Source organism: Nonomuraea diastatica (assembly GCF_004349015.1).
GTDB classification, from domain to species: Bacteria; Actinomycetota; Actinomycetes; order Streptosporangiales; family Streptosporangiaceae; genus Nonomuraea; species Nonomuraea diastatica.
On the sequence record NZ_SMKP01000087.1, the window covers coordinates 1 to 40,697 of the forward strand.

The window sequence follows — 40,697 nt, forward strand, 5'->3', positions numbered from 1 at the left end:
CTCCCACACCCCCGCCGCCACCGCTGCCCTGACCGGCTGGCCGCACCGCCGCGCCGAAGCCGCCCTGGAACGCCTGCAGGACGCCCGCCTTCTCGAACCCGCCGGGCCCGACCGCTACCAGTTCCACGACCTGGTCGGCCTCTATGCCCGCGAACGAGCACACAAGGACCTGTCCGAGGAGGAACGCACCGCCGCCGTACGCCGCGTGCTCCACCACTACCTGACCACCCTCTGGATGGCGGGCACCGTCTTCGACCGCGATGCCATACTGCGATGCCCCGTCGAGTTGCCCGACATCTCCTTCGGGGATCTGGCGGAGGCGGGACGATGGATGCAGGACGAGCGGGACAATCTGCTCGCCGCCGCGCAGCAGGGGCTGGCCGGCCCCGACCCGGCGACTGCCGTCGGCCTGGCCATCGGACTCCACTGGCCCTTCTGCTACCAGGGCTGGCACACGCAACTGGCCGATGTCTACGCGCACGCCATCGAGGTGGCTGATCATATCGGAGCTTGGGAGGACAAGGCCCAGCTCCGCAGCTTTCTCGGCTGGGTCTACCGAGACGAGGGCCGCTACGACGCCGCGATCGCGCAATTGGAGACAGCTCTCGTCGACTGGGACCGTGCTGGCCTGCCTCGGCGGAAGGCCGGGGCGCTCAACAACCTCGGCGTCATCAACACGATCGTGGGCCGTCTCGACGAAGCCCTAGGCCATTTGGAGTCCGCGCTGGAGCTCAACGATGACGCCGAACGCCCCGGGGCCACGGCCACGATCCGCAACAACCGGGTGCACGTCTACTACCGTCAGGGGCGCTTCGACGAGGCGATCGCGGAAGCACGCCAGTTGGTGGAGCCGCGGCCGGAGGGGGGCCCGCTCGCCGATGCGGGCATCGCACATGGTTCTTTGGGTGACGCCTACCGTTATGCCGGTCGGCTGACTGAGGCGGCGGAAAGCTACACGACGGCCGTACGACTGCTCGGCGAGTCGGGATACCGCCTGAAGGAAGCAGTGGCACGCTGGTGGTTCGGCGTCACGCTGCACGGCCTCGAACGGCACGGCGAAGCCCGGAAACAGTGGGAGGAGTCCGTCCGCCTCCTGCGCGACGCCCGCCTGCTCACGCCCCGGGAGGCGACCGAAATCCTCGACCAGGCGGTGCCGGAAACTCCCCAGCCGATCAAGAACATGCTCTGACCCTCACCTCGTGTGGAAGGTCCATGCGCGGTCGGCGATCGACACTGGTCCGGTGACGGGAGGTTGAGGCAGTGGCCCTGATCTCCGTCCAGAAGGCTCTCAAGCGCTCTCAACCTCTGTCAGCGCGTCCGCTCGCTCCTCCATGCTGGTGACTATGACGTCAGCCCCGGCATCGCTCAGACGACCAAGCTTCCCCGGCTGGTTGGCGTAGCCGACGAAAGCAAGGCTGAAGTACCTGGCTGATCACTTGGCTCTCAGCATTGGGCGGCTGCATCAGCACAGGTGGGGGTGCAGCCGCTCTGCGGAGAAAACAACCGTTCCACGACCGACTGCAGAAACCATGGTCGCGATCCCTGTTGGCACGCCGACTGTCCGGACGGCAGGGTGCCGAACGGGCGAGCCGCAAGGCGTGCCACTCAACCGCGGAGCTTCGCGTTGAGCCGGGCCGCTTGTCGGGTGAGGTGGTCGCGTTCGGGGAGGTTGGGCGCTATTCGGCCGGCCTCGGCGTAGAGCCGTGCCGCGGTCACCAGGTCACCGTCACGCTCGTGCAGGTACGCCCCGGCGGCGGTGTGGCGGGGGAGCGAGGGGTCAAGCTCCGCCAGGGCGGCCAGACCGGCCCGGGGGCCGTCGGCCTCGCCGACCGCGACGGCCCGGTTGAGTCGGGCCACCGGGCTGCCGGTGAGACGTACCAGCTCGTCGTACCACTCGACGATCTGCACCCAGTCGGTCTCCTCGGCCGTGCGGGCGTCGGCGTGCAGCGCGGCGATGGCGGCCTGGGCCTGGAACTCGCCCAGCCGGTCGCGGGCGAGAGCGGCCTGCAGCACGTCGACGCCCTCGGCGATCAGGCGGGTGTTCCACAGGCTGCGGTCCTGCTCGGACAGAGGTACGAGCCCGCCGTCGGGGGTGGTCCGTGCCGGGCGCCGCGCGTGGTGGAGCAGCATGAGCGCGAGCAGGCCCGCCACCTCCTCGTGCTTGGTCCTGGCCGCGAGCCGGCGGGTGAGCCGGATCGCCTCGGCGACGAGGTCGACGTCGCCGGAGTAGCCCTCGTTGAAGACGAGGTAGAGCACGCGCAGCACCGTGGCGACGTTCCCGGGCTGGTCGAACCGGACGGAAGAGACGGTCCGCTTGGCCCGGCTGATGCGCTGGGCCATGGTCGCCTCCGGCACGAGGTAGGCCTGCGCGATCTGGCGCGTGGTCAGGCCGCCGACCGCGCGCAGGGTCAGCGCGACGGCCGAGGCCGGCGTCAGGGACGGGTGCGCGCACAGGAAGTACAGCTGGAGCGTGTCGTCCACCATCCCGCCCTGGCCGGGCATGGGCTCGGCCTCGACGAGCACCTCCCGGTGCCGCCGGGAGGTGTCGGCGCGGGCGGCGTCGAGGAACTTGCGCCAGGCCACCGTGACCAGCCAGCCCTTGGGGTCGCGCGGTGGATCGTCCTGCCACACGCGTACGGCCTCGATCAGGGCGTCCTGTACGGCGTCCTCGGCCGCCGCGAAATCGGCTCCGCGGCGGACGAGGATGCTGATCACCGTGGGCACCAGCTCCCGCAGCAGCGACTCGTTCACTCGGTCACCGTGGGCGCTTCGGCCAGGAAGGGGCGCACCTCGAGCCACTCGTGGATCGGCTTCCCACCCGCACCCGGAGCCGCGGACAGTTCGGCGGCCAGCTCCAGCGCCCGCTCGTAACTCTCGACGTCGATCACCATCCAGCCGGCGATCAGGTCCTTCGTCTCCGCGAACGGGCCGTCGGTGACCGGCGGACGCCCCTCGCCGTCGTAGCGGACGAATGTGCCCTCCGGGGAGAGCGCCTGACCGTCGACGAACTCGCCGGTGCTCTCGAGCCGATCGGCGAAGTCCTGCATGTACTGAACGTGGGCCGTGAGCTCCTCCGGCGTCCACTGGTCCATCGGCACGTCGTTGACCGCTGCCGGCGCGCCACGGTAGTGCTTGAGGAGCAGGTACTTGGCCATCGTGTTCTCCTTTGTGCGTACGGCCCATTGTGGCCGGTGTTCACTGCGGGGACGGAGCCGCTCGAGGGTTCTCGACATCCCATCGCGACTTTTTTCTGTGAATTTCAGCAGCTGCGACGTACGCCCCGCTCAGGCACGCCGCGCTCGTCGCGCTGCCGGATCAGCTCCTCGACCGCGCTCGGCAGCGTCGTCGTTCTTCGTCGTGCACATGACGATCTCCGAGCCGTTCCAGGTGAACCCGATCGGGACGTTGCGGGTGTGCCGACACTGGCGAGGTAGGCCAGGCGGGTCAGGTCGCGGGCGAGGTCCCGGCTGGTCGGCCGGCTCAGAACCTCGGTGATCTCGTGCGGTTGCATGGCCGTCCCCCTCTTTGCGCGTACGTGGGCGCCTTCGCCGGACGGCGCGTCAGCGGCTCAGCCGTTCGGCGTGGTCGCGGAACCAGTCGAGCATGAAGCGGCCCGAGGCGATGCCGTAGCTGAGTGCGGCGCGCTGATGGGTGGCGATGTCGCGGTGTTCTTCGGGGATGCTCACGGTGTCGAGGCGTTCGTCGAGGTCAGTGAGGGTGGCGAGTTCGGTCTCGATGCGCGCCATGATGCGGTGCAGGACCGGTACGCGTTCCGAGTGCTCAAGCAGGCCAAGGAAGTAGAGCCTGGCCAGCGCCGCGGTCTCCAGATCGGGCCCGGCGGGTTTCGCCGTCATCCATGTGCGGAACTCCTCGCGGCCGGCGTCGGTGACGCGGTAAAGCTTCCGTCCCCGGCCGCCCTCGATGCTGGCGACCTCGATGAGCCCCCGGGCGAGCAGGCCGTCGAGGGCTCGTTTGATGCTGCCTGAGCTGGCGCTGTAGAAGAGCGCGACTCCGCTTTCGAATGCCTTGATGAGGTCGTAGAAACTCTTCGGGGCGATCAGGAGCAGACCGAGGATCACGTGGGCCATTGGCCGAGTCTAGCCAGTTGTCTCTCATAGACATATCCTTAAGATATGTCTATGAGAGAGAAAGAGCTCGCCATGGTTCCCGCCCGACATCGACGCCCGCCTGACGCGCCTGCTGGAGAATCTCGCCGCCCGGCGCAGCCTTCATCACGTCAACCTCGCCATCGCCAGCGGGGAACAGCGCTGGTCGGGCGCCGTCGGCTTACCAAGCCCCGACACCCCGTTCTTCATCGCCAGCATCACCAAACGGTTCATCATCACGCTGGTCCTGCAGGCCCACGAGCGCAGCGAACTCGCGCTGGACGCGCCGATCACCGCCTACCTGCCGGCGGAGATCGCCGACCGCCTCCACGTACGCAAAGGAATCGACCGGACGGCCGAGATCACCGTGCGCCACCTCGCCTCCCACACCTCCGGTCTCCCCGACTTCTTCGAGCATCGCGGCGAAGGCCCCAGCCTCTTCGATCACCTGGCCGCCGGCGAGGACGTCTCCTGGACCTTCGAAGACGCCATGCGGACAGCCCGGCGGCAAGGCCCCCACTTCGAGCCCCAGGACCTCACCGCCCGCCGCCAGAAGGCCCGCTACTCCGACACCGGCTTCCAGGTGCTCATCCGCATCCTGGAGACGGTGACCGGCCGCCCGTTCGCCGGCCTGCTGGCCGACCGCATCACCGGCCCGCTCGGCCTGACGAGCACCCGGCTCCCGGAACACTCCGTGCCCCTCTACGCCAGACGCCGCCGCGTCGACCTGCCCGGACTGATCAAATCCTCCAACGACCTGATCAGCACCACCGGCGACCTCCTCACCTTCCAGCAGGCCATGCTCAAGGGAAAACTCTTCAAGGACCCGCGCACGGTGGGCCTCCTCACCGAGCGCCGCAACCGCCTGCACAACGTCCTCGTCCTCCGGTACGGCCTGGGCACCATGGTCTTCACCCTCGGCCGCCTGGCGGCACCGAGCCGCCACCCCGTAACCCTCGTAGGCCACTCAGGGGTCACTGGCACGTGGCTCTTCCACTGTCCCGAGCTCGACGTCCACCTGACCGGCACCGTCGACCAGACCGAGGGAAGGGCCATCCCCTTCCGGATCATGGCCCGCTGCCTGAACATCTGGCGAGCGTAGGCAAAGAGTTCCGGAAGATCGCTTACGCTATGCCGACTCCGGCAAGCGAGGGGAGCATCTCCTGATGGCGCTGGAGATCAGTTTCCTCGGCCCGTTGCAGGTCCTGGCCGCTGACGCACCGGTCCGGCTCGTCGGGCATCGACGCATCGGTGTGCTGGCCAGACTCGCCATGAACGCGGGGCAGCCCGTCCACGCCGAGCGGATCCTCACCGACATATGGGGAGACAGCTCCGCGGCGACCGCGGCCAAACAGCTCCATATCGTGATCTCCAAACTACGCCGAGCTCTCGGACCCCACACCGCCGAAGAGATCATCCAGACCGTGCCCGGCGGCTACCGGCTCGTGCTCGTGCCAGACCACATCGACGCCCACCTGCCCCGGAGGAAGGCGGGCGCCAGCCGGAACCAGCGGCCGCCGAGCCTGCGCGGGGTGGTCGTCCCGAGGCTGTCGGGGGCCCGGCGCCGCGAAGTTCCATGTCTCGACGTTCGCCTCGACCGCCGAGACCGGCAGCGACGGCTGACAGCCCGGCACCCGGGGCACGGCGATGACCGCGTCGCGTCGCTAAGGCCCCACCTGGAGGTCGCGCCGGACCGCATTCCGGAGTGGAATGCGGTCCGGTTACGTGCCTAGCGCTTCGATCCCGGCAAGCTCTCCCGCCGGGCGGTGGCCGCCGAAGCCGTCTCGGCCCAGTCTGGCGTGCGGTGGCCACCTGATTCGCCGCAGTCGTCCGCGACGCCCGGGGTTTCCGCCCAACCGGCGTGAGTCACAGGGCCAGATCGCGGCGGCGGACCCCGTACAGGCCCACCACCGTGAAGCCGGCCGCCACCAGGGTGAGCCCGATCAGCGTGCCCGGCCCGGGGTCGGCGAACGCGGACCAATGGACGTGGGCGAGCGGCGAGATCCTGAAGAACGAGTCGCTCACCAGTCCGACCTCCCAACCGAATTCCAGGGTGATGGCGAGCGCGAAGACGGTCCATCCCACGACCGCTCCGGCCCGCCGGAACAGCCCGAAGGCCGCCACGGCGATCCCGGCCATCACCCAGATGGCGGGCAGGATGACCGTGGTGATACCCAAGCTCGCGGCGAAGTCCCCGTTACCGAGGCCCAACGTGAGACCGGCGATCACCAGCGCGACGACGGGTACGGCCACTGCGAACACGAGATTGCCGAGCACCCAGCGCGTCCGGCTGACCGGGCCGGACAGGAAGAGTTCCGTGGCCGCCTGGCCGCGCAGGCGGAGCACTGTCATGATCGCGTACAGGCAGACGGGGTAAAGCGACAGCTTGTACACGAGCATCGTGATGAATACCTCGACGGGATCATCCGTTCTCGACAATCCGGCCCAGAAGTCCAGCGCTCCGCTCTGGCCGAACGATTGCACGGCGCCCTGCCCGCCCAGACCGAACGCCGCACCGACGAGGGCGGTACCGACGATCCACGCCAGCGCCATGACCCGGTTCGTCCGCCACGCCAGCCCGAGTGGTCCGCGCAGGCCGTTCGGCGCATGGGCGGGACCGAGCCGCGGCTGCACGAAGCCGGCACCGATGTCCCGGCGGGCCGACAGCGCGTACGCCACCCCGACCAAGGCCGCGACGAACGCTGTCACCAGCAGGAACACCCACCATTGCTCGCCGCCGAAGGCGCGAGCCCGCAGCAGCCAGCCGTTCGGCACGAGCCAGCCCAGCCATTCCATGCCCGGGCCGCCCATGTCGCTGACGCCTCGGACCATGTACGCCGCGAACCACACGGTGAAGGCCACGGCTCCGGCCACGCGGGCGTTCTGGGTCAGCTGCACGACCACTGCGGCCACCGCGGCCCCGACCCAGCCACCCGACGCGCCCATCAGCCCCCAGGCGAGGGATCCGGCCAGGGGAAGCCCGGTGCTCACGCAGACCACGGTGATCAGCACGGCCAGGACGGCATTGGCGGCCAGCACGACGGTGAGGGCGGCGGTCAGCGGAGCGTGCCGCCCCACGGCGGCCGAGCCGACAAGCTCCCGCCGCCCGCTCTCCTCGTCCGAGCGGGTGTGCTTGACCACGAGGATGACGCTGGCCAGGGCGGCGAAGACCGCGGTGGCGGCGCCCCGCTGCTGAGCGGCGACCGCGCCCAGGCTGTCGCCGTACGCCGGTCCCTGCATCAGCAGGATCACGGGGTTCAGCGAGATCTCATTGGCGTATTGCAGGCGTGCTTCCTGAGTCGGGAGCAGCTGCCGGATGGTGGCCACCGTGGCCGCGACGAAGAGGGTGACCGACAGGACCCACAGCGGCTGCCAGATGCGGTCGCGGCGCAGGATCAGCCGGATCAGTGCTGCCGTATTCATCGGTAGTGCCTCATGAACAGCTCTTCGAGGGTGGGGGGCTGGGCGGTGATGTCGCGGACGCCGTACTCCGCCAGGCGGGCCAGCACGTCGCCGATGTGGTCGGTGTCGGTCTGGAAACGCACGCGACCACCGTCGATGCTGAGGTCGTGGACATGGGGCAGGCCGTCAGCCGGAATCCTGGCGAGTTCGGCCGTGACCGAGGTGCGCGTGAGATGGCGCAGCTGCGCGAGCGTGCCGGCCTCCACGATCCGGCCGTCCCGGATGATGCTCACCCGGTCGCAGAGCGCCTCGACCTCGGCGAGGATGTGGCTGGAGAGCAGGACCGTACGGCCCGCGCGCCGTTCCTCGGCGATGACCTCGCGGAAGACCGCCTCCATCAGCGGGTCGAGACCGGAGGTCGGCTCGTCCAGCAGCAGCAGCTCCACCTCGGAGGCGAGCGCGGCGATCAGCGCGATCTTCTGCCGGTTGCCCTTGGAATAGGTACGGGACTTCCTGCGTGGATCCAGGGCGAAACGTTCGATCAGCTCGTCGCGCCGCTTGGTGTCGGTGCGTCCGCGCAGCCGGCCGAGCAGGTCGATCACCTCGCCGCCGGACAGGCTCGGCCAGAGGGTGACGTCGCCGGGGACGTACGCGAGCCGCCGGTGCAGCTCGACGGCCTCGGCCCAGGGATCGCCGCCCAGCAGCCGGACCTCTCCGCCGTCCTTGCGCAGCAGGCCGAGGAGGATGCGCAGGGTCGTGGTCTTGCCGGCGCCGTTGGGGCCGAGGAAGCCGTGCACCTCTCCTTCCCGTACGGTCATGTCTAAGCCGTCGAGCGCACGGACCCGGCCGAAGTTCTTGACGAGTCCGTGGATGCTGATCACGTCAGTCATGGGTGTCCTCCTTCATGTGGTAGTCGGCGACGGCCTGGCGAACCTGGCTTCCCGGTCCCGAGACAATCCATTCGCCCATGTGCGCGTACACATCGACCATGGCCATGCTGAACCGGGCGAGATTCGTCCTGTGCAGCGTGTCGATGCCGAACCGCCGGGACAGATGCTCGTGGAGCACGATCGTGCCGAGGTGCATCGCCGCCATCACGGCGGCGCGTTCGCGCACCTTCGCCTCTTCCGGGGGGAACTCATCCGGCCAGTTGCCCGTGAGGAACCGCTCGGCGGACTCGGCGCCTTCGTCGAACATCGCCGCCGCTACGGGCGAGCCCTCAACCAGCGCCCGCGCGAGATAGCGGACGCTGAGCTCGCTTGCCTCATACATTCCCCGGATGAATTCGGGGGTGACTTCCGACCCGCCCTGGACGTCGTCCGCAGCACCCAGCATGGTGTCACGGACATGCGCGTCGCAGGCTTCCCTCAGGCCCTCCTTGGAGCCGAAATGATGCTGCACCAGGCCGACCGAGACGCCGGCGGCGTCGGCGACGGCCTTCATCGTCGCGCCCTTGAAACCGCGCTCGGCGAACTCCGCCAAGGCCGCATCCCGGATCCGCGCGCGGGCGGTCAGATCCTCGGGCGGCCGATCGTAGATTGAACGCATAACCCGGACACTATATGAACATATGGTATCCGGCAAACTTATATTGCCCACGTCGTGATCTCCGCGGCCCCGTCAACAGGCCCCTTTCTCCTTGGCGGGCGCACCCGGGGTCGCCTCACGCGAGCGGTGTGTCGAGGAGTCCACAAGACTTCTGCCGCGGTAAACGGCAGATCTACCGCGGCAGACGCCACCGGCCTGCGATGCGGGGGGTTGACGAGCATGCGAACGAAACGTCGCGTGAGCAAGCCGGGCTCAGGTGGCTTCGCGAATCCGTTCGAGGTCGCTCGTGGATCGCGAAGTCCGGGGTGTCAGCATTGCGCGAGTGCTGCGTAGGGCTGCCGCTTGGTGCAGGTCGAGCCTGGCGCCACGCAGCGGGTCACGCCAGGTCTGGAAGGCGGCCACCTCATACACCACGCCCGCGACCCGGCGCCGGCCGGAAGCTCGGCCTGGCGAACACACCGTCCGCTTCCAGGCCGCTGTCACCAACGAAGCGTCGATCTCCTTCCGGTCCGTCCACGGCGAGGCATCCCATATGGCGGGGGACGTCGCGACGAGTTGACGGTCAAGAGCATGGTTGTCGCTCCGGACGTTACGCCGCCGGGAACAATGTGACCTGTCGCACATACGTGCGCCGATTCGGTAGCGGATCGCCAGGTCGAGCACGCACAGGAGGTCATCGTCCGGACGGGAGGGCGCCCGATCAGCGGGAACGGAGACCGTCGAGTGCGACCTCGATGTACCGCCGCCAATCGCCCGCGGCGTTGCGGATGACCGCCGCCAGGCCGCAGATAGTAGGTCGTTGCCGGCCAAGCATGCTGACGACGATTGTCGCCGGAGTTCGCACGTACCCGCGGGCGCGTACGGCCGACGACACAGCCGCCCGCGCCGAGGAAATCCTCACCAGCCTCGGCCAGGCGTCAGCCCAACCACCCGAAGTTGGGCTGCGGGCTGCGCGAGCTACGCGATCCGGCCACCGTCAATGAGGAGGAATGAACGCCGTGAGCGAGCCACGCGGGCCTGGGCGCACTACCGGTCACGGTCCAGGCCGGACGGCGCAGTCATGAGCAGCTCAGCGCTGTACCACGTAGTCGGTGCCGGTCGTGTGCGATACGTGGGCTATGGCGTCGAACGCTGCGAACACCGGCATGTCGAGGAAGTAGTCGGCCATGCGGGACTGCTGGAAGGCTTCCGCGTCTTCGACGTGGGGGCGGGCCGCGCGCAAGTTCGCGACGGTCCAGAGCGCGCCGGTGGGGAACGCCGCTTCGATGCTGTGGTCGGTGGGCGACGGGAGCGGTGCGTCGTACCAGGTGCCCTCTGGGCGCTCCGGAGTCGGTTCGCCCACGGTGGTGGTACGGCCGTGGCTCGAGGTCACGCCAATGGCCCGGTAGTCGTCTCCTAGAGCGGCGGCGAGGTGGGCTCCGGCCGGCAGCAGCAGGCGATCGCCGCCCTCGGCCGCGGGAGTCTTCTGGATGTGCCAGTTGTGCGCGGCCAGCACGACGCGGGTGCCTGCCGCGTCCTCGTCAAGGAGCCGCAGGACAGACTCGGCCATGTAGACATCGCGAAACGTCGATGCGTCCTCGAAGCCCTCCCCGGCGGTGGCGCGATGAAGCTGATCCAGGTACCAGGCCCCACGAAGGTGCCACAGTGCTGTGCCGTGCTCGGCCTCGTGGCCCCGGCTCCGCTGCACGCAGGTCAGTCGCTGCATCCGGGCCGTCAACTGGCTCAGCGCACTGGTCAGCGTGTCCCGCTCGCCGGGGCCGACCTCCTGGTAGCGGCCAAATGCCTGCATGGTGACCGGGTCGTGGAAGCTCCGTGCCACCTCGGCGGCTGCCTCCAGGGCGGGGAGCGCGTCGGGACAAGCCCACTTCAGGTAGCCGGCAAGCGCTTCGAGCGCGGGCAGGGGCGATCCGAAGGCGCCGGGCAGGTCGGTTCCGACACATCTGAGCAACGGTCCTTCGGGCTGCTCGTTCCGTTGCCGTATCCAGGTCAGCACCTCGTGCATCTGCTGGCATTGCCCCAGGGACATGGCAATGCCGGTCTGGGCGACCTGTTCCACTGTCCCGGGGCCGCCCCGCACCCACTCCTCCAGGAGTTGCCCTTGAGTGAAGGGGGCCTCCAGGGCGTACACCTGGAAACCGCAACGTTCGACAAGGAAGCGCAGGATGCGATGGCGCACCTGGTAGAACTCCCGAATGTGGTGGGAGCTTTCTCCCAACGCCACCACCCGGGCGTCGCCCACAACGTCCCGGAGCGGTTCGAGATCATCCAAGGGAGCCGCAAAGTCCAGGCTGTCGAGAGCAGTCCCGTGATCACGTATCCAGCTCGCCATATTCCGCCGGCCGGTCAATCTCTTGCCTCCATGCCGTCGTGGCCGGGACATGCGCGTGCGCACCTCCACGTCCTGTGGTCGAAAGATCCTTTCACGGCATGTAACGGTGATCATCGTCCACTGGGAGGGGGTTTCGGCTACGCCGTACGGAGCAGTCGCGTCTTGGGCTACCGCGCTGGTCCTACGGTCGGCCACCTGGCATACCTCTTGCCGGCAATCGTTGGCTCCCCGACGACCTGGCAGACGTAGCGCTCGGAGCGTGCAGGGCGACGGGGCCTGTTCGCCAATGCTGACTTTTGATCTTGCCAACGGCCTGTCCCGCATGCCCGGCTCCTGCCCCGGCTTCACCCCCACTTCGCGTGGGGACCGATGGCCACGCTTGACGGTGACAGCCTGGCGTACTTGGGTGTCCGGGAAGGCGAGGACGAGCAGAGCCGGTTGTGAGAACTCGGCGTCATCGGCCACGGCCCACGCGGCGCCTCCCTCGCCGACCAGGTCGTCACCGGGATCGCCGACTGGCATCAGGGCTTGGGCCACAACGGGCCCGAGCCGAGCTTCCGCATGGCCGTAGGCGATGCCCGCGACCAGCTGACGGCCGCCGACCCGCGCTTCATCATCGACAAGCCCAACACCCGGCCGCACCAGGTCAGCCACGAGAAAGTTGCCGATCGAGCGTTTCAGCGGCCAGGAACGGCTCGCTCAAACTCAACCAGGGCCAGCGGGGGACCTTCGTCGAATTCGTGGTCGTGGGTCCTGCCGGTCTCGGCGAAGCCATTCTTGGCGTAGAAGCGGCGCGCTTGGGCGGAGTCCTGGAGCGTCCACAGATGCACGTCGTCGTACCCGGCGTCTCGCACTCGTTCCAAGACGGCCGTCAACAGGACCATCGCGATGCCGCTGCCCCAGACGTCCGGGTGGGCGAAGAGGGTATGGATCTCCGCGAGGCCGGGGCGGGAAGTGGAGGCCCCGAATCGGGCGAAGGCCCCCGGCTGCTCGTTCAAGCGCGCCAGCAGGATCGTGTCCACGCCCTCGGCCAGAACGCCGTTCCACTTGGTGCGCCGCTCCTCGATCCCCGCCGCGGCGACCTTCGGCGTGCAGAACGGCCCGTGCGAGACGCCCCAGGACAGAGCGTGGATCTCGCCGAGAATGTTCCCGTCACCGGGTTCCGCAGGGTGGACCGTGATCTCATCAGGCATGGCGTCGACAAGCCTGTTCGAGTAGGGTTCGGCTTCATGAGCGCAGGGTCCGCCGCTACTCGCGCCGAGACGTGCTGCACGAGGCCGCCGACTCTCTCACGATCCAGGAAGGCCGTTACGGCGGATGCTGGCCTACGGGACGGTCGTCTGCACGACGCTCGTCACACGGCCGCCACGGTGTTGCTCATCCTCGGCGTACCCGAGCGCATGGTCATTACCATCATGGGTGGTCCGGCTCGGGGATGGCGGCGCGGTATCAGCACGTAACAGACGGCATCCGGCAAACCGTGGCCAAGCAAGTCGGCGGTCTCATCTGGGAGGCAGGAAGAGGCCCTGGACAGGTCAACTGAGACCCGACATAGCGAAGGGGGCCGACTTGGATGGGGTCGGCCCCCTTCGCGTTTACTGCCTCAACCAGGCGCGGAGGATGGGGGATTTGAACCCCCGAAAGGTTGCCCTTTACACGCTTTCCAAGCGTGCGCCCTCGGCCACTAGGCGAATCCTCCGCGGACGAGCTTACCTGACTCCGAGGAGTACGGAGACCACGTTTTTCTCCGAGTCTGCGGGGGATGGAGCGAGCACTGCGGCATGCGGCTAGACTGTCAACGGACCCCTCGCGCGGCGTCATCCTGTGAACCTCCCCAGGGCCGGAAGGCAGCAAGGATAAGCGGGCTCTGGCGGGTGTGCGGGGGGTCTCTTCGTTGGGAGCCCCCTCGCAGGCGGGATGGTCGCATGAGCCTTGCGCTTTACCGCAAGTACCGACCCGGGACCTTCGCCGAGGTCAAGGGTCAGGAACACGTCACAGATCCGCTGCGGCAGGCCCTGCGTACGGGCCGGATCAACCACGCCTACCTGTTCAGCGGCCCTCGTGGATGCGGTAAGACCTCCAGCGCCCGCATCCTGGCGCGCTCTCTCAACTGCGAGCAGGGTCCGACGCCCGATCCCTGCGGCGCCTGCGAGTCGTGTGTCGCGCTCGCCCCCACGGGCCCGGGCCACCTCGACGTCATCGAGATCGACGCCGCTTCGCACGGTGGTGTCGACGACGCGCGCGACCTGCGTGAACGGGCGTTCTTCGCCCCCGTTTCCGCGCGCTACAAGATCTACATCATCGACGAGGCGCACATGGTGACCCGCGAGGGGTTCAATGCGCTGCTCAAGCTCGTCGAGGAGCCTCCGCCGCACCTGAAGTTCATCTTCGCGACGACCGAGCCGGAAAAGGTCATCGGGACGATCAAGTCGCGCACGCACCACTATCCGTTCCGGCTGATGCCGCCCGCGACGTTGCGCGCGCTGCTGGAGGAGATTCTCACCTCGGAGAACGTGCCCTTCGAGCCGACCGCGCTGCCGCTGGTCGTCAGGGCGGGAGCCGGGTCCGCGCGTGACTCGCTCTCGATCCTCGACCAGCTCCTCGCCGGAGCCGACGACGACGGCATCACCTACGCCAAGGCCGTCTCCCTGCTCGGCTACACCGACGGCGACCTGCTCGACGAGGTCGTCAACGCGTTCGCGGCCCGTGACGGCGGTCAGGTGTTCCACACGGTCAACCGGGTCATCGAGGGCGGCCACGATCCGCGCCGCTTCGCCTCTGACCTGCTCGAACGTTTCCGCGACCTGGTGATTCTGGCCAACGTTCCCGAGGCGGCGTCGAGCGGGTTGCTCGACCGGCCGGCCGACGAGCTGGAGCGTCTCGTCCAGCAGGCCGCCTCGATGGGGCCGGCCGAGCTCACGCGCGCCGCCGAGGTGTTCAACGCCGGTCTCACCGAGATGCGTGGCGCCACCTCGCCGCGCCTGCTGCTGGAGCTGATGTGCGCGCGGGTCCTGCTGCCTGGCGCGGCGCAGGGCGAGGAGGCGCTGCTCGCCCGGCTCGAACGCCTCGAACGCGGTGGCGCGGTCGCCCAGATGGCCGCCCGAGCCGCCTCGGGTCCGCCGGCGGGTTCCGGCGCGTCCGCGGGTTCCGGTGGTTCCGGTACGTCTGCGGGTTCCGGCATGCCGGCGGGTTCCGGTGGTTCCGGTACGTCCGCGGGTCCTGTCACGCCGGTGGGTCCCGGTGCCCTCGGTGTCCCCGAGGTCCCGGGGGACGGTCGGGTCGCTGCTTCGCCGGGCGGTACAGAGGTGGCTCAGCCATCCGCCCCCTCACCGAACGCCGGGGACGACTGGCCCACACCCGCTCGTCCCGGTACGGGTGGAGGGCAGCAGGCCGGTCCTCAGGCGGAGAGCGCCCCTCCGGCAGGCGGTGGCGTCGCCCAGCCGTCAGCCGGTGTCGGGGACGGCTCCCAGGGCGCTCCGGCCTCTGGCGGCTCCCAGGGGGCTCCCGTCGCAGGGGGACCGGGCGCGATCCAGGCGCAGTGGCCCACCGTACTGGCCGCTCTCAAGCAGCGCAGCATCGTCGTCTGGGCCAACGTGAGCACCAACGCCCAGGTGGTCGGCGTGGAGGGCAACCTGGTGACGCTCGGCTTCACCCAGGTCGGTGCGATGAAAAACTTCACGGGCGGCGGCAAGGACGCCGTCGTGGCTGCCGCGCTCGGCGACGTGCTCGGTGGCACGTGGCGGGTCGAGGCGGTCGTCGGCGGGTCTCCTGCCCCGTCCGCCCCGCGCGGTCCCGTACGCCCGCAGCAGCCCTCTCATGGCGGTGGCCAGGGGCCGACCGCTCCGCAGGGAGCGCCGGCCGCACCTGCCGCGTCCCACGGCACGCCGGGCTCCCAGGGCCGTACGGCATCACACGGCACCTCCCACGGCTCGTCCAACGGCGCCTCCCACGACGACCAGGGAGCCTCGGCGCAGGATCCCGGCCAACCTCCGGCCGCCCCCTCGTCCGCCCTTCCCGGCCCCCCGACCACCGACGAGTCGTGGCCGGACGCCCCTGACGACCTCGGCCCAGGCGCACCTCCGTCCCCCGACCCCACCCGTACGGTCGCAGCCGCCGAGCAGGCGGGATCACCCGGTGGTGGAGCGGCAGGCACCGGTCTGGCCGCCGCTCGGTCGGCGGCCAAGGCAGCCGCGCAGGCCGGTCCTCGCGTCCCTTCTCCCCGCGGCGGCGCCGCTTCACGTGGCGGTGCCGCGGCGTGGCCGGACGCGATCCCCGGCCGCTCCAAGGGCCCGGACGCCGACGAGGTCGACCCGCTCAACGACGCGGACGCCGATGTGGACGTGGTCTCGGGCATGGCGCTGCTGAAGCGCGAGCTCGGCGCCCAGGTGATCGGTGAGATCGACCACACCTGACCGCGACCTGACGCCTCTGACCGCGCCAACCGCGACTAAATGCCTGTCCGCTTTTGTCCGCGCCGCTCCAACACGCCCATGCCTGCCCGCTCCTGTCCGCGACGGGCAAACCCGCCCGTGCCTGTCCGTGCCGGTTCAAGCCCGCCCATGCCTGGCAGCGCTGATGGCGTTCGGCGGCTTGCGGTTGCGGGTGGAGGCAGGGCAGGCGCTGGGGAGCGGGTGAACGCACGGCACAAGGTGGGTGCCAAGTTCGGTCGCAGGCCGTCGGGGGAACCGCGGGTGCGGGCTGTTCGGAAGGGCCGGGGGTACGGGCCGTACAAGCGCCGGAACGCAGGATCAGAGGAGGAGACGGGTGCGGGCGGCGGCGGAGCGGGAGTCGGTGGGCGGCAGGGCGGCGAGGCGTTCGAGCACTTCGTAGTCTTCGCGCCCGTTGCAGGTCTGCGCGTACGCCCAAAGATCGCTGGATGTGCCGCGCCGCAGCAGGCAGGCCCGCACCTGGGCCTCCAGCTCGTCGCGTTCCCTGCGGATCTCCGGCGACTCGGACCGCAGCAGCAGGGGGCCGCTGTAGGCGCTGGCCAGCGAGGCCGGGTCGCCCGCGGCGAGGTGGCGGCGCAGCTCCAGGAAGTCGGCCTCGATCGGGCAGGTCAGCCGGTACGGCTTGGCCGCGATCGCGTTCCCGAACTGGGCGCGCAGCCGGTGGATCTCCGCCCTGATCGTCACGGGATTGCCGTCGTCGCCGTAGAGCAGGAACGACAGTTGCCCGGCCGTCAGCCCGTGGGGGTGGAGGGCCAGGAGGGCGAGGAGTTCGGCGTGCCGGAGCGACAGGGTTTGTTCGCGGTCGCCGAAGGTGGCCGTGGGTGTGCCTTCGCCGAGGAACGTCATGGTCAGGGTCGGCGGCGTGGTGGCCGGCGAGGGGCGCAGGAGGAAGCCGCTCGAGAAGGGTTCGATCAGGGCGACGGAGCCGTCCCTGAGGAGCATGCGCTGGGCCTGGTTGCCGAGGGGGACACGCTCGCCCAGGCAGCCCGACGGGTCGCCGGAGATGACGCGGCCGGTGGACGACAGCAGGATGCCTGGCCGCCCGCGCAGTGCTTCATAGCGGCGCCGGAGGCGTTCGTCGCGTTCGTGCATGCGCAGGGCGAGCTGGGATTCGGCGAGCTTGGCGGTGGCGGCGACCAGGGCGACGGTGGCGGGGTGGAGGCTGCGGGCGGTGCCGCTGACGTCGACGCAGCCGAGGACCTGGCCGGAATCGGGGTCGCTGATCGGGGCGGCGCTGCATGACCAGACGTGGAGCACGCGCATGAGGTGCTCCTCGGAGTAGACGTGCATGGGCCGTCGGATCGCGAGGGCGGTGCCGATGCCGTTGGTGCCGACGTTGTGCTCGGCCCACTGGTGGCCGTCGGCGAGGCCGATCTGGTCGGCGCGGCGGATGATCGCCTGGTTGCCTTCCCGCCACAGAACGCGCCCGCTGTCGTCGGTGACGACCATCATGTGGTCGATCTCGTCGGCAAGGGTGGACAGGGTCTGGACGAGGAGGGGGAGCAGGGGCCGCAGCGGGTGGGCCTGGCGGACGTCCTCGATGTGGGAGGGGTCTAAGACGGAGGGCGCGCTCGTCTTCTCCTGGTGGATGTCGGCTTCGAGGGAGCGACGCCACGATGCCGTGATCAGACGGCGTGGAGAATCCGGCCAGGGCTCGCCGGTCGCCACGGCTTCGTGCGCCCCGCGTAGAGCGCGGGAGTAGTCGTCGAGATGGGCGTAACTCATCGGTCACTCCAAGTAGTCAGCTCGACTATCCGTCTTGGGGGGCTTTCGCGCAACCCGTTCGTGAGGATTGCACAGAGTGATCAGATAGACGCAACCTGTGCGCAACGTTCGCCCCGTTAGCGTTCCTGACCAACGCGTCGGTTCGCCGGCGTGAGGCCGGGTCTTGGACGCTGGAGGGGGGTCTGAGACCCGGCCGGACACCTCCGAGAAGTCGATGAACACCCGGCCGGGAACACGCCGGACAGCGACCGGATCATACGGGCAGAGGCCCTGGGACGAAACATGGGGACGCCACCAGTACATGACGCCGCCCAAACACCGTAGGCTCGTGGCAGTCAAGAACGCGGAGCCACGAGGAGCGCACGACGGTGAACCCAGGGGATGTCAACCTGCAGCAGCTGCTGGAGCAGGCACAGCTCATGCAGCAGCAGCTTGTGAGCGCCCAGCAGGAGCTCAACGATGCGCAGATCGAGGGCTCAGCAGGCGGCGGCATGGTCACCGCCGTCGTCAACGGCTCGGGCGAGCTGCTCGAACTCAAGATCGACCCGAGCGTGATCGACGCCGGCGACGCGCAGGACACCGCTGACACGATCGCCGACCTGGTGATCGCAGCCGTCCGCGACGCCGTGCGCGCGGCCGCCGATCTGCAGCAGGAAAAGCTCGGCCCGCTCGCCCAGGGGCTGGGCGGGGGCGGCCTCGGACAGTTGCCAGGGTTCTAGGCATGTACGAAGGGGTCGTCCAGAATCTGATCGACGAGCTGGGGCTGCTGCCCGGCGTCGGTCCCAAGAGCGCGCAACGGATCGCGTTCCACCTGCTGGCGGCCGACCCAGCCGATGTCAAACGGCTGGCACACGCGTTGCTGGAGGTCAAGGAGAAGGTCCGTTTCTGCCGCACGTGCGGAAACGTGGCCTCAGAGGAGGAGTGCCGCATCTGCCGCGACGCGCGCCGCGACACGCACGTGATCTGCGTGGTCGAGGAGTCCAAGGACGTCGTGGCGATCGAGAAGACGCGCGAGTTCCGCGGCACCTACCACGTGCTCGGCGGCGCGATCAGCCCGATCGACGGTGTCGGCCCCGACGACCTGCGCATTCGTGAGCTCATGACACGCCTGGCCGACGGCCGCGTCACGGAGCTCATCCTCGCCACCGACCCCAACTTGGAGGGGGAGGCGACGGCGACCTACCTCGCCCGTCTGGTCAAGCCGATGGGTGTGAAAGTGACACGACTGGCCAGCGGTCTGCCTGTGGGCGGTGACCTCGAATATGCCGACGAGGTCACCTTGGGCCGCGCGTTCGAAGGACGGAGGCTGCTGGATGTCTGACGAGTGGAGCACGCTGGCGGAAGAGATCTCCGGGCACGCACAAGACTACGTCGACGGGCTGACGAGGGTCGCGGGCGGCGAGGGCGGCGACGCCATCTGGTCGCTGTTGCTGGTGGAGGTCGCCCAGGTGAGCCTTGCGGGCGCCAAGCTCGGCGCCAACCGTGACGTGATCCTGGCCGGCAACTACGAGCCGCCGATGAGCGAGGACCCCGACATCGACGGCGTGCGCACGGCGCTGGCCGAGCGGCTCGAGGCGGTCGACGACTACGCCGAGGTGTTCGACCCGTACAAGGACACGGTGGTCACCCCCTACCGGCTGTCCGACGATCTGACCGCGGTCGCCGCCGACCTCATCCACGGGCTGCGCCACTATCACGCGGGCCGCCCGCACGAGGCGCTCTGGTGGTGGCAATATTCCTATTTCAACACCTGGGGCAACCACGCGGGGGCCGCCATGCGGGCGCTGCAGGCCCTCGCCGCGCACTCGCGGCTCGACGTGGCCGAGGAGACCACCGCGGTCTGAAGAGCATCCACATAGTGGCATGGCCCATCGGGCGCATGAGACGGCCCCAGTAGACTGGCAGCTCACAGTCCAGACCGGGAGACTTCTTGTGGCCCTCGTTGTGCAAAAGTACGGTGGTTCGTCCGTCGCCGACGCGTCCTGCATCAAGCGGGTCGCGCAACGGATCGTCGCGACGAAAAAAGCCGGCAACGACGTGGCCGTGATCGTCTCCGCGATGGGCGACACGACTGACGAGCTGCTCGATCTGGCCGAGCAGGTGTCGCCGCTGCCTCCGGGCCGCGAGCTCGACATGCTGCTGACCTCGGGCGAGCGCATCTCGATGGCCCTGCTGGCGATGGCGATCGCCAACCTCGGCCACGAGGCCCGCTCGTTCACCGGCTCGCAGGCGGGCCTGATCACCAATTCAGCGCACGGCAAGGCGCGCATCATCGACGTGACGCCGAGCCGCATCAGTGAGGCGATCGACCAGGGCCACATCGCGATCGTGGCGGGCTTCCAGGGTGTCTCGCAGGACACGAAGGACATCACCACGCTGGGCCGCGGCGGCTCCGACACCACGGCGGTGGCGCTGGCGGCGGCGCTCGAGGCCGACGTGTGCGAGATCTACACCGACGTCGACGGCGTCTACACCGCCGATCCACGCATCGTGCCCGCGGCGCGGCAGATCCCCCGCATCTCCTACGACGAGATGATGGAGATGGCCGCCTGCGGGGCGAAGATCCTGCACCTCCGCTGCGTCGAGTATGCTCGCCGCTTCAGCCTGCCGATTCACGTACGCAGCTCGTTCAGCACCAAGGAAGGCACGTGGGTCGTCTCCGACCCTTACACCGAAGGAACCGAGATGGAGCAGCCGATCATCTCCGGCGTCGCGCACGACCGGAGCGAGGCCAAGATCACTGTTGTCGGGGTGCCCGACAAGGTCGGCGAGGCTGCCTCGATCTTCAAAACGCTGGCCGACGCCGAGATCAACATCGACATGATCGTGCAGAACGTCTCGGCCGCGGCCACCGGTCGCACCGACATCTCCTTCACGCTGCCCACGGCCGACAGCCAGGCCGCGCTGACGGCGCTGAAGAAGATCCAGGAGCGGATCGGTTACGAGTCGCTGCTCTTCGACGACCAGATCGGGAAGGTGTCGCTGATCGGAGCGGGCATGCGCTCGCACCCCGGCGTCACGGCGACGTTCTTCGCGGCCCTCGCCGACGCGGGGGTCAACATCGAGATGATCTCCACGTCGGAGATCCGCATCTCTGTGGTGGTCGGGCAGGACGGTGTCGACGCGGCCGTGGCGGCCGCCCACCGTGCCTTCGAGCTCGACGCCGACCAGGTCGAAGCCGTGGTGTATGGAGGAACCGGACGATGAGCAACAGGCCCAACCTGGCCCTGATCGGCGCGACCGGCGCCGTGGGCACCGTGATGCGCGACATCGTGTCGACGCGTGAGGACATCTGGGGCGAGATCCGTCTCGTCGCCTCGCCCCGTTCGGCGGGCAAGGTCCTGCGCGTACGCGGCGAGGACGTCGTGGTCCAGGCGCTCGCGCCCGAGGTCTTCGACGGCATCGACGTGGCCATCTTCGACGTGCCCGACGAGGTGTCGGCCGAGTGGGTGCCGATCGCGGCCGCGCGCGGCCCGGTGGTGATCGACAAGTCGGGCACGTTCCGCATGGAGCGCGACGTGCCGCTGGTGGTGCCCGAGGTCAACCCGCTCGACGCGCGCAACCGGCCGCGCAACATCATCTCCACGCCCAACTGCACGACGTTGTCGATGATGGCGGCCATGGGCGCGCTGCACGCCGAGTTCACGCTCACCGAGCTGGTCGTCGCCTCCTACCAGGCGGTGTCTGGCGCCGGCGTGGCCGGTTCCGGGCGGCTCTACGACGAGGTCGAGGCCGTGGCGGGCGACCGCAGTCTCGGTCAGGTGGCTGGCGACGTGCGCAGGGTGCTGGCCGACAAGCTGCCCGGCGAGTCGCCGTTCCCGGCGCCGATCGCGTTCAACGTGGTTCCGTGGGCCGGCTCCTACAAGGACGGCGGCTGGGCCTCCGAGGAGCTCAAGCTCCGCAACGAGTCCCGCAAGATCCTCGGCATCCCCGGCCTCAAGGTCTCCGCGACCTGCGTGCGCGTCCCCGTGGTCACGACTCACTCGCTGGCCGTGCACGCGCGGTTCGAGCGCGAGATCACGGTGGCCGACGCGCATCGGGTGCTGGAGGCGGCGCCGACGGTGGTCCTCATGGACGACCCGGCCAACGGGGTGTTCCCGACGCCGCTCGACGTGGTGGGCAACGATCCGACCTACGTCGGCCGTGTCCGCCAGGCGGTCGACTTCCCCAACACGCTCGACCTGTTCGTGTGCGGCGACAACCTGCGCAAGGGGGCGGCGCTGAACGCGGCGGAGATCGCCGAGCTGGTCGCATCCGAGAAGTGACCGGGTGATGTGGTGTGACGCCGTGGGTGCCGCACGGCGTCCTGCGCAGGGCATGTCACTGGAAGAGGATGTCCCAGTGGTCGCCTTCGTCGGCGAAGACGGTGCCTGATCCGGATCGGTAGAGCCGGGCGCCGTCGCTGCGGGCTCCGGCGCGGTCACTGATCTTCTTGATGTGCCGGTCGATGCAGGAATTGTGTGAAATATCCAGCTTGTAGCCGTTGCCGTGGCTGTACTGGCCCGGTGCGTGGCCGGTCTCCGTGCCACCCGTCACCATGATCGGGCAGCCGCTCTCGCGCTTCAGCTGGATGATGCCGGCAACGGTCCCGGCGCGCACGGAGTCGAACGAGGTGCAGTGGCGCCGGTGCTTGCTCGTGCAGTTGCCGGTCGACGTCGTACGCAGGCCCGAGCTCCGCAGCCAGCCGGCGGCGGTGGCGTGGGTCATCTGCGCGGCCGCCTGCCGGGGCATCACGCGCGCCAGGTCCACGCTGGCGCGCTTGTGAGCCTTGTGCCGCCGTGTGTGGCCCTTCTTGGCCGCCTTGGTGCGTTTTCGCGCCTTGGCGGCCTGTGGCTGGCGTTCCGCGGGCGACAGGTTCGCTCGCGGCTGGGCCGGCCACGGCTGCGCGTGCGTCGTGTCCGGCACCTGCCTGCCTTCCGTGAGCCACCGCAGGTCGTCCATCGGCCAGTTCCGCAGGGCCGCCAGATCGTCACGGTTCATCATGAGGTGCTCGCGCGCCGAGGGCGCGGCGGGGAGCGGCCTGGTCTCCGAGGCGCTGGACTGCGCCTCCGCCATGGCCGCCCGCAGCGGTTGCGGGAGGGGATCCTCCCACCCTCCGGGCCCGGCCTCGTTGGGGCCGCTCCCTGTCCGCTCCCCATCGGGGTGGGTGGCGGCGGAGGCGGCCGAGGCCAGCGCGATGATGGTGATCTCTATGCCGAGGAGCGCGACTACGATGAGGCGCACTGTTCCACGTATCCACATGTCGATGCCTTTTCGCGGAAATAGCCCTTCCGCCTGAAACGACAATCCCACCATTCACAGGAGATAACTCATGCCGCGGATGCAACTTTGCCTTGGATCGGCGATCACCGTGCGGCTCCATGACCTAACCAGGTTTCCCGACGTACAGTGACGAACGTGTCCGAAGCCCGAAACCGCGGATCGGAGAGCACCCGGGAGCTCATCGTCGAGACGGCGTTGCGGCTGTTCAGGGAGCGCGGCTTCGACGCGACCACCATGCGCGCCATCGCCGCGGAGGCCGGAGTGTCCGTGGGTAACGCCTACTACTACTTCGAGAGCAAGGAGGCGTTGATCCAGGCGTACTACGACCGCGCCCAGGCCGAGCACGAGGAGGCCTGCAAGGAGTTCCTGGCGACCGAGGAGGCGTTCGCGGCCCGGCTGAGCGGGGTGCTGCGCGAATGGGTACGCGTTTCCGAGCCCTACCACGAGTTCGCCGTGAAGTTCTTCAAGCACGCGGCCGAGCCGACCAACCCGCTGAGCCCGTTCAGCGAGCAGTCGTCCCCGGCGCGGGAGGCGTCCATCGCGATCTACCGCCAGGTCGTCGAGGGGTCGCGCGACCGCATGAACGCCGAGCTGCGTGAGGAGCTGCCCGAGCTGCTGTGGTTGTTGTCCATGGGGATGGTGCTGTTCTGGGTGCACGACACCTCGCCGGGGTGCGCTCGTACGTACCGGCTGATCGAGGTCACGGTGCCGCTTGTGGACCGGCTGGTCGGGCTGTCGCACCTGCCGGGGCTGAGGGGGATCACGAAGGACTTCATCGCGGCGGTCCACGAACTCCGCGCCTAGCCCTCATACCGAGCGGTTGGTACGGTTGGACGCGTCCAGCGTCCAACCGCAGGCCGCGTGAGCTGGGGTTGGACGCAACGGAGCTGGAGGCCGTGCATGACGCAGAAGTGGGGCATGACCATTCCCTTCTACGACCGCTCGCTCGCGAGGTCGCAGGAGCTGATCGCGCAGTTGCCCGGCCTCGGCTACACCGACGCGTGGTCGGCCGAGGTGAACGGCGTCGACGGGTTCACGCCGCTGGCGCTGACCGCGCAGTGGGCGCCGGGGATCAGGCTGGGCAGCGCCATCGTGCCCGTCTCGACGCGCGGTCCCGGGCTGCTGGCCATGTCCGCGGCCACGCTGGCCGATCTGGCGCCCGAGCGGTTCGTGCTGGGCATCGGGGCGTCGTCCCCGGCCATCGTGGAGCGGTGGAACGCCGGCACCTTCGACAAGCCGTACGCGCGCACCCGCGACACGCTGCGCTTCCTCAAGAGGGCGCTGGCCGGCGAGAAGGTCTCGGAGGCGTACGAGACGTTCGAGGTCAAGGGGTTCCGGCTGGAGCGGGCCCCGAAGGCGCCGCCGAAGATCGTGCTGGCGGCGCTGCGGCCGGGCATGTTGCGGCTGGCCGCCGCCGAGGCCGACGGCGCCATCACCAACTGGCTCTCCCCGCATGACGTACGCCGCGTGCGCGCCGAGATCGGCCCCGGCACCGAGCTGATCGCCCGCTTGTTCGTCTGCGTGAGCGAGGACGCCGCCCAGGTGCGCGAGATGGCCAGGCGGATGCTGGCCGGCTACCTGACCGTCCCGGTCTACGCCGCCTTCCACGACTGGCTGGGGCGCGGCGAGACGCTGCGGCCGATGCACGAGGCCTGGGCGGCCGGCGACCGGCAGGCCGCGCTGAAGGCCATCCCCGACGAGGTGGTCGACGACCTCATCGTGCACGGCGACGCGGCCACCTGCCGCGCCAGGATCCAGCAGTACGTGGACAACAGGCTCGACACCCCCGTCCTCGCCCTCATCCCCGGAGGCGAGGTCTCCATCGACCAGGCGGTGCGTGACCTGGCTCCCCAGGCGTAGGAGGCGACGTGGACGACGTACTGAGGCTGGACGCGCTCGCCCAGGCGCGGGCGGTCAGGGAGGGGCAGGTCTCGGCGCGCGAGCTGGCGGAGGCCGCGATCGCCCGCATCGAGGCCCGCGACGGCGAGCTGAACGCGGTCATCCACCGCCGTTTCGAACGGGCGCTGGCCGAGATCGACGCCATTCCGGCGGACGCGCCCTTCAGAGGGGTGCCGATCCTGCTCAAGGACCTGGGCTGGCGGCAGGCGGGTGAGCCGTACAGCGCGGGCTCCTCTGTGCGCGACGGCGCCGTGGACGCCCCGGACGGGTACGGCGTCGTCAGCCTGCGCGAGGCCGGGTTCGTCGTGCTCGGGCGGACCAACACCCCGGAGTTCGGCTCCACGATCACCACGGAGCCGCTGGCGTTCGGGCCCACGCGCAACCCGTACGATCCGGCGTATTCCGCGGGCGGGTCGAGCGGCGGCTCGGCGGCGGCGGTGGCGGCCGGGATGGTGGCGCTGGCCACCGCCAGCGACGGAGGCGGCTCGATCCGCATTCCCGCGTCCGTGTGCGGCCTGGTGGGGCTCAAGCCGACGCGCGGCCGGGTGAGCCTGGGCCCGGCCATGGGAGAGGGGTGGAGCGGGTTCTCGTGCCCGGGCTTCGTCAGCAGGAGCGTGCGTGACACGGCGGCGGCGATCGACGTCGTCGCGGGCATGCGTCCTGGCGACCCGTACGACGCCCCGGCGCTGCCGGGCCCGCTGGCCGCGGAGGTGGGGGCGGATCCCGGGCGGTTGCGGATCGGGTTCCTCGCCACGCATCCCAGGGGTGACGTGCCGGAGGCGCCCGAGGTCGCCGAGGCCGTGACGAGGGCCGCGGAGCTGCTGGAGTCGCTGGGTCATGACGTCGCGCCAGGAGGTCCTGAGGCGCTCGCGGAGCCGGACTTTCCCCGGCATTTCGGCGCCATCGTGGCCAACAACCTGGCCGCGCAGGTCGCGGGCCTGGGCGCGGCGCGCGGCAAGCCCGTGGACGTGGAGGAGCTGGAGCCGCGTAACGCCGCCATGGTCGGCGCGGCCCAGGGACACAGCGCGGCCGACCACATCCTGGCCACGCAGTGGATCGACGGCTTCCGCCGGCGCATGTCCGCCTGGTGGGGCGCCGGCCACGATCTGCTGCTGATGCCGTCGCTGGGGGTCGCGCCGTTCCCGCTGGGCTGGATCCCGGCCACCGACCTCAGCGTGAGCCTCGGCAGGACGGCGCACGCCGTGGCCTACACCTCGCCGGTCAACGCGACCGGGCAGCCCGCCGTCTCGTTGCCCCTGCACAGGACCGCGGCGGGGTTGCCGGTGGGCGTGCAGCTGGTGGCGGCGGCCGGCCGGGAGGATCTGCTGATCAGGGTGGCGGCGCAGGTCGAGCGGGCCCGCCCGTTCGAGCATGCGGCGCTGGCCTGATCGGCAGGAACTCGTGGCCGCGGCGACGCGTTATGTCGTGAAGAGCCAGGGGTAGGGGGTTGTCATGATGGCTAAGGCAGCACGCGCGGCGGCGGCGTGGCGGACCTATCGCGAGGTGACCAAACCCGGGTCGCCCGCGTTGATGACCAGGGTCCGGGCGATCCCGCGGATGATCGGCGCGGTCATGCGCGGGCAGTACGACGGCATGGGCAAGGGCAAGCTGGGCCTGCTCGCGCTCGGCGTGGTCTACATCCTGTCGCCGGTCGACGTCCTGCCCGACTTCCTGATGCTGATCGGCGTCGCCGACGACTTCGGCGTGTTCCTGTGGCTGCTCGCCTCCCTGCTGGGCGAGAGCGGGCGCTACGTCCAGCACGAGCGCACCATCATCGAGGGCCGCGTCGAGGGCCTCGAACAGGCCTAGGTCTGGCCTAGATCTCCTCCATCCGCAGCCAGGCGCGCGACGGCAGCGGGTGGCCGAAGAGGCGGGCCGCGTTGCCGTAGGCGACCCGCGCGATGTCGGCGGGTGGCAGCGCGCCGAGGTTGTGCGCCACCGACTTCTGGGTGTCGGGCCAGGTCGAGTCCGAGTGGGGATAGCCGCTCTCCTGGAGCACGTGGTCGAGGCCGACGGCGAGCCGCACCCCCGACAGCGCGTGGTCGTCGCGCGTGCCGAAGAAGAAGTTGCGGCGCAGCACCTCGCTGGGCTTGAGCCCGCCCTCCCATGACGCCTCACCGGCGACCGGGTGGTCGAGGGCGTAGTCGGCGCGCTCGGCCAGCATCGGCAGCCAGCCGACGCCGCCCTCCACGATGAGGATGCGCAGCGCCGGGAAGCGCAGCGGCAGCCCCGACCAGAGCCAGTCGGCGCAGGCGAACATGGCGCTGGTCGGCATCAGCGTGGTGATGGCTTCGAGGGGCGTGTCGGGGGAGGGCACGGGCGACCACGACGCGTCGCCCGTGTGCAGGGCGACGACGGTGCCGGTCTCCTCGCAGGCCGCGAAGAACGGGTCCCAGTGGCCGGAGTGGATCGACGGCAGCCGCAGCCGGGTGGGGAACTCGGGGAACACCACGGCCTTGAAGCCCTTGGCGGCGTTGGCGCGGATCTCCTTGGCGGCGAGGTCGGGATCGGGCAGCCACGGGAGTTGCAGGCCGATGACGCGCTCGGGGTAGGTGCCGGCCCAGACGTCGATGTGCCACTCGTTCCACGCCTTGACCAGGGCCAGGCCGAGCTCCTGGTCGCGGGTCCTGGCGAACGGCATGCCCGACTGGCCGGCCAGCATGCCGGGGAAGCAGAGCGCGGCCCAGATGCCCGCGACGTCCATGTCCTTGATGCGGGCCTCGATGTCGTGGCAGCCCGGGCGCATGTTGTCGAACCTGACGGGGTCGAGGGTCCACTGCTCGCGGGGCAACCCCGCGCCGACGTCGATGCCGGCGCACGGGTAGGTGGCCCCGCCGTAGCGCCAGACCTGGTGACCCGCCTCGGTCTCCACGACCTTGGGCGCGACCTCGGCGTATTTCTCCGGCAACCGGTCATCGAACAGGTCGGGAGGCTCGATCAGGTGATCGTCGGCGGAGATGATCACGTAGTCGCGCCGCCTCGGGTCTGGGTCGGGAAGCAGCGGCGTAGTCACGCACGTAACCGTACGACGAGGGGATAACGTCGAACAAGCTGCGACGTATCCGTTGGGTCTCCGAGATCAACACATCGGGAGCCGAGTCCTGTCAAGGTGCTTCGGCCAGCAGGTGGCCGCGGAGCTCGTCGATGGTGTCCTGGGCGATCCCGAGGACCTGGTCGGCGTACGCCTCGACCGAGCCGTGCCGGTGCGCGAGGTCGGTCAGGAAGAGCCGCATGGCCTCGGCGGGGGCTAGACCGAACCCGGGCCACGTCGACGTGCCCGGGTGTCTTCTGCTCCAGTCGGCGATGAAGCGGTCGGTGGCCAGCCCGGTGAGCGCGTAGTCGGCCACGACGTCGTCCTCGCCGACCCCCGCCAGCGACAGGACCAGCGCGGTGAGCACGCCGGTGCGGTCCTTGCCGGCGGCGCAGTGGATGACGGTGGGGGCGTTGTCGGCCCGCGCGATGGTCTCCAGCGCGGTCCTGAGGTTCGCCACGCCGTCCTCGGTCACCTCCAGGTAGCGGTTGGCGAGGTAACGCTCGATGCCGATCTCCTCGTTGTAGGTGGTGGCGGTGTCCCAGCGTCTGCCCTCGATGGGCAGGTTCTGGTAGAGCAGGTCGTCGGTCTCGGGCACGCGGCCGTTCTTCTCGATCTCGAACGCGTGCCGCAGGTCGATGACGGCGCGTACGCCCAAGTCGCGGAAGGTCGTGAGATCGTCTCCCGCCAGCCAGCCGAGGGAGTCGGCTCGGTAGAGCCGCTGCCACCGGACGCTGCGCCCATCTTTGGTGAAATATCCGCCTACGTCGCGGAAATTGCAGAGGTTGGTGAACGTGATGTGCCGCACTGCACCACCCTAACGGGGGGTGCTCTCCGCTTCCTCGGCCTCCGACGCCTCTGAGCCCTCCGACCCTTCTGACGCGGCCTTCCGCTCGGCCACCTCGCGGCGGATCAGCAGGATCCACCCGCCGATGGCGATGCCGATGAACAACCACCACTGGACCCCGTAGGCCAGGTTGAGCCCGCCGCCGGCGCCCACGTCGGGCTCCGGCACCGGAGCGGGCGCCGCGGCCGGCCGCGGCTGCTGCTCGGTCAGCTCCACGTAGCCGCCCACCAGCGTGTACGGCAGCCCTTTCCCGATCCTGCCGATGTCGATCAGCAGCACCTGGCCAGGGGGCAGCCCTGAGCGTTCGCGGATGCCGCTGGACTCCTCGGTCTCGCCCGGGCGTAGCCGGCCGGTGACGGTCACCTGCCCGGCAGGGGGCGGTGGGACCTCGGGCGGGGTGTCGGCGGTGGCGCCCGCCTTGACCCAGCCCCTGTTGACGATCACCGCCGTGCCGGGCCCGGTGACGAGCGGGGTCAGGACGTAGTAGCCGGGCCTGCCCTCCTGAGGGCGCCGGCGGACGAGCAGGGCGTGGGACGGGTCGTACGTGCCCGCCACTGTCACCTTTCTGAACCGGTCGTCCTCGCGGACCGGCCGCCCGGGGGCCGCCAGCCGCTCCAGCGGCACCGGTGTGGCCTCGATGTTGGCGGTGACCCGCTCGCTGTTGGCGGACCGTTCTTCGAACCGCCCGAACTGCCATCGCCCGAGGAACACGAAGGCGGGGATGACCAGCAGCACCACCACGTGGAGCGCGAGCCACCGAGGCGTCAGAAGGAACCGGTACACGCTCTCAAGACTAGGCGCAAGGAGGGTCGCCACCTGCGGCGGGCCGCTCACGCGCTCCTGAACTCGGCTCCCTCGCCGGGGATGGGCGTGACCTCGCGCGGGCCGCTCACCTCGTGGCCGTCGGCGCAGCGGAAGTGCTGCTCGACGGGAGCGCCGCACCCGCGGTGGGTGAGCCGGACGGGCGGCCCGTCGTCGTCGTCCGTCAGGTATTTGTCGCCCCAGTGCATGAGCGCGACCATCAGCGGATAGAGGTCACGGCCCTTGTCGGTCAGCCGGTATTCGTCGCGCTGGCGCTGCCCCGGCTCGCGGTAGGGCTCTTTGCGCAGCAGGCCCTCGTCGACCAGCCGGGCCAGGCGGGCGCTGAGCACCTGGCGGGGGGCGCCGGTGATCACCTGCATGTCGGCGAAGCGCCGCACGCCGCTGAACGCCTCGCGCAGCACGAGGAAGGTCCACTTCTCCCCGACGATGTCCAGGGTGCGCTCGATCGAGCAGTTGTCCGCTCGGAAGTCCATGCGAGACGGCACGTTCATCTCGTCATTATACCTGAGTTCAATTGACAGACTCAGGCGCGACAGGGCAGGCTGAGTTCATGCATGGAACTCAGATCCGCCAGGCCTGCTCTGACGACGAGGAGCGGATCAGGCGCTTCCTGGCGGGTTTGTCGCTGCACACGCAGACGCTCCGCTTCTTCACCGGCTTCGCCAACCCCGCCGCCGGGCTGGTGCGTGTGCTGCTCACGGTGGACGAACACCGCGACGCCCTCATCGCCACCGCCGAAGGCGGGGAGATCGTCGGCCACGCCATGAGCTACCAGGGCGAGTGCAGCGACGTGGAGATCGCCGTGGTGGTGGCCGACCGGTGGCAGGGGTTCGGGCTCGGGCCGCGGCTGGTGGACACGCTGCTGATGCGGGCCGCCGTACGCGGGGCGAAGACCGTGGGGATGGACGTCCTGGGCGAGAACCGGCGGGTGCTCAGGCTCATCCGCAGGTTCTGGCCGGACGCCGAGATGACGGCCGCCTCCGGGGCCGTGGCGGTGACCGCTATGATCAATCAGGCCGGGCTATTTGCGGAATAACGTTCTGGTGGCACACCATTGACAGCGTGAAGAGTGTCAAGAACGGACGCGACGGCCGGACCCGCATCATCGAGGGTGCCCTCCGCCGGTTCAGCCAGGACGGGGTCTCCGCCACCACGCTGGCCAGCCTCCGCGAGGAAAGCGGTGTGAGCGTCGGCAGCTTCTACCACCACTTCACCAGCAAAGAACATGTCTTCGGCGTGTTGTACGCCGAGATCCTCACGGCCTACCAGAGCGCATTTCTCGCCGAGCTGGTCAGCCACGAGGAGGCCCGCGACGGCATCGAGGCCGTGGTGGCCTTCCACATGCGCTGGGCGGGCCAGCACCCCGAGCGGGCCAGGCTGCTGGTCAGCGAGCGCCCGCCCCGTAAGAACGAGCCTGGCGGCGCCGAGGTGGCCGAGGAGCGCCGCGCGTTCTTCCGCAAGGTCTCCGACTGGTGGCGCCCGCACATGAAGAACGGGCTGCTCCAGCCCGTACACCCGACCATGTGCTACGTGTTGTGGCTGGGACCCGCACAGGAGATGTGCCGCCTGTGGTTCGCGGGCGCCCACACGCCGACCGATGAGGAGATCAAGGGCCTGGGCGAGGCGGCCTGGCAGAGCCTGCGTCAGCGACCTGAATAGCGGGGCAGGCGATCACGCCGCCGGCGGGCGGTCCCGTCACCGGTTGCCGGCCGACCACCGGCACCTGCCAGCTGCCCCTGCCGAGCGAGATGTCGAGCCGCATGTCGCCGCGCTGCCTGCGCAGGCCCGGCACGCGCACGCGGGCGAGCACGGCGTACCTGCCCTGGTGTGGATAGCCGAACCCGAGCTCACCCGGCAGCACACGCAGGTCGTCGCGGTTGCCGCAGCGCGGGCAGGCCCACGAGACCAGGTCCATGCCGCGGTGGTAGCTGGAGCAGGCGCGGAAGTAATCATCGGGAACAAATCGGGAATCGCAGGCCAAACAGGGGATCAGCATGGGTCCGCTCCTCCGGATGACGCGCTGGCTTCTCTAGACATATCGCGTCCCGGATGCCCGGCGAAGGCAGAATGCCAGGGCAGATCGGTAACAGTATGAACGCTCTCGGTATCGGATCATGCGTAGGAGTCCGCGATGAAAGGATGGGCTCGTGGAACGACTGCGCGATCATCTCCTGGAGACCGGTTACACGATCGACGGCGTACGCGAGCGCCTCGGCACGATGGCCGCCTCCGCGCTGTCCCGGGAGGAGTTGGTCCCGGCGCTGCGCGCCACCGCCGACGGCGACCCGCTGGCGACGCTGATCAGGCTGTGGTGGCTCGGCGTTCCCGTGCCGGCGAGCGCGCTCCCGCCCGACGTCATACGATCCGGGCTGGTCGAGACCGATGGCGACCAGGTCCGCGCGACCGTCCACCTGCAACCCTGGGAGACCGGCGGCTACCTCGTCTCCGACCGCAAGGTCCGGCCAGGTGACCCCGCGCTGCGGCCCGACCACGTCGTGGGGGCCGGCGGCGCCTCGGCCAACCTGGCCCAGCTCGTCACCCGCCGCCCGGTCGGGCGCGCGCTCGACCTCGGCACCGGGTGCGGGGTGCAGGTGCTGCACCTGGACGGGCGGGCCGAGCACATCGTGGCCACCGACCTCAACCCGCGGGCCCTTGAGCTGGCCAGGCTGAGCTGGGAGCTGTCCGGCGTCTCCGGGGTGGACGCGCGCACCGGGTCGATGTTCGAGCCGGTCGAGGACGAGTCGTTCGACCTCATCGTGAGCAACCCGCCGTTCGTGATCGCCCCAGAGGGCAGGCTGACCTACCGCGAGTCGGGCGCCGAAGGCGACGGCTTCTGCCGCGACCTCCTCCGCGGGACGTCCCGCCATCTCAGCCCCGGCGGCCAGGCCCACTTCCTGGCCAACTGGCTGCACGTCGAAGGCGAAGACTGGCACGACCGCGTCGGCGGCTGGCTGCGCGAGACCGGCTGCGACGCCTGGGTGGCGCAGCGCGACGTGCAGGACCCCGCCGAATACGTCGAGCTCTGGCTGAGGGACGCCGCCGAGCAGGGCACCAGGAGCTACACAGAGCACTACGACCGCTGGTTGTCCTGGTTCGAGGAGCGCAAGGTCGAGGCCATCGGATTCGGCTGGATCACGATGCGCAACTCGGGCACGCTCGACCCGGTCGTGCGCGTGGAAGCGCTCACCCATCAGGTCAGCCTGCCGGTCGGCGACTACGTCGACTCGGTGCTCGACGCCGTCGCGGCCGCCCACCGGGCCGGCGACCTCGACGCCGCGCGGCCGCGTACGGTCGACGGCCTGCTCGACGAGCGGATCGGCCTGCCGGGCGCGGAAGATTCGATCCGCATCGTGTTGCGGCAGACGCAGGGCCTGCGCCGTACGAGAGAGGTCGGCACGGTGGAGGCCGCGCTGGCCGGTGTCTGCGACGGCGAGCTGGCGCTCGGGCCGCTGCTCAACGTGATCGCCGAACTGGTCGGCGACGGCGAGATCCCCAACGCCGACGCGGTCAGGCCCCTCATCGCCGAGGGATACTTCCTGCTTTGATCCGGCATTGATCGGACGTTGACCCCCCGGGTGGAGGCTCTAGGCCAAGACACGGCCTTGGGGGGTTCGAGGGCCGTGTCAGGTCCGGCCGGTCGTCTGTGTGAGGCGGCTGCCGCCTCGCGGAGCATCCCGATGACCGGGCCCCCTAGCGACGCGTGGCGGCGAAGGACGACCGGCCGGGCTGAACCTCAGTCGATCACGAGCACATCGTGACTCCCTAAGGACAGCCTTGATCAACCATGTGTGGATGACACGTCTGGACGACGAGCTGTACTCAGGACTCGACGACGCTCTCGCCGTCGGTCCCGGCGACGGGCTCGCCAGTGGGGATGCCGTCGAGCAGGACCTTGAGATCGCCCGCCTCGGGAGCGCCGAGCCGGGAGAAGATCTCGAAAGCCTGCCGTAGGCAGTCGAGACTCCTCCTCGCGCTGCCGGGCCCGTGATCGAGACCGCGCAGCGCCTTGCCGAGAACGGTGAGCGAGAGCGCCTCGCCGTAGGGGTGGCCGATCTCGCGGGAGACCACGAGGGCCTGCTCGGCGTGGCGTACGGCCTCGGGGTAACGCTCGGCGGCGATGAAGGTCTCGGCCAGCCTGGAGCACACGCGCTGCTCCCAGACCCGTTGCCTGCTGGCCCGGAAGAAGGCCAGGCACTCGGCGTGGTGGTGCACGGCCTCGGTGAGCCGGCCGACCCGGGAGAGCACGATGCCGAGGTGGTAGCGGGCGCGTGCGGTGCCGGCGCCGCTGCCGATCTCGGTGAAGATGGCCAGACCCTTCTCCGCGGCGGCGATCGCGTCGTCAGGGCGGCCCAGTCCCAGGTGGTCGCGGGCCGAGTAGCTGAGCACCAGAGCCTCGCCGGCCGGCACGCCGTTCTCGCGGTAGAAGCGCATCGCGGAGTCGAACAGGGCCAGCGCCTCGGTGTGGCGGCGCTGCCTGCCGACCACGACGGCCAGGGCGTTCAGCACCTCACCGGTGACGATCTTCTCGCCGCGCTCGCGCGACAGCTCGTCCACGCGCCTGAAGTGTTCCTCGGCATCCCTCAGACGGTTGCCCGCGAACAACACCCGGCCGAGCACGTAACGGGCGCGCAGCTCGCCTGCGGTGTCGCCCATGGCCAGCGCGGCCGCCAGCACCGCCCGGGTGCTCTGGTCGAACTCGCGGGTGTGCGTGCCCGACTCCAGCAGCGGCTCCATCGCCACCAGCAGGTCGGCGGCGGGCAGGAGATGCTCGGCGGCACGCGCGGACGCGGCGGCCTGGTTGATGGCGGCGAACAACGAGTCGCCCTCGGCGATCAGCCACGCCACGGCCTCGTCCACGCTCGTGAACGAGCGCCCGCTCCCCACCACGAGCAGGTTGGCCGAGATCATGCTGCCCTCGTACGCCAGCCGGTGCGCGGACTGGGCGGAGGCCAGGTAGAAGCCGAGCAGCCGGCGCAGCGCCATCGTCCTGGCCTGGGGCCGTTCCGTCTTCTCCAGCTCCCGCCTGGCGAACAGTTTGAGCAGGTCGTGGAAGCGGTAGCGGCCCGGCGCGGGCGCCTCCAGCAGGCTGGCGTCCACGAGCGACTCCAGCACCTCCTCGGCCTCGAACGCGCTCATCGACAACACGGCCGCCGCGGCCCCCGAGGAGATGTCGGGGCCGTTGGGCACCGCGAGCAGCCGGAACGCGCGGGCCTGCGGGGTGTCCAGCTGCCCGTAGCCGAGCGCGAACGTGGCCTCGACGGCCAGGTTGCCCACCCGCAGCTCGTCGAGGCGGCGCTGCTCGTCGGCCAGCCTGGGCACCAGAGAGGCAACCGTCCACGACGGGCGCGCGGCCAGCCTGGCGGCCACGATCCGCACCGCCAGCGGCAGGAACCCACAGGCAGCCACCACGTCCATGGCCGCGCCGCGCTCGGCCGAGACGCGCTCGGCCCCGGCCACGGCGGCGAACAACGACAGAGCCTCGTCCGGCTCCATCACGTCGAGGTCGACCAGCCGCGCCGACGGCAGGTCGGCCAGCTTGCCCCTGCTGGTGACGATGGCCGCGCACCCGGCCGAACCGGGCAGCAGCGGGCTGACCTGCTCGGCGTCGCGGGCGTTGTCGAGCAGCACGAGGATGCGGCGCTCGGCGAGGATCGACCGGTAGAGCGCGGAGCGTTCCGCGAGCCCCTCGGGGATGACGTCCGGCGGGATGCCGAGCGCGCGCAGGAACGCTCCGAGCGCCGACTCGGGCGCGGTGGCCTCGCCGGAGTAGCCGCGCAGGTCGGCGTAGAGCTGGCCGTCGGGGAAGACCTCGTCGACCTGGTGGGCGACGTGCACGGCCAGCGCGGTCTTGCCGACGCCGCCGATGCCGGAGATCGCGACCACCGGCACGCCCTCGGGCGACGACTGCGCGGGCGAGCCGGCCGACACCATCGTGCGCAGGCGTACCGCGATCTCCTTGCGGCCGGTGAAGTCGCTGACGGCGGCGGGCAGCTGCGCGGGGCGCGGCAGGTCGAGCGCCTGCGGCTCCTCTTCCTCCTGCGGCTCGCCCGCGGACGCCTCGTCGTCGGGGACGGGCGCGGCGGCCAGCGTGGGGTCGGCGGCCAGGATGCGCTGGTGCAGCGCGCTCAGCTCGGGGCCGGGCTCGATGCCCAGCTCGTCGACGAGCGCCTCGCGCGTCTCGGTGAACACGTTGAGCGCGTCACCCTGCCGGCCGCAGCGGTAGTAGGCGAGCATGAGCTGGGCCCGCAGCCGCTCGCGCAGCGGATGGTCGGCGGTCAGCGCGATCAGCTCGGAGACGACCTTCGCGTGGTTGCCCAGCTCCAGGTCGACGTCCATGAGGATCTCGACCACGCTGATGCGGCGCTCGATCAGCCGGTCGCGCTGGTGCTCGGCGTACGGCCCGACGGCCCCGGCCAGCGGCTCGCCCTCGAACAACGACAGCGCCGCCCGCAGCGCCCTGGCGGCCTCGGACAGCTTGCCCGCCTTGCGCGCGGACTCCGCCTCGCGGATCCCGCGCTCGAAGCGGGTCAGGTCGAGCGCGTCGCCGGGCAGCCGCAGCGCGTAGCCCCTGCCGATCGACGTCAGCAGCTCCGGGCGGGACCGGGCGGGCCGGTCGGGTTCGAGCACCGTACGGAGCCTGGAGACGTAGGTGCGCAGAGCGCCCAGGGCCCGCGGCGGCGCGTCCTCACCCCAGACCGCGTCGATCATCTCGTTGGGAGTGACCGCGTGCCCTTCCCGCAGCAGCAGCATGCCGAGAATGGAACGCTGAAGCGGGGTGCCGAGGTCGAGTTCCCGGCCATCATGCCACGCGCGGACAGGACCGAGCACGGCGAACCGCAGCCCGCCTGGAACGCTCTGACCAGCCATGCCGTCTGTCTCCAAGCCAATGGAATGATTTGGTACCAAATGATAGATCCATCGTCGCTCGTCACCTAGACGCCGGCTGATCGTTCACCGAGCCGTTGATCCGCCGTTAATCAGGCGTTGAGCTCGCCCCTGCATGCTGAAGGTCGGCTGGGTATGACACTCAGATCGACACCGAGCACACCGCGGGGGCGTGTCATACAGAGCGCCGGCCGGCAGGCAAAAATACCGGCCCCGCCCAGAAAGTTCGGGCGGGGCCGTGACGGACGGATGATCAGGTCACCTCGGCCGCTGCCGGCCTCATGGCGAGCCGCCAGGAGCCCGGAGCGGGCATGGGCACATGGTGAGCGCGGGTGTTCATGCGCGGGGGAACGTGTTCGCCGGTGGCTGCGGATCGGGTGTTTCCGCAGGTTGACGAGACCCTTGTGGGGGGTGGGGCAACCGGCTTACGGGGGCCTTCGGGAAAAGGATCGCCTAACCGCCGCAGGGCGCGGGGACGAGCGCGGGCGCCTGTCCGGCTGTCGCGCCGAGCTCTTTCAGGCCCCTCGACAGGTGGTTGAGGCTGGCCGCGATCCATGGGAGCTGGAGCGGGTCGGGGCTGGTCAGAGCGGTCAGCCGCTCCTGGGCGGTCTCGCCGTAGAGCAGGCTCACCGCCACCCTCACCCGGGCCGCGGCGGGGTCGTCGCCGAAGGCGTGTCCCGGCAGGACGCCGATGCCGTGGTTCTCCAGCAGAAGTTTGGTGATCTCGGCGGAGCCGCCGAGTCTCAGGTGGCTGAGGTCGGGGTAGAGGTAGAAGCCGCCCTGCGGGGTGGGCACGTCGGCGCCGATCTCCAGGAACCTGTCGCGTACGGCCCGCGCGACCAGGCCGTGCAGCCGGCGGCTGCGGGTGATGCGCTCGGTCAGTTCGCGCGGATCGCTGAAGGCGTAGGCCGCGGCCTCCTGTACGGGCGCCGCGGGTGCCGACCAGATCTCGCTGGCCACCGCGAGCAGGCGGGCACGCAGCGCGTGACCGTCGTCAGGGAGGCGGGCGACGCCGATCCGCCAGCCGCCCAGGGCCAGGCTCTTGCTGAGGCCCGTGGTGACGATCGTGCGCTCGGGTGCGAGGTCGGCCGGGGAGGCGTACGGCAGGGAGGGGTCGTGCAGCAGGTCGCGGTAGATCTCGTCCGAAATGATCATCAGGTCGAGCTCGCGGGCGACCTCCACCAGGCGGCCCACGTTCGCCGGCGTGGCCAGCCGTCCCGTCGGGTTGTCGGGCAGCGTGACCAGTACCGAGCGCACGGTCCTGCCCTGTGCCCTGGCCAGCCGCACCTGGGCGGCCACCAGGTCGGGGTCGGGCACTCCGCCCTCTCCTGGAGGTGCGGGCACCAGGATGGGGCGTGAGCCCACGAGATCGGCCTGCGCGGCGTAGCTGACCCAGCTGGGCATGGGCAAGACGATGTCTCCGCCGATCGCCAGGAGCAGGCCGTACAGCAGTGACTTGCTGCCGGGTCCGCAGACGACCAGTTCGGGGTCGGTGATGAGCCCCCGTCGTGTCCAGTAGCCCGCCGCCGCGATCCGCAACCCGGACGCCCCCGCGACCGGTCCGTAACCGTTGTGCTCCGATGCGGCGGCCAGCCTCTCGCGCAGCGCCGGGTGGACGGGCAGACCGGCCTCACCGAAGGCCAGGTGCAGCACACGTTCCCCGGCGCGTCGTCTTCGTTCGATGTCCTCATTTGCCGCCAGAGTGGCGGACAGAGTTACCGTCATGTTTGTCACGTTCCCAGGGTGGTTGCCATCAGGCATCAGGACAAGCGAGGCTTTTCATGGGTAGGCATAAGGAAGTCTGATGCTGGAATTGCGGCGTTTGGTGCTGATCTGCGAATTCGCACGCCGAGGAAGCATCTCGGCGACTGCCGAGTCGCTGGGGTACAGTCCTTCGGCCGTCTCGCAGCAACTCGTCGCGCTCGAACGCGAGACCGGCACGGCGCTGATCGACAGGACCGCGCGCAGCGCCGAGCTCACCGACGCGGGCCGCCGGCTCGTCATACACGCGGAGCGCATCCTGTCCATGGTCGAGGAGGCCGAGTCCGACCTGTCGGCGCACGCGGGCAAACCCGCGGGACGGGTGGTCGTCACCGCCTTCCCGACGGCGGCGGTGGCGTTCGCGCCCGCGCTCGCGCGCTCGCTGCGCCGCCACACGGAGCTCACGCTGCGGCTGGGGCAGAGCCGGTCGGGGCGTGGACTGCGCGAGGTGCAGTCGGGCGAGGTGGACATCGCGCTCGTGGACGACTGGTACGGCCGGGTGCGTGACAGCGAGAGCCTGCGGGTGTTCCCCCTGCTGCACGACCCCCTGGTGCTGGTCGTCCCGCGCAAGCACCGCCTGGCCGACCCCGAGGTGCCGCTGGACCTGCGCGAGCTGCGGGACGAGGCGTGGATGGCCACGCCCGACGGCGAGCCGTCGCGGCTGGCCGTGGACCGCCTGCTGGTGGACGTGGGCGGCACCCGGCCGACGCCGTGGGAGTTCGAAGGGCTGGGGACCATCCTGTCGCTCGTCGCCAAGGGCATCGGCATCGCCGCCGTGCCCTCGCTGGCGCTGGCCGCCGGGGTGCGGGGACTGGCCGTGCGGCAGTTCCCCGGCAACCCGGTGGGACGCGACGTGCACGCCGTCGCCAGGAGCTCCAGCGTCAACCGGCCGTCGGTGTCGGTGACGCTGCGGGCCATCCACGTGGCCGCCCGCTACATCGCGGCCGACCTCGATCCGGTACGCCCGGCGGAGCGGCGGCGCCCCGAGGACGACATGCTCGCCGACTGGCCCGACCGGCCGGTCCGCTCGACCAAGGACGTGGTGGGCCGGTCGTTCGGCGAGTGAGCCGCCGCCCCATGGGTACGGTGCCGCCGCGCCCCCGGGCCGGTCGTGGAGGCGATAGCGTCTGCCCCTATGGCGCCGACGTACGACATCGAGCACCTCCTGCTCTCCCAGCACAGCGTCCGCACGGTCGCGGGCGTCGACGAGGTGGGCAGGGGCGCGTGGGCGGGCCCGGTCACCGTCTGCGCCGTGGTCACCGACCTGTCCGAGCCGCCGGCGGGCCTGACGGACTCCAAGCAGGTCTCGGCCGCCAAACGTCCGCCGCTCGCCGCCGAGCTGGCCGCGTGGGCGGTCGGCGTCGGCTACGGCGAGGCCACCCACGAGGAGATCGACGCGCTCGGCATGACGCGGGCCCTGCGCAGGGCGGCCCGCCAGGCGCTGGAGGCTCTGCCCGCGCGCCCCGACGCGGTGATCCTCGACGGCAAGCACGACTACATCGGTCCGCCCTGGCCGGTGCGGCTGGAGATCAAGGGGGACGCCGCGAGCATCTCGGTCGCGGCGGCGTCCGTGCTGGCCAAGGTGCGGCGCGACGCCTACATGGGGACGATCGGCTGCGACGAGTACGGTTTCGGCGAGAACGCCGGCTACCCGTCGCCGCTGCACCAGGAGGCCCTAGCCCGGCTGGGGCCCACCCCGCACCATCGTCTTTCGTGGTCCTACCTGGACGATCTGCCGCAGTGGCGGCACCTGAAGCAGCACCGGGATCCGCTGGCAGGCGAGGGGCAGGCGACGCTCTTCGGCTGACCGCAGGCTCACCGGAGGCTCTGGGAGGCTCTGGGAGGCGAGGCGCGCTGGGGCGAGACTTTTCTGAGGGGCGAGGCTTTCCGGGTGGCGGCTCTTTCCGGATGACCGCCATGATGGCTCAGGTGCGAATCGGCATTTTTCTGATCGCGGCGCAGTTTCCCGGCCAGGAAGCGGGGCGTGTGCTGTCCGACGCCGTCGAGCTGATCGTGGCGGCGGAGGAGGCGGGGTTCGACGACGCGTGGATCGCCGAGCACCATTTCATGTCCTACGGCGTGTGCCCCTCGGCGACCACCCTGGCGGCGGTCGCCATCGGCAGGACCACCCGCATCGGGCTGGGCACGGCCGTGAGCGTGTTGTCCACGCAGCATCCGGTGGCGCTGGCCGAGCAGGCGGCGATGTTGCACCACCTTTCCCGCGGTCGGTTCACGCTGGGCGTGGGCAGGGGCGGGCCGTGGGTGGACCTGGAGGTGTTCGGCACGGGGGCCGAACGGTTCGAGCGGGGCTTCGGCGAGTCGCTCGACGTGCTGCTCGACGCCCTTTCCCGGGGCCGGGTGGCGGCCGGCGGGGAGTTCTTCCGGTTCAGGGAGGTCGGGGTGGTGCCGGAGGCGGCGATGCGGCCGGTCGTCGCGTGCACCTCGGAGTCGACGGTGGGGCTGGCGGCGGCGCGCGGCCTGCCCATGTTGCTCGGCATGCACATCGGGGACGCGGAGAAGGCGGCGCTGGTCGCGGACTACGCGGCGCGCGGGGGGACGGCGGCCGGGCACGTGGCGGCGGGGGTCGCGTATGTGGCGGACTCGACGGCCCAGGCGGTGCGGGAGCTCAAGG

At 70.2% G+C, this 40,697-nt stretch carries 36 protein-coding genes, 1 tRNA gene and 1 other RNA gene; 20 read left to right on the forward strand and 18 right to left on the reverse strand.

Features of this window, described 5'->3' with window-relative positions; translation table 11 throughout:
- The coding region (locus tag E1294_RS27820) for a tetratricopeptide repeat protein (RefSeq protein ID WP_132513148.1) at window positions 1–1,189 on the forward strand (1,189 nt) is incomplete at its 5' end.
- Between the two features lie 416 nt (window positions 1,190–1,605).
- Here E1294_RS27820 and E1294_RS27825 read toward each other — a convergent pair.
- From E1294_RS27825 to E1294_RS27840, 3 genes are all read right to left on the reverse strand, one after another.
- Complete coding sequence (locus E1294_RS27825) at window positions 1,606–2,751, reverse strand: RNA polymerase sigma factor (protein WP_132513150.1); 1,146 nt, start codon at window positions 2,749–2,751, stop codon at window positions 1,606–1,608.
- Entirely contained in the window at window positions 2,748–3,155 is a 408-nt protein-coding gene (locus E1294_RS27830) for a YciI family protein (protein WP_132513152.1), read from the reverse strand. Before E1294_RS27830 ends, E1294_RS27825 begins: the two co-directional genes overlap by 4 nt.
- A 405-nt stretch (window positions 3,156–3,560) precedes the next feature.
- The gene (locus E1294_RS27840) at window positions 3,561–4,088 is read right to left on the reverse strand and encodes a PadR family transcriptional regulator (RefSeq protein WP_132513154.1); all 528 of its coding nucleotides are present in this window, start codon (window positions 4,086–4,088) and stop codon (window positions 3,561–3,563) included.
- A 112-nt stretch (window positions 4,089–4,200) separates the two neighbouring features.
- Between E1294_RS27840 and E1294_RS27845 the strand changes: the two genes are divergently transcribed.
- Together E1294_RS27845 and E1294_RS27850 are read left to right on the forward strand one after the other, a co-directional pair.
- Window positions 4,201–5,208: a serine hydrolase domain-containing protein gene (locus E1294_RS27845; RefSeq protein WP_281284528.1), complete on the forward strand. Its 1,008-nt coding sequence runs from the start codon at window positions 4,201–4,203 to the stop codon at window positions 5,206–5,208.
- A 64-nt stretch (window positions 5,209–5,272) separates the two neighbouring features.
- Window positions 5,273–5,839: an AfsR/SARP family transcriptional regulator gene (locus tag E1294_RS27850; RefSeq protein ID WP_132513158.1), complete on the forward strand. Its 567-nt coding sequence runs from the start codon at window positions 5,273–5,275 to the stop codon at window positions 5,837–5,839.
- A 133-nt stretch (window positions 5,840–5,972) separates the two neighbouring features.
- Here the strand turns inward: E1294_RS27850 and E1294_RS27855 are convergent, their stop codons facing one another.
- The 6 genes from E1294_RS27855 to E1294_RS27890 all read right to left on the reverse strand — a co-directional run bounded on the left by E1294_RS27855 (window position 5,973) and on the right by E1294_RS27890 (window position 13,084).
- A complete protein-coding gene (locus tag E1294_RS27855) occupies window positions 5,973–7,529 on the reverse strand; it encodes an ABC transporter permease (protein WP_132513160.1) in 1,557 nt (518 codons plus the stop codon).
- A complete protein-coding gene (locus E1294_RS27860) occupies window positions 7,526–8,398 on the reverse strand; it encodes an ABC transporter ATP-binding protein (protein WP_132513162.1) in 873 nt (290 codons plus the stop codon). The genes E1294_RS27855 and E1294_RS27860 overlap by 4 nt, the downstream gene beginning before the upstream one ends.
- The gene (locus tag E1294_RS57370; RefSeq protein WP_132513164.1) at window positions 8,391–9,056 is read right to left on the reverse strand and encodes a TetR/AcrR family transcriptional regulator; all 666 of its coding nucleotides are present in this window, start codon (window positions 9,054–9,056) and stop codon (window positions 8,391–8,393) included. The genes E1294_RS27860 and E1294_RS57370 overlap by 8 nt, the downstream gene beginning before the upstream one ends.
- A gap of 1,069 nt (window positions 9,057–10,125) precedes the next feature.
- On the reverse strand, window positions 10,126–12,039 hold the full coding sequence (locus E1294_RS27875) for an erythromycin esterase family protein (RefSeq protein ID WP_132513166.1): 1,914 nt from the start codon (window positions 12,037–12,039) through the stop codon (window positions 10,126–10,128).
- A gap of 23 nt (window positions 12,040–12,062) precedes the next feature.
- Complete coding sequence (locus E1294_RS27880; protein WP_132513168.1) at window positions 12,063–12,578, reverse strand: GNAT family N-acetyltransferase; 516 nt, start codon at window positions 12,576–12,578, stop codon at window positions 12,063–12,065.
- Window positions 12,579–12,999: 421 nt separating this feature from the next.
- Window positions 13,000–13,084 (reverse strand) — tRNA-Ser (locus E1294_RS27890).
- Between the two features lie 99 nt (window positions 13,085–13,183).
- Between E1294_RS27890 and ffs the strand changes: the two genes are divergently transcribed.
- Both ffs and E1294_RS27900 read left to right on the forward strand, forming a co-directional pair.
- Window positions 13,184–13,279: signal recognition particle sRNA small type (gene ffs, locus E1294_RS27895), an RNA gene on the forward strand.
- A 31-nt stretch (window positions 13,280–13,310) separates the two neighbouring features.
- Window positions 13,311–15,797, forward strand: coding sequence for a DNA polymerase III subunit gamma and tau (locus E1294_RS27900; RefSeq protein ID WP_132513170.1), 2,487 nt, complete (start codon window positions 13,311–13,313; stop codon window positions 15,795–15,797).
- Between the two features lie 336 nt (window positions 15,798–16,133).
- Here E1294_RS27900 and E1294_RS27905 read toward each other — a convergent pair whose 3' ends face one another.
- Window positions 16,134–17,558: a GAF domain-containing protein gene (locus E1294_RS27905; protein WP_132513172.1), complete on the reverse strand. Its 1,425-nt coding sequence runs from the start codon at window positions 17,556–17,558 to the stop codon at window positions 16,134–16,136.
- A 368-nt stretch (window positions 17,559–17,926) separates the two neighbouring features.
- Here E1294_RS27905 and E1294_RS27910 point away from each other — a divergent pair, with 368 nt between their 5' ends.
- The 5 genes from E1294_RS27910 to E1294_RS27930 all read left to right on the forward strand — a co-directional run bounded on the left by E1294_RS27910 (window position 17,927) and on the right by E1294_RS27930 (window position 21,823).
- Window positions 17,927–18,277 carry a YbaB/EbfC family nucleoid-associated protein gene (locus tag E1294_RS27910; RefSeq protein WP_171055572.1) on the forward strand — a complete coding sequence of 117 codons (351 nt, stop codon included), beginning with the start codon at window positions 17,927–17,929 and terminating at the stop codon, window positions 18,275–18,277.
- A 2-nt stretch (window positions 18,278–18,279) separates the two neighbouring features.
- On the forward strand, window positions 18,280–18,879 hold the full coding sequence (gene recR, locus E1294_RS27915) for a recombination mediator RecR (protein ID WP_132338813.1): 600 nt from the start codon (window positions 18,280–18,282) through the stop codon (window positions 18,877–18,879).
- Window positions 18,872–19,402 (forward strand): DUF5063 domain-containing protein, encoded by a 531-nt coding sequence (locus tag E1294_RS27920; RefSeq protein ID WP_132513174.1) that lies wholly within the window; start codon window positions 18,872–18,874, stop codon window positions 19,400–19,402. The genes recR and E1294_RS27920 overlap by 8 nt, the downstream gene beginning before the upstream one ends.
- Before the next feature lie 88 nt (window positions 19,403–19,490).
- A complete protein-coding gene (locus tag E1294_RS27925) occupies window positions 19,491–20,765 on the forward strand; it encodes an aspartate kinase (RefSeq protein WP_132513176.1) in 1,275 nt (424 codons plus the stop codon).
- Window positions 20,762–21,823 (forward strand): aspartate-semialdehyde dehydrogenase, encoded by a 1,062-nt coding sequence (locus tag E1294_RS27930; RefSeq protein ID WP_132513178.1) that lies wholly within the window; start codon window positions 20,762–20,764, stop codon window positions 21,821–21,823. The genes E1294_RS27925 and E1294_RS27930 overlap by 4 nt, the downstream gene beginning before the upstream one ends.
- A gap of 55 nt (window positions 21,824–21,878) precedes the next feature.
- Here the strand turns inward: E1294_RS27930 and E1294_RS27935 are convergent, their stop codons facing one another.
- A complete protein-coding gene (locus E1294_RS27935; protein WP_132513180.1) occupies window positions 21,879–22,781 on the reverse strand; it encodes a hypothetical protein in 903 nt (300 codons plus the stop codon).
- A gap of 174 nt (window positions 22,782–22,955) precedes the next feature.
- Here E1294_RS27935 and E1294_RS27940 point away from each other — a divergent pair, with 174 nt between their 5' ends.
- The 4 genes from E1294_RS27940 (at window position 22,956) to E1294_RS27955 (ending at window position 26,528) form a co-directional block, all read left to right on the forward strand.
- Window positions 22,956–23,624 (forward strand): TetR/AcrR family transcriptional regulator, encoded by a 669-nt coding sequence (locus tag E1294_RS27940; RefSeq protein ID WP_132513182.1) that lies wholly within the window; start codon window positions 22,956–22,958, stop codon window positions 23,622–23,624.
- 96 nt (window positions 23,625–23,720) lie between these two features.
- On the forward strand, window positions 23,721–24,680 hold the full coding sequence (locus E1294_RS27945) for an LLM class F420-dependent oxidoreductase (protein WP_132513184.1): 960 nt from the start codon (window positions 23,721–23,723) through the stop codon (window positions 24,678–24,680).
- Between the two features lie 8 nt (window positions 24,681–24,688).
- Window positions 24,689–26,107 (forward strand): amidase, encoded by a 1,419-nt coding sequence (locus E1294_RS27950; RefSeq protein ID WP_220447974.1) that lies wholly within the window; start codon window positions 24,689–24,691, stop codon window positions 26,105–26,107.
- Between the two features lie 64 nt (window positions 26,108–26,171).
- Window positions 26,172–26,528 carry a YkvA family protein gene (locus tag E1294_RS27955; protein WP_246083326.1) on the forward strand — a complete coding sequence of 119 codons (357 nt, stop codon included), beginning with the start codon at window positions 26,172–26,174 and terminating at the stop codon, window positions 26,526–26,528.
- Between the two features lie 7 nt (window positions 26,529–26,535).
- On the opposite strand, the gene E1294_RS27960 is transcribed toward E1294_RS27955, so the two are convergent.
- The 4 genes from E1294_RS27960 to E1294_RS27975 all read right to left on the reverse strand — a co-directional run bounded on the left by E1294_RS27960 (window position 26,536) and on the right by E1294_RS27975 (window position 29,910).
- Entirely contained in the window at window positions 26,536–27,732 is a 1,197-nt protein-coding gene (locus tag E1294_RS27960; RefSeq protein WP_132513186.1) for an amidohydrolase family protein, read from the reverse strand.
- Between the two features lie 91 nt (window positions 27,733–27,823).
- Window positions 27,824–28,558 (reverse strand): tyrosine-protein phosphatase, encoded by a 735-nt coding sequence (locus E1294_RS27965; protein ID WP_132513188.1) that lies wholly within the window; start codon window positions 28,556–28,558, stop codon window positions 27,824–27,826.
- A 9-nt stretch (window positions 28,559–28,567) separates the two neighbouring features.
- Entirely contained in the window at window positions 28,568–29,380 is an 813-nt protein-coding gene (locus E1294_RS27970; protein ID WP_132513190.1) for an SURF1 family cytochrome oxidase biogenesis protein, read from the reverse strand.
- Window positions 29,381–29,427: 47 nt separating this feature from the next.
- Window positions 29,428–29,910, reverse strand: coding sequence for a winged helix-turn-helix transcriptional regulator (locus E1294_RS27975; protein ID WP_132513192.1), 483 nt, complete (start codon window positions 29,908–29,910; stop codon window positions 29,428–29,430).
- A gap of 59 nt (window positions 29,911–29,969) precedes the next feature.
- On the opposite strand from E1294_RS27975, the gene E1294_RS27980 reads away from it, so the two are divergent.
- Complete coding sequence (locus E1294_RS27980) at window positions 29,970–30,455, forward strand: GNAT family N-acetyltransferase (RefSeq protein WP_132513194.1); 486 nt, start codon at window positions 29,970–29,972, stop codon at window positions 30,453–30,455.
- Window positions 30,456–30,481: 26 nt separating this feature from the next.
- Window positions 30,482–31,078, forward strand: coding sequence for a TetR/AcrR family transcriptional regulator (locus E1294_RS27985; RefSeq protein WP_132513196.1), 597 nt, complete (start codon window positions 30,482–30,484; stop codon window positions 31,076–31,078).
- Here the strand turns inward: E1294_RS27985 and E1294_RS27990 are convergent.
- Window positions 31,026–31,415 (reverse strand): hypothetical protein, encoded by a 390-nt coding sequence (locus E1294_RS27990; RefSeq protein ID WP_246083327.1) that lies wholly within the window; start codon window positions 31,413–31,415, stop codon window positions 31,026–31,028. The two genes, E1294_RS27985 and E1294_RS27990, sit on opposite strands and share 53 nt — an antisense overlap.
- A gap of 151 nt (window positions 31,416–31,566) precedes the next feature.
- Between E1294_RS27990 and E1294_RS27995 the strand changes: the two genes are divergently transcribed.
- Complete coding sequence (locus tag E1294_RS27995; RefSeq protein ID WP_132513198.1) at window positions 31,567–32,964, forward strand: DUF7059 domain-containing protein; 1,398 nt, start codon at window positions 31,567–31,569, stop codon at window positions 32,962–32,964.
- Between the two features lie 274 nt (window positions 32,965–33,238).
- Here E1294_RS27995 and E1294_RS28000 read toward each other — a convergent pair whose 3' ends face one another.
- Window positions 33,239–36,286 (reverse strand): AfsR/SARP family transcriptional regulator, encoded by a 3,048-nt coding sequence (locus E1294_RS28000; protein ID WP_132513200.1) that lies wholly within the window; start codon window positions 36,284–36,286, stop codon window positions 33,239–33,241.
- Window positions 36,287–36,757: 471 nt separating this feature from the next.
- Complete coding sequence (locus tag E1294_RS28005) at window positions 36,758–38,029, reverse strand: pyridoxal phosphate-dependent aminotransferase (protein WP_132513202.1); 1,272 nt, start codon at window positions 38,027–38,029, stop codon at window positions 36,758–36,760.
- Between the two features lie 79 nt (window positions 38,030–38,108).
- On the opposite strand from E1294_RS28005, the gene E1294_RS28010 reads away from it, so the two are divergent.
- The 3 genes from E1294_RS28010 to E1294_RS28020 form a co-directional block, all read left to right on the forward strand.
- Window positions 38,109–39,131, forward strand: a complete 1,023-nt coding sequence (locus E1294_RS28010; RefSeq protein WP_246083328.1) for a LysR family transcriptional regulator — start codon at window positions 38,109–38,111, stop codon at window positions 39,129–39,131.
- A gap of 69 nt (window positions 39,132–39,200) precedes the next feature.
- Window positions 39,201–39,872: a ribonuclease HII gene (locus tag E1294_RS28015; RefSeq protein WP_132513204.1), complete on the forward strand. Its 672-nt coding sequence runs from the start codon at window positions 39,201–39,203 to the stop codon at window positions 39,870–39,872.
- A gap of 122 nt (window positions 39,873–39,994) precedes the next feature.
- The coding region (locus E1294_RS28020) for an LLM class flavin-dependent oxidoreductase (RefSeq protein WP_132513206.1) at window positions 39,995–40,697 on the forward strand (703 nt) is incomplete at its 3' end.

What these genes read in the sequence shown, in the direction of transcription:
- E1294_RS27850 (WP_132513158.1), top strand. Translation starts at nt 5,273, where the DNA reads ATGGCGCTGGAGATCAGTTTCCTCGGCCCGTTGCAGGTCCTGGCCGCT.
- E1294_RS28015 (WP_132513204.1), top strand. Translation starts at nt 39,201, where the DNA reads ATGGCGCCGACGTACGACATCGAGCACCTCCTGCTCTCCCAGCACAGC.
- E1294_RS28005 (WP_132513202.1), bottom strand. Translation starts at nt 38,029, where the DNA reads ATGACGGTAACTCTGTCCGCCACTCTGGCGGCAAATGAGGACATCGAA.
- E1294_RS27840 (WP_132513154.1), bottom strand. Translation starts at nt 4,088, where the DNA reads ATGGCCCACGTGATCCTCGGTCTGCTCCTGATCGCCCCGAAGAGTTTC.
- E1294_RS27990 (WP_246083327.1), bottom strand. Translation starts at nt 31,415, where the DNA reads ATGCTGATCCCCTGTTTGGCCTGCGATTCCCGATTTGTTCCCGATGAT.
- E1294_RS27905 (WP_132513172.1), bottom strand. Translation starts at nt 17,558, where the DNA reads ATGAGTTACGCCCATCTCGACGACTACTCCCGCGCTCTACGCGGGGCG.
- E1294_RS27880 (WP_132513168.1), bottom strand. Translation starts at nt 12,578, where the DNA reads ATGCCTGATGAGATCACGGTCCACCCTGCGGAACCCGGTGACGGGAAC.
- E1294_RS28000 (WP_132513200.1), bottom strand. Translation starts at nt 36,286, where the DNA reads ATGGCTGGTCAGAGCGTTCCAGGCGGGCTGCGGTTCGCCGTGCTCGGT.
- E1294_RS27855 (WP_132513160.1), bottom strand. Translation starts at nt 7,529, where the DNA reads ATGAATACGGCAGCACTGATCCGGCTGATCCTGCGCCGCGACCGCATC.
- E1294_RS57370 (WP_132513164.1), bottom strand. Translation starts at nt 9,056, where the DNA reads ATGCGTTCAATCTACGATCGGCCGCCCGAGGATCTGACCGCCCGCGCG.
- E1294_RS28010 (WP_246083328.1), top strand. Translation starts at nt 38,109, where the DNA reads ATGCTGGAATTGCGGCGTTTGGTGCTGATCTGCGAATTCGCACGCCGA.
- E1294_RS27920 (WP_132513174.1), top strand. Translation starts at nt 18,872, where the DNA reads ATGTCTGACGAGTGGAGCACGCTGGCGGAAGAGATCTCCGGGCACGCA.
- recR (WP_132338813.1), top strand. Translation starts at nt 18,280, where the DNA reads ATGTACGAAGGGGTCGTCCAGAATCTGATCGACGAGCTGGGGCTGCTG.
- E1294_RS27975 (WP_132513192.1), bottom strand. Translation starts at nt 29,910, where the DNA reads ATGAACGTGCCGTCTCGCATGGACTTCCGAGCGGACAACTGCTCGATC.
- E1294_RS27945 (WP_132513184.1), top strand. Translation starts at nt 23,721, where the DNA reads ATGACGCAGAAGTGGGGCATGACCATTCCCTTCTACGACCGCTCGCTC.
- E1294_RS27930 (WP_132513178.1), top strand. Translation starts at nt 20,762, where the DNA reads ATGAGCAACAGGCCCAACCTGGCCCTGATCGGCGCGACCGGCGCCGTG.
- E1294_RS27900 (WP_132513170.1), top strand. Translation starts at nt 13,311, where the DNA reads ATGAGCCTTGCGCTTTACCGCAAGTACCGACCCGGGACCTTCGCCGAG.
- E1294_RS27955 (WP_246083326.1), top strand. Translation starts at nt 26,172, where the DNA reads ATGATGGCTAAGGCAGCACGCGCGGCGGCGGCGTGGCGGACCTATCGC.
- E1294_RS27980 (WP_132513194.1), top strand. Translation starts at nt 29,970, where the DNA reads ATGCATGGAACTCAGATCCGCCAGGCCTGCTCTGACGACGAGGAGCGG.
- E1294_RS27860 (WP_132513162.1), bottom strand. Translation starts at nt 8,398, where the DNA reads ATGACTGACGTGATCAGCATCCACGGACTCGTCAAGAACTTCGGCCGG.
- E1294_RS27830 (WP_132513152.1), bottom strand. Translation starts at nt 3,155, where the DNA reads ATGGCCAAGTACCTGCTCCTCAAGCACTACCGTGGCGCGCCGGCAGCG.